43 protein-coding genes and 1 tRNA gene (1 of these 44 running past the window's edge) are annotated in these 57,671 nt (G+C 49.9%); 27 read left to right on the top strand and 17 right to left on the bottom strand.

The genetic code is table 11. The annotated features are described in order from the left end of the window. Positions 1–289: branched-chain amino acid aminotransferase (locus ACN0YN_RS00005; RefSeq protein WP_417382912.1), on the top strand; the 289-nt coding region annotated here is incomplete at its 5' end. A 102-nt stretch (positions 290–391) separates the two neighbouring features. On the opposite strand, the gene ACN0YN_RS00010 is transcribed toward ACN0YN_RS00005, so the two are convergent. Beyond that, positions 392–1,411 (bottom strand): Gfo/Idh/MocA family protein, encoded by a 1,020-nt coding sequence (locus ACN0YN_RS00010; protein WP_417382913.1) that lies wholly within the window; start codon positions 1,409–1,411, stop codon positions 392–394. A gap of 353 nt (positions 1,412–1,764) precedes the next feature. Here ACN0YN_RS00010 and ACN0YN_RS00015 point away from each other — a divergent pair, with 353 nt between their 5' ends. Further along, positions 1,765–2,619 carry a hypothetical protein gene (locus tag ACN0YN_RS00015; protein WP_417382914.1) on the top strand — a complete coding sequence of 285 codons (855 nt, stop codon included), beginning with the start codon at positions 1,765–1,767 and terminating at the stop codon, positions 2,617–2,619. Positions 2,620–2,677: 58 nt separating this feature from the next. On the opposite strand, the gene ettA is transcribed toward ACN0YN_RS00015, so the two are convergent. Together ettA and ACN0YN_RS00025 are read right to left on the bottom strand one after the other, a co-directional pair. Further along, a complete protein-coding gene (gene ettA, locus ACN0YN_RS00020) occupies positions 2,678–4,351 on the bottom strand; it encodes an energy-dependent translational throttle protein EttA (RefSeq protein WP_417382915.1) in 1,674 nt (557 codons plus the stop codon). Positions 4,352–4,537: 186 nt separating this feature from the next. After that, positions 4,538–6,664 (bottom strand): DUF2079 domain-containing protein, encoded by a 2,127-nt coding sequence (locus ACN0YN_RS00025; RefSeq protein WP_417382916.1) that lies wholly within the window; start codon positions 6,662–6,664, stop codon positions 4,538–4,540. A 202-nt stretch (positions 6,665–6,866) separates the two neighbouring features. Between ACN0YN_RS00025 and ACN0YN_RS00030 the strand changes: the two genes are divergently transcribed. The 7 genes from ACN0YN_RS00030 to ACN0YN_RS00060 all read left to right on the top strand — a co-directional run bounded on the left by ACN0YN_RS00030 (position 6,867) and on the right by ACN0YN_RS00060 (position 18,987). Continuing rightward, positions 6,867–7,529: a nucleoside 2-deoxyribosyltransferase gene (locus ACN0YN_RS00030; protein WP_417382917.1), complete on the top strand. Its 663-nt coding sequence runs from the start codon at positions 6,867–6,869 to the stop codon at positions 7,527–7,529. A 38-nt stretch (positions 7,530–7,567) separates the two neighbouring features. Continuing rightward, complete coding sequence (locus ACN0YN_RS00035) at positions 7,568–8,899, top strand: HD domain-containing protein (RefSeq protein WP_417382918.1); 1,332 nt, start codon at positions 7,568–7,570, stop codon at positions 8,897–8,899. 105 nt (positions 8,900–9,004) lie between these two features. Beyond that, entirely contained in the window at positions 9,005–10,237 is a 1,233-nt protein-coding gene (locus ACN0YN_RS00040) for a formylglycine-generating enzyme family protein (protein ID WP_417382919.1), read from the top strand. A 235-nt stretch (positions 10,238–10,472) separates the two neighbouring features. Continuing rightward, positions 10,473–10,928 carry a MarR family winged helix-turn-helix transcriptional regulator gene (locus ACN0YN_RS00045; protein WP_417382920.1) on the top strand — a complete coding sequence of 152 codons (456 nt, stop codon included), beginning with the start codon at positions 10,473–10,475 and terminating at the stop codon, positions 10,926–10,928. A 61-nt stretch (positions 10,929–10,989) separates the two neighbouring features. Then, the gene (locus ACN0YN_RS00050; protein WP_417382921.1) at positions 10,990–12,285 is read left to right on the top strand and encodes an efflux RND transporter periplasmic adaptor subunit; all 1,296 of its coding nucleotides are present in this window, start codon (positions 10,990–10,992) and stop codon (positions 12,283–12,285) included. Positions 12,286–12,297: 12 nt separating this feature from the next. Further along, a complete protein-coding gene (locus tag ACN0YN_RS00055; protein ID WP_417382922.1) occupies positions 12,298–15,885 on the top strand; it encodes an efflux RND transporter permease subunit in 3,588 nt (1,195 codons plus the stop codon). Between the two features lie 162 nt (positions 15,886–16,047). Further along, entirely contained in the window at positions 16,048–18,987 is a 2,940-nt protein-coding gene (locus ACN0YN_RS00060; protein ID WP_417382923.1) for an FG-GAP-like repeat-containing protein, read from the top strand. 40 nt (positions 18,988–19,027) lie between these two features. Here the strand turns inward: ACN0YN_RS00060 and ACN0YN_RS00065 are convergent, their stop codons facing one another. Beyond that, positions 19,028–19,714: a hypothetical protein gene (locus tag ACN0YN_RS00065; RefSeq protein ID WP_417382924.1), complete on the bottom strand. Its 687-nt coding sequence runs from the start codon at positions 19,712–19,714 to the stop codon at positions 19,028–19,030. A 675-nt stretch (positions 19,715–20,389) separates the two neighbouring features. On the opposite strand from ACN0YN_RS00065, the gene ACN0YN_RS00070 reads away from it, so the two are divergent. Then, a complete protein-coding gene (locus tag ACN0YN_RS00070; RefSeq protein WP_417382925.1) occupies positions 20,390–21,454 on the top strand; it encodes a DUF481 domain-containing protein in 1,065 nt (354 codons plus the stop codon). An 8-nt stretch (positions 21,455–21,462) separates the two neighbouring features. Here ACN0YN_RS00070 and ACN0YN_RS00075 read toward each other — a convergent pair whose 3' ends face one another. After that, the gene (locus tag ACN0YN_RS00075; protein ID WP_417382926.1) at positions 21,463–23,541 is read right to left on the bottom strand and encodes a M20/M25/M40 family metallo-hydrolase; all 2,079 of its coding nucleotides are present in this window, start codon (positions 23,539–23,541) and stop codon (positions 21,463–21,465) included. Between the two features lie 309 nt (positions 23,542–23,850). Between ACN0YN_RS00075 and ACN0YN_RS00080 the strand changes: the two genes are divergently transcribed. From ACN0YN_RS00080 to ACN0YN_RS00125, 10 genes are all read left to right on the top strand, one after another. After that, complete coding sequence (locus ACN0YN_RS00080; protein WP_417382927.1) at positions 23,851–25,875, top strand: AMP-binding protein; 2,025 nt, start codon at positions 23,851–23,853, stop codon at positions 25,873–25,875. A gap of 11 nt (positions 25,876–25,886) precedes the next feature. After that, positions 25,887–27,083, top strand: coding sequence for an acetyl-CoA C-acetyltransferase (locus tag ACN0YN_RS00085; protein WP_417382928.1), 1,197 nt, complete (start codon positions 25,887–25,889; stop codon positions 27,081–27,083). Positions 27,084–27,116: 33 nt separating this feature from the next. Beyond that, positions 27,117–28,052: a 3-hydroxyacyl-CoA dehydrogenase family protein gene (locus ACN0YN_RS00090; protein ID WP_417382929.1), complete on the top strand. Its 936-nt coding sequence runs from the start codon at positions 27,117–27,119 to the stop codon at positions 28,050–28,052. Further along, the gene (locus ACN0YN_RS00095; RefSeq protein ID WP_417382930.1) at positions 28,052–28,819 is read left to right on the top strand and encodes a 3-hydroxybutyrate dehydrogenase; all 768 of its coding nucleotides are present in this window, start codon (positions 28,052–28,054) and stop codon (positions 28,817–28,819) included. The genes ACN0YN_RS00090 and ACN0YN_RS00095 overlap by 1 nt, the downstream gene beginning before the upstream one ends. Before the next feature lie 157 nt (positions 28,820–28,976). After that, positions 28,977–32,216 (top strand): DUF1549 domain-containing protein, encoded by a 3,240-nt coding sequence (locus tag ACN0YN_RS00100; protein WP_417382931.1) that lies wholly within the window; start codon positions 28,977–28,979, stop codon positions 32,214–32,216. A gap of 44 nt (positions 32,217–32,260) precedes the next feature. Beyond that, positions 32,261–33,562 (top strand): DUF1501 domain-containing protein, encoded by a 1,302-nt coding sequence (locus ACN0YN_RS00105; protein WP_417382932.1) that lies wholly within the window; start codon positions 32,261–32,263, stop codon positions 33,560–33,562. Between the two features lie 186 nt (positions 33,563–33,748). After that, positions 33,749–35,074: a sulfatase-like hydrolase/transferase gene (locus tag ACN0YN_RS00110; RefSeq protein WP_417382933.1), complete on the top strand. Its 1,326-nt coding sequence runs from the start codon at positions 33,749–33,751 to the stop codon at positions 35,072–35,074. 26 nt (positions 35,075–35,100) lie between these two features. Next, positions 35,101–36,519, top strand: a complete 1,419-nt coding sequence (locus ACN0YN_RS00115) for a neutral/alkaline non-lysosomal ceramidase N-terminal domain-containing protein (protein ID WP_417382934.1) — start codon at positions 35,101–35,103, stop codon at positions 36,517–36,519. Positions 36,520–36,562: 43 nt separating this feature from the next. Continuing rightward, on the top strand, positions 36,563–37,348 hold the full coding sequence (locus ACN0YN_RS00120; RefSeq protein ID WP_417382935.1) for a 3-keto-disaccharide hydrolase: 786 nt from the start codon (positions 36,563–36,565) through the stop codon (positions 37,346–37,348). A 50-nt stretch (positions 37,349–37,398) separates the two neighbouring features. Beyond that, positions 37,399–38,430, top strand: coding sequence for a nucleoside hydrolase (locus ACN0YN_RS00125; RefSeq protein WP_417382936.1), 1,032 nt, complete (start codon positions 37,399–37,401; stop codon positions 38,428–38,430). Positions 38,431–38,449: 19 nt separating this feature from the next. Here ACN0YN_RS00125 and ACN0YN_RS00130 read toward each other — a convergent pair whose 3' ends face one another. Beyond that, complete coding sequence (locus ACN0YN_RS00130) at positions 38,450–39,064, bottom strand: response regulator (RefSeq protein ID WP_417382937.1); 615 nt, start codon at positions 39,062–39,064, stop codon at positions 38,450–38,452. A 740-nt stretch (positions 39,065–39,804) separates the two neighbouring features. Between ACN0YN_RS00130 and ACN0YN_RS00135 the strand changes: the two genes are divergently transcribed. Further along, positions 39,805–40,455, top strand: coding sequence for a response regulator transcription factor (locus ACN0YN_RS00135; RefSeq protein WP_417382938.1), 651 nt, complete (start codon positions 39,805–39,807; stop codon positions 40,453–40,455). A gap of 425 nt (positions 40,456–40,880) precedes the next feature. Then, the gene (locus ACN0YN_RS00140) at positions 40,881–42,569 is read left to right on the top strand and encodes a response regulator (protein WP_417382939.1); all 1,689 of its coding nucleotides are present in this window, start codon (positions 40,881–40,883) and stop codon (positions 42,567–42,569) included. 176 nt (positions 42,570–42,745) lie between these two features. On the opposite strand, the gene ACN0YN_RS00145 is transcribed toward ACN0YN_RS00140, so the two are convergent. Next, positions 42,746–42,829 (bottom strand) — tRNA-Leu (locus ACN0YN_RS00145). A gap of 269 nt (positions 42,830–43,098) precedes the next feature. Beyond that, entirely contained in the window at positions 43,099–43,482 is a 384-nt protein-coding gene (locus ACN0YN_RS00150; RefSeq protein ID WP_417382940.1) for a GlsB/YeaQ/YmgE family stress response membrane protein, read from the bottom strand. Positions 43,483–43,740: 258 nt separating this feature from the next. On the opposite strand from ACN0YN_RS00150, the gene ACN0YN_RS00155 reads away from it, so the two are divergent. Further along, complete coding sequence (locus ACN0YN_RS00155; protein ID WP_417382941.1) at positions 43,741–44,940, top strand: FG-GAP repeat domain-containing protein; 1,200 nt, start codon at positions 43,741–43,743, stop codon at positions 44,938–44,940. Here the strand turns inward: ACN0YN_RS00155 and ACN0YN_RS00160 are convergent, their stop codons facing one another. The 6 genes from ACN0YN_RS00160 to ACN0YN_RS00185 all read right to left on the bottom strand — a co-directional run bounded on the left by ACN0YN_RS00160 (position 44,941) and on the right by ACN0YN_RS00185 (position 50,541). After that, positions 44,941–46,002, bottom strand: a complete 1,062-nt coding sequence (locus tag ACN0YN_RS00160; protein ID WP_417382942.1) for a dihydrodipicolinate synthase family protein — start codon at positions 46,000–46,002, stop codon at positions 44,941–44,943. 48 nt (positions 46,003–46,050) lie between these two features. Continuing rightward, the gene (locus ACN0YN_RS00165; protein WP_417382943.1) at positions 46,051–47,091 is read right to left on the bottom strand and encodes an NAD-dependent epimerase/dehydratase family protein; all 1,041 of its coding nucleotides are present in this window, start codon (positions 47,089–47,091) and stop codon (positions 46,051–46,053) included. Between the two features lie 101 nt (positions 47,092–47,192). After that, positions 47,193–47,729: a SelL-related redox protein gene (locus ACN0YN_RS00170; protein ID WP_417382944.1), complete on the bottom strand. Its 537-nt coding sequence runs from the start codon at positions 47,727–47,729 to the stop codon at positions 47,193–47,195. Between the two features lie 82 nt (positions 47,730–47,811). Continuing rightward, complete coding sequence (locus ACN0YN_RS00175) at positions 47,812–48,099, bottom strand: hypothetical protein (RefSeq protein WP_417382945.1); 288 nt, start codon at positions 48,097–48,099, stop codon at positions 47,812–47,814. Positions 48,100–48,125: 26 nt separating this feature from the next. Continuing rightward, complete coding sequence (locus ACN0YN_RS00180) at positions 48,126–49,505, bottom strand: DUF1501 domain-containing protein (protein ID WP_417382946.1); 1,380 nt, start codon at positions 49,503–49,505, stop codon at positions 48,126–48,128. Positions 49,506–49,635: 130 nt separating this feature from the next. Continuing rightward, positions 49,636–50,541, bottom strand: a complete 906-nt coding sequence (locus tag ACN0YN_RS00185) for a YihY/virulence factor BrkB family protein (protein ID WP_417382947.1) — start codon at positions 50,539–50,541, stop codon at positions 49,636–49,638. 218 nt (positions 50,542–50,759) lie between these two features. Here ACN0YN_RS00185 and ACN0YN_RS00190 point away from each other — a divergent pair, with 218 nt between their 5' ends. Together ACN0YN_RS00190 and ACN0YN_RS00195 are read left to right on the top strand one after the other, a co-directional pair. Continuing rightward, positions 50,760–51,455, top strand: a complete 696-nt coding sequence (locus tag ACN0YN_RS00190) for a hypothetical protein (protein ID WP_417382948.1) — start codon at positions 50,760–50,762, stop codon at positions 51,453–51,455. 98 nt (positions 51,456–51,553) lie between these two features. Continuing rightward, positions 51,554–53,002 (top strand): right-handed parallel beta-helix repeat-containing protein, encoded by a 1,449-nt coding sequence (locus ACN0YN_RS00195; protein WP_417382949.1) that lies wholly within the window; start codon positions 51,554–51,556, stop codon positions 53,000–53,002. Between the two features lie 9 nt (positions 53,003–53,011). Here the strand turns inward: ACN0YN_RS00195 and ACN0YN_RS00200 are convergent, their stop codons facing one another. Then, positions 53,012–54,505: a leucyl aminopeptidase gene (locus ACN0YN_RS00200; protein ID WP_417382950.1), complete on the bottom strand. Its 1,494-nt coding sequence runs from the start codon at positions 54,503–54,505 to the stop codon at positions 53,012–53,014. 102 nt (positions 54,506–54,607) lie between these two features. On the opposite strand from ACN0YN_RS00200, the gene ACN0YN_RS00205 reads away from it, so the two are divergent. Next, a complete protein-coding gene (locus ACN0YN_RS00205; protein WP_417382951.1) occupies positions 54,608–55,564 on the top strand; it encodes a nitrilase family protein in 957 nt (318 codons plus the stop codon). Between the two features lie 5 nt (positions 55,565–55,569). Here ACN0YN_RS00205 and queC read toward each other — a convergent pair whose 3' ends face one another. Continuing rightward, complete coding sequence (gene queC, locus ACN0YN_RS00210) at positions 55,570–56,268, bottom strand: 7-cyano-7-deazaguanine synthase QueC (protein WP_417382952.1); 699 nt, start codon at positions 56,266–56,268, stop codon at positions 55,570–55,572. A gap of 138 nt (positions 56,269–56,406) precedes the next feature. Further along, positions 56,407–57,036 carry a hypothetical protein gene (locus ACN0YN_RS00215; protein WP_417382953.1) on the bottom strand — a complete coding sequence of 210 codons (630 nt, stop codon included), beginning with the start codon at positions 57,034–57,036 and terminating at the stop codon, positions 56,407–56,409. A 282-nt stretch (positions 57,037–57,318) separates the two neighbouring features. On the opposite strand from ACN0YN_RS00215, the gene argH reads away from it, so the two are divergent. Then, positions 57,319–57,671, top strand: the 5' end (the start) of a protein-coding gene (argH, locus tag ACN0YN_RS00220; RefSeq protein WP_417382954.1) for an argininosuccinate lyase. It continues 1,027 nt past the right edge of the window; only the first 353 of its 1,380 coding nucleotides appear in the window; its start codon is at positions 57,319–57,321; its stop codon lies beyond the right edge, outside the window.

A 57,671-nucleotide genomic window follows, 5' to 3' on the forward strand; every position in this document is an offset into this window, starting at 1 on the left:
CGAGGCTGGCTTTATTGTCTCGTCCGAGCTAGTCCTGATTTCCACCATCGCCGTGCTGGCCATGATTGTCGGGCTGAGTGAAGTCGCCCATGGCGTCAACCAGGAACTGGAAGACGTGGGCAGTGCCTTCGGACGGATTAACCAGAGCTTCTATGTTGCGGGAGCTCATGGCCATAAAGCCTGTGTGGACGGCAGCAGTTTCCATGACCAGGCGGACTTCTGCGATGGCGAGAACGATATCGTCTGCGACCGTTCTCCACGCAATGAAGGTAACGGCTACTACTATTAAGATGTAATAAGAGTTTCCGAGACGGAAGCAGGCTTGCATCGAGGCGGAGGTCTCCACCTCAGGCACTCTCATCGAACCGGTGAGAGTGCTTTTTTTATGCGCTTATTTGGGAAAGAAATCGGCCAGGTTTACAACGGTTTCCGTGCGTGCAGAATAGTCCAGGGCATTCAATACACGTTGTGTGTTGATTCCCAGATCAGGCCATTGCTGTTCCAGGTGGCCTGAGCGAATAATATTACAGAAATGATTGATCATGCAGGTTTCCTGCAATGGATTTTCTGTTTCATACTTCGTGGAATTCCCCAGAGAGTCAACGACTTGAAATTGTGGTTTGGTATTTTCCCAGGGACGCGTGAAATCGTTGCAGACCAGAGATGCTTTCGTTCCTGCCAGTTCGAACCATTTGCGCATACTGACATCAAATCCACAGTCAAAGGAAGCGATGCGATCTTTGCTGAACCACATGATTCCGGAAAAGTTGTAGTCCACATCGTTATAGGGGCGTGCTGTTCCAAAAACTTTTTGTGGAAGTTCATTGAAAGCCCACAGGCTGGCTCCGATGCAATACCAACCCAGGTCACCAAGAGAGCCACCCCCGAGGTTTCGCTGTAATCGAAGATCGTTTTCCGGGACAGTGTCCCAACAGAAAGTAAACGAGGAAGTCAGGCGACGATGTTCTCCGAGCGCATCACTGCGGATCAGTTCCAGCATTTTTTTCGCACGCGGATGGTGATACCACATGACCCCATCCATGAGTTGTACTTCATTCTCCAGACAAACACGTCGCATTTCACGTGCCTGGTTCACATTCAATGCCAGTGGTTTTTCACAGAGCACGTGTTTGCCGGCTTTTGCGGCACGGACTGTCCATTCGCCATGAAGTGAAGGGGGAAGTGGAATATAGACGGCGTCAATTTCGGGATCATGCAGCAGTACTTCATAACTGCCTACACTGCGTTTTACCTGATGTTTTTTGGCCCAGGCGGATGCTTTATCAGGATCGCGGCTTGCGACACAGGTTAATTCTGCATTTTCAGCTTGATGAATGGCAACGCTGATTTTCTCTGCAATACGAGCTGTACCCAGGATTCCCCAGCGTACAGTTCGGTTTGAGTCTCTCATGAGATGTGTTCCAAAGCGGTATGAAATAAGATTTATGAAAAAAAATTTGAAATCTTCAAACCAAATCGTTATTGTTGAGAGAGCGAGCAGCCTGTCTTTTGATTATTCAATTCTTATTTTCATCTAATATCTGCTCAATATCACAGACTTTTCAAGTTCTGTAAAGTGATCGTCGTTCAGTTCATCTGCCAGTTTTTAAGTCGCGCTCACATCACTATTCAAATTCATCGCGCTTGTCGAGGTAATCACTTTTCTTGTGTGCATGCCTTGAACATATGCGTTCTAAAAATGCGTTCGCATTGAACACTATTATCAGAACACCTGCTGTGTAATCTGGTAGACAGGAGTTGAAAATGGTCAAACGAATACAATTGCCAGTCGTTTTGGGAATCGTGTTGTTGCTGTGCAGCACATCCATCGCACCCGTCAATGGCACACCCCAAAAAGGGCCCATGACAACACTGAGTCTTCAGCCGGATGCACCTCAGGTGGAACTGTTTGAGGGAATCGAAAAACAGCAACTGGGGGCCCGCGTATATCCCATGAGTGCTTACAGTTCCTCCGTCTTTATTTCCAATCTGACGACGGAGCCTCTCACGGTGAAAGTTCCTGCTGCCGTTTCTTCGGTACACATTCTGGCACAGGCAGGACCCAATCCAGGTCTGTTGCAGCCGTTGCAGGGGGGGCAGACACAGGTGGGTGACAGCCAGGCTGTGGGAGGTAATCTGAATCCTGTCGGAAACAATCAGAACTTTGATTTCAATGGGTTGTTTACAATTCCACCCGAAAAAACGGTGAAATTAAAACTCAGCTCTGTTTGTCTCGAACATGGCAAACCCTGCCCCTCCAGTTTAAAAACTTACGAGCTGCGGCCCATTGAATCTCAGGTGAAGGATAAAGCACTCGTGATGGTACTGCAGAAGTACAATCCGAAACATGACGATCTCGAAATGGTACAGGCAATTGCCTGGCATCTGAGCAGTCATCTGAGCTGGCAGGAACTCGCCAGCAAAAAGAAACATCAGACTGTGGGTGGTGGTGTTTCCTACTTCACTCCCGCGCAGTTGATTGCAGCGAAAAAAGTAGTAGAGCTTGCCAGGATTGAATCCCATAAACTGGCAGCACAGGAAACGAATTCATTTTCGGATTCCAATGCGGATGCAGAAGCGCGTCCTGTATTGAGCCGGGTTCGTCAGGAAAGACGATAAAAAAACAGGGGACTTTAGAAAGTCCCCTGTCTGATTTCAATTCTGGTCAGTTTTAGATTCAGCGAGACAGTGGTTTGAACTGCAGTCGATGTGGAGAGTCTGCGTCTTTGCCCAGTTCTTCATGTCGCTTCGCTTCGTACATTTTGTAGTTACCTTCAAACCAGCGAACCTGGCTGTCTCCTTCGAAAGCGATGATGTGTGTCGCCAGTCGATCCAGGAACCAGCGGTCGTGGCTGACGACCAGGGCACAACCCGTATAATGTTCAAGGCCTTCTTCCAGTGACCGCAGTGTATCGACATCAAGATCGTTGGTCGGTTCGTCCAGTAACAGCAGGTTTCCGCCAGATCGCAGAAGTTTGGCCATGTGAACCCGGTTGCGTTCCCCGCCGGACAACTCACCTACCAGTTTCTGCTGGTCAGGACCTTTGAAGTTAAAACGACCTACATAGGTACGAGCATGAATGCTCGATTTTCCTACTACCAGATGTTCGTGTCCTTGGGAAATTTCTTCGTAGACGGTTTTCTTCGGATTCAATGCGTCGCGGCTTTGGTCGACATACGACAGCTCAACAGTTTCCCCCAACTCCAGTGTCCCGCTGTCAGGTTTTTCCAGACCCATGATCATTTTAAACAGTGTGGTTTTACCGGCTCCGTTCGGACCGATCACTCCAACGATTCCACCGCGGGGTAATTCAAAACTGAAGTTCTCAAACAGCAGTTTGTCGCCAAAACCTTTGGTCAGATTTTCAGCGACGAGTACCCGGCTGCCCAGTGGTCGGGAAATCGGGATTTGAATATCTGAAGCGTCGTCCCGTTTTTCATATTCTTCTGCGGCGAGTTCTTCATAACGCTGCACACGGGCTTTGTTCTTGGAGGCCTGGGCCTTGGGGGACATGCGGACCCATTCCAGTTCCCGTTTGAGGAATTTCTGTCGTTTGGATTCCTGCTTTTCTTCGACAGCCAGACGGGCCTGTTTCTGTTCGAGCCACGAAGAATAATTGCCTTCAAAGGGGATGCCTCGTCCGCGTTCGAGTTCCAGAATCCAGCCGGCAACGTTATCCAGGAAGTAGCGATCGTGGGTGATTGCGACGACGGTACCCTGGAATGTATGCAGGTAGCGTTCCAGCCAGGCGACTGATTCCGCGTCCAGATGGTTGGTCGGTTCGTCCAGCAGCAGCAGATCCGGGTTCTGCAGCAGGATTTTACACATGGCGACACGGCGTTGTTCGCCACCAGATAAAGTGCCAATCACAGCGTCGCCGGGGGGAACCCGCATCGCATCCATGGCGATTTCGAGAGTCCGGTCCAGTTCCCAGAGATTGGCGGCATCGATCTGGTCCTGCAGTTTGGCCTGTTCTTCGATCAGCTTTTCCATCTCTTCGGGAGTGGGGTCTTCGCCAAACTTCATGTTGACTTCATTGTAACGATCCAGAATGGCCTGTGACTCTGCGACCGCTTCAGCAATACATTCTTCTACCGTTTGTTCCGCGTTTAAATCGGGTTCCTGTTTAAAGTAACCGATTTTGATCCCTTTGGCAGGACGGGCATCCCCTGAGAAGTTGGTATCTTCACCGGCCATAATTTTCAGCAGCGTACTTTTACCCGCGCCGTTGGTACCCAGAACACCGATTTTTGCTCCCGGGAAAAAGGAGAGCCAAATGTCTTTCAGAACCTCTTTCTGTTCAAAGACTTTGGTAACACCTTCCAGTTGCATAATGTATTGTTGTGCCATGACTTATTCTCTTGTCCTGCGGGACGGATACTCTGGAGTGAAGAATTTGTTGGAAACGCTTGTGTTCCACTTGCCGCATACCATAGCTGTACGGTCACGACAAGTCACTCGAAACGGGGGACTACTCTGGGAAATACTCAAAAAACCCGGTAAACGGCGCTGATTTTAGTCATCCTGAAGAGGAATTCAAGGGCGAACGGGGGGCTGCTCTGGTGGGGGAGCCGATTCCGGTTTTCGCATCAGTATGATGAAATAACCATTGGTCTGATCAGGGAGCAGTTCCCAGTGTTCGGGGTGGTCATGATATTCCGGAATCTGGTCGGGGGTTTTAATCTCGCTATAAGGGTGTTGTGTATCGATCACAATATAATCGGTGTCAGCGGGGACACCTGCCTGGTATTCATTCACCTTTCGCAGGTAGTTACTGTAATCATAGGAACGGTCAAAATGCGTAAACCGGGGATGAACAAAATCCGTAGAAGCCACGCGACTGTCCGGTGGAATCTGTGCCAGTACTTTGGGAAATTGTGCTGCGCGCTCGCCGGGGACGTAGAGCCGCTTCCAGTACCAGGTGGAACCGGAATCCCAGAATACCAGTCCCAACGGGCTCAAGCTGAAGAACAAGGCGGTTGCCAGCGATGAACTCCAGAGAAAGTGTATGGCAAAATTCTGTCCCGAGGCAGGGGAGATTTTGAACCGTGACGCGCGTCGTTCCAGCAATTTTGGAATATTACCCGTTGCGCAGGCAGCCGCCCAGCAGAGAACCGGAACGATGGGGGCATGGAAGTGGTGACGCGGATCATGCGCAATTTCATTCAGGCAGAGCAGACTGAAAAGAGGCAACGCAACCAGGATTCGACTGGGTGAGAGTAATGGCAGTAATCCCAGGGGGACAACTAATGCCAGGAAATAAATTAACGTATCCGGTCGAAACAGTTCCCCCAGCAGCATTCCCGGATTGAACAGAATGTTATTAATGACTTCACCCAGCGTGCTGCCAAATTTGCTGAAATAGCCGACATAGTGGACCTGTTCACCACTGCGAAACCACGGGATTGCGTATTTAACAACGAACAGCAGATACAGGACCGCGAAGACAGACACGCCAATTCCCGATCCAACGGTACGTAGAAAGCTCTGTTTTGACTCTTCCGGAAGTTGTTTTCTCTCACACCACTGCTGCCAGGCAATCCAGAGTCCCAGTGGTCCCAGGATGATGGCGAAATCTTCTTTCGCCGTTAATGACAAAAGAAGGAGGATCGCTGCTGTCTTCCAGCGTTTTAACTCAAGGGCTTCCAGCGCAAACAGTAGCACGGGAACCCCGAAGGAAATCGGTCGGAATGTTTTCAGATCGATGGCGATATCCAGAAACTGCAGGGGGAAATAGCAGAGGTAGGCGGCAACCATGGCTTTCCCTGCCGTGGTGGAACCACTGTGTCTGACCGTCATGCGATACAGGGGGATCGCTCCAGCAGCCAGCGCTACGGTTTCACACAATTCCATCGTCAAATGGGAAGGCCAGATTAAATAGACTGGCAGCAGGAACAGATGGATGAACTGAATGTGTTCTCCCCAGAACAGTCCCTGATCCAGATAACTGCGAAATCCCTTTCCATGTGAAAGATTCCAGAGATGTTCTTCGTACATGGCCGAGTCGCCGTGTGGAATCAGCAGACCTTTGTATAATTGCCAGTTCATCCAGGTGAAGATTAATGTGAAGCATCCCATCATCAGCCATGCGGTGAGCGGTACTTGGGTTCTGGGAGTGGTAACCAGATCTGGTTTCGGTTCCATAGACTGAAGAGGAAAGAGCATTCCCGCGAACGTTGCCAGCCAGCCAGCAATGCTGATCGCAAACCAGAATTGGGATGTCGCCAGCATGAGTGCTTCGACGCTGTCCCAGTTCAGAATGAAAAATGTAATCCGCAATATTTCCCACACGGCAGGCAGCAGCCACCAGCGAAATCCACGGATGCCCCAGTCTGTTAAAACTGTTGTGAAGGATTGACCATGGATTTTAGAGATCAGGAATGTACCTGCGATCCACAAACCACAGGCAGCGATCAATAGATAGAGCAGCAAAGGAAAAAAAGGGATGATGGCAGTCTGACTGACGGGGTCGATTATACCGGACCAGGCCTGAATCATCGACTGCCAGAGTGGAGCACTCACATACAGAGTTGCAATGTCCTGAGTTCCCAAAATCGTCTGTAATGCCAGAGTGATAGATCCACTGCCCAGGAGAATGCAGAGCAGCGCAAACGTAAGCTGTCGGCTGTCGATCGATGACTTGGGGGCAGGGGGCTGGTTCATTAATTTCGATCTGGATTCAGGTATGTATCAGGAAGTTTTGACAGGACAGGCAATTCCAATACCAGTTTTTTGGAGAAGCAGGCTGAAAAAAAACTGATTCAGGTGAAAAAAAACGGACTCTTGCTACAATACTTTGCACGACCCCTCATAATCAACATTCTAAATGGTTTTCATTCAGCAGGGAAGCATTACAGGTTAGACCATGAAACATTCTGATGAGCCGATTCGCGTTTACTGTGCAGGTCCGTTATTCAATCGCAGCGAACGTGAAGAAATGACGGCAATTGCCAACCAGTTAATGGAGTCTGGTTACACTGTTTATCTGCCTCACCGTGATGGCATGGAATTTCGCCTGATTCTGGATGTGCTGGTGGAACGCAACTGGGATGCACCGACGGCTGCCCAGTTTCTGCATGAAGCGATTTTTGCTCTCGATGTTTACCAGCTGGTCATTGAATGTGAAGCGATGGTCTGGAATCTGAATGGCCGCACGCCGGATGAAGGAGCTGTCTCCGAAGCAGCGATGGCCTGGGTACTGGGCAAGCCGTTGATCGCGTATCAGGATGACGTACGTTCGCTGATTCAAGGTCGAGTCAACCCTCTGCTGGTGGGTATGGTGGATTTTGAATCTGTCGACGAAATTGAACTCATTCCAGATACACTTTCTGCAGCAATCAAATCTCAGGGGGTTCCCTCATCGGTCTCGCTAGATCAGTTACCGCCTAAAGTTCAACGGGCTGTGAAAGCAGGTCAGGTTTTGTGGGAGGCACTCTGTTCTGAAGGTGCTCAGGAGAATAATGAGCTGATTGCCTCCGTTGTCGAAGAACTCTTTGCTCCCAATGATCCTTCTACAATTCTTGCCTGATCTGTAAATTCAAACGAGCGGAAAACTGTCAAAGCCTTATGAACCATCCTTATGTAGAGATCCCGGAGTTATCGAGTCTACAGTCAGGTAGTGGCCTGGTGCGAATTCCCTACCAGCAGGATGTGCCCTTTACAAAACGTGTGCGGGCGCTGGTCGATACGGCTGAATTTCGCAGACTGTCGCATATCACACAGTTGGGCTTTACTTCACTTGTCTATCCGGGAGCCACTCATACGCGATTCGAACACGCGTTGGGCGTGTATCAGAATGCGTTGCAGTATCTCTGGCAGTTAGGGAAAGATCCGCGTTTCACTGCTACCATTGACGTGCATACTGCAGAGGTCCTGATTGCGTCGGCTCTGCTGCATGATCTGGGGCACTGGCCTTTCTGTCATTTGATTGAGGATATGTCGCTGGAAGGGATTCCCCGGCATGAGGCATTCGCCAGAGAGTTTCTTGCAGACGGTCGAGAACTGGCAGAGATTCTCCGATCAGAGTGGGGTATAGAGCCAGTCGAAGTACTGGATATTCTGGTTCCCAGTTCTGACACTCCGGAAATGCGACTGGTCCGCTCGATTCTGTCCGGACCCATTGATATCGACAAGATGGATTACCTCGATCGGGACAGCCTGCATGCCGGTGTTCCCTATGGTCGTAATTTTGATAAAAACCGATTGATTCAGTCGTTAATGGTCAATGAAGCCGGCGATGGTCTGGCGATTGGCTCTAAAGGAAAGACGGCCGCAGAACTGATGGTGTTTGCGCGTTATGTCATGTTCAGCGAAGTCTACTGGCATCATGCCGTTCGTTCCGCCAGTACCATGTTTGCGCGGGCCTTCTATCATTTGTATCCGCATCTGGATCTTTCTACTTACTTTCAGCTGACGGAAGCTGACTCGGTTTCCGTGTTACGTACTCAGGCACGCGGTACGGAATGCGAGCGTCTGGTGGAAGGAATCTTCAGTACGAAGCGACTGTTGTATAAGCGAGTCGCGGAATTCAGTTTTTATGAATCATCCGAAGTTTACGAACTGATCGCGCATCGGCCTGTTTCATCACTGGTGCGCTGGAGTGAGAGTCTGGCAAAACGACTTTCTCAGAAATTTCAGCAACCGGTTGCCTCCACGGATATTCTGATTGATGCGCCACCCACGCATCGTGAAGTCGAGTTTAATGTGGAAATTTATTCCTCACGGGAGGCAAAATATCGACCGCTGCATGTGGTGTCTCCGGTTGTAGATACTCTGGCCCGAAAACAGTTTGATGATTTTGTGAAACGGGTTCGGGTTTTTGCCCATCCTGACATTGCCCGTCTTTGTATCGAGATGGATGATTTTCAAAGCATGTTAATTGAGTCAGTCACGGAATGATTCGATTGCGAAGAAAAAACGCTGTTTTTCGTAAACTTGCTGTGATAGACTTAGGGGTGTCAAAAGTATCGTCAGGCACTTTATTCGAAATGGCTGGTTTCCAACATGGTTCGAATTGATCAATGCAATAAAAAAGTCTGTGCTGGTGCTGTGGGATTATTCCTGTTGTTTCTCACAGGATGCGGGGGAGGCAGTGAACCGGTCAGGCAGCAGTCGCAACCGCTGCGCCAGGCTACCAAATCTTCTTCGAACATGCAGGCGCCAACTTTGAAGCCAGCCAGTGTGAAACCGACGCCGAAAAAAAATATCGGCAAAACTCAAACGGCACCGGTGGGAAATCCGGATGATCAGTTTGAAGTCGTGGATTACGTGCATAACTTTGAGATTCAGAAACCGGAACCAGCAGCTCACTCTAAAGATGAATTTGTCGCGATGTTACCAACGTCGCCTGGAGTGAATTCTTCCAGCTTTTCCATTGTCAAAGCAGCTACCCAGGCCGAGCCTAATCAACCAGACCCTTCGTTCAAACTGCCGGATGGTTTTACTGCAATGAAAGAGGCAGGCTATTCACAACAGGGGCTACCCAATCGAATCCGTTGTGATGGTGATTACAGTGAAATGGTGCTCGTTCCTGCGGGAGTGTCTTTACAGGGAGTTGCTGCCGGGGACGCGAATGCGAAGCCTCAGTTTTCTATTTACCAGGATGCCTTCTACATTGATGTGCATGAAGTGACGCTGGAGCAGTACCGTCGCTGGCGTTCTGAAATGATCGCCAAAAAAGGAAAAGTACCCGAACCTGCAGGTAATGATTCTCAGTCAGCAAATTTGCCGGCGATGGGAGTTTCCTACACGGATGCACTCAATTATTCAAGGGCGATGGGTAAACAGCTCCCACGAGAGACACAGTGGGAAAAAGCAGCCCGGGGAGAGTCAGGCTTTTCGTATCCGTGGGGGAGTGGCAGACCTCTCTGGCAGGTAAACCGTAAACCCGGTCAAATTGATCCGGTAGAAACGTTTCCCGGCGACAAGAGCCCCTATGGAGTTTATGACATGGCGGGTAATGCCCGTGAATGGTGTGATGACTGGTATTCAAAAAATGCATATCAGGCAGCTTTGGCTCTGTCTGACGCCGGCGTCGTGCGAGATTGGATGGGCCCGCGACGAGCCGTCGAACCCAGTCTGCGTGTCGTACGCGGAAATCAGAAATCCTGGGAAGTCTGGAAACGGACTGGTGAGAATATGAGAACGCCCCCAGCAGATGTCGGTTTCCGCTGCGTACTCAATCTCAAATCCGAGTCTGCAGATCCGGAAAAAGCAAAACCAGAGGGTGCTTTTTGAACCCTGGTCCCTGTTGCTTTTTTGCATCATTTTTGATTCAGGGCTGCCAGTACCGGCAAGAATCCGGAAAACGCCTTCGAAAATGGCTGGATCTCCCCAAACTGCTTAAATAAAAGCATCAAAGCGGGATGGATCGCGAAATCAGGTCTTGTCACAGGGGGGGCCTGATTAGTATAACAGGGCTAATGATTAGCCAGGCTAATGATCCCGGATTCTCAAATCAAAGGAGAAGCTGATGCTGCAATATGACTTCGAAGAAAGTATAGGTTACTGGATCACCATGACCTCTCACTTCTATCATGATGCGCTGAATCAGGAATTAATCCCATACGGGATTACCTTTCGTCAGTTTCAAGTCATTGGCTGGCTGGTTTATGAAGGCCCTCTCTCCCAGGTCGAACTGGCAGAACGGATGATGATCGAGCCTCCTACACTGGTTCGCATACTGGATCGAATGGAACGAGATGAATGGATCAAACGTGAGAATGATCCCGTTGATCGTCGTCGCAAGGTCGTCAATGTATTACCGGAAGCAAAGCCGGTCTGGTCAAAGATGGTGGCCTGTCTAAAACGCCTCAGGAAAAAAGCAACCGAAGGTATGACTCCCGAACAGGTACAGAATCTGAAGTCTCTACTGGCACAAGTACAGGAAAACCTGGGAGTCAATGTACCGGAACTTGAAAGTTCCTGAACCCCAAAACATTCTTGCTTCAGGCAGATTCAATAAACTTGATAAGACGTTGAGGAATCAAATGAGAATAGCAACCAGTCTTGCTGTAGTGATATGTGCAATGATCATGGCGGCCCAGCCACTTCCGGCACAACGGGGGCCTGCTCCTGTCGCTGTGGCAGAGATTGTTCAGAAGGATGTCGCTGCAGGACAGACCTTTGTTGGCACGGTCCATCCGATCAAACGGAGTGTGATCGGCAGTGCGGTCGGCGGACGTGTAGCGGAGTTTCCTGTCAATGAAGGAGATTACGTCAAAGCAAAACAGCCGCTGGCTCAACTGTTGACGAATACAATCAATCTGGAGGTGGAAGCAGAAAAAGCAGAGCTGAAACTGCGCCAACATGAGTTGGAAGAGATGGAGAACGGGTCGCGTCCAGATGAAATTAAACGTGCCAAAGCGCTGATGATGGCGGCCCGAGCGGAAAGTGAGTACCAGACCAAACGCCGCAAGCGACTGGAATCTCTCTACGCCCGCAAAGCAGTCAACGACGATGACATTCAGTCTGTCGTCTCTGAATCCATTCGTGCTGATGAATTGTATGAAGAAGCGCAGGCCGCTTATCAACTGGCCGTCGAAGGACCCCGAAAAGAGAAAATTGACCAGGCACGTGCCCGTGTTGCAATCCAGCAGGCACTCGTAGACGAACTCGAAAGTAAGGTGGTCAAACATACGATCATCTCGCCCTTCAATGGTTATGTCGTTGCCGAACACACTGAAGTCGGTCAGTGGGTCAATTCCGGAGAGCTGGTTGCTGAAGTTATCGCTTTGGATCAGGTGGATATCAGCGTGCAGGTACTCGAAAACCATATCCCTCACGTCCGCCTGGGGAGGGAAGTCAGAGTGGAAGTTCCTGCGATTCCTGATCAGGTCTTTACGGGCGAAGTAGTAATGATTGTTCCGCAGGCAGATGTCCGCGCCCGGACGTTTCCTGTGAAAGTTCGCGTCAAAAATACGATTACAAAGGATGGTCCCCTGTTGAAATCAGGAATGCTGGCCCGGGCAGTCCTGCCTACAGGATCGCCTCAGACTGCCTTGCTGGTTTCCAAGGATGCACTGGTGCTGGGAGGACCTTCTCCCATGATTTATGTGGTGGATCATGACAAAGGAGAACAGAAGCAGGGTAAAGCCCGTGCTGTACCGGTTCAGGTGGGGGTTGCCGAAGGGCGTTTGATCCAGGTGAAAGGAGATCTCAAGCCGGGACAACAGGTTGTTATCCGCGGGAATGAGCGTCTGCGCCCCGGACAGGATGTTGTTGTTTCGGAAGTTCTTTCTCCCGATGCGGAACCTAAGTCCAAAGCCGTTAACACCAAGGGTTAATGAGGAACCATCATGAATTTGATTACTGCCATTATTCATAATCCGGTCAAGGTGACTGTTGGGGTGTTGTTAACAGTACTGTTCGGTCTGGTTGCATTGATGCGGATGCCGATGCAGTTGACTCCTGAGGTTCAGCGACCCACTATTACCGTAGAAACGCGCTGGCCTGGTGCAAGTCCCCAGGAAGTGGAACGTGAAATCGTTCTGGAGCAGGAAGAGCAGCTGAAGAGCGTGGAAGGGATCACCAAGCTGAGTTCCGAAAGTGCGGATTCCAAAGGGACGATCACACTGGAGTTTCTGGTTGGTACCAACATGGATGAGGCGCTGCTGAAGGTGAATTCGCGACTGCAGCAGGTTCCTGAGTACCCCGAAGATGCTGATCAGCCGATTATCAGTACTGCCAATGCTGCCGACCGACCGATTGCCTGGTTTATTCTCAGCAGTCGTCTCCCCCCTGAAGATAAGATTATCGCGTTTGCAGAAAAACATCCTGAACTCAAAGAGCGTCTGGAGATCATCCGCAAAACTCCTAATCCCGGACTGGCAATGTTGCGGCTGCGGCTGCTCTCGGATGAGTATCCCGATGTCCGGGGTGAGATTCTGCCTAAAGAAGATATTGAAGTCACCAAGCTACGGCGTTTTGCTGAAGATGAAATCGAAGCCCGGTTTGAACGTGTCGCCGGGGTTTCCCAGTCAAACGTACTGGGGGGGCTGGAAGATGAGCTGCAGGTCGTAGTCGATTCCGAAAAGCTGGCAGCGCGTCAGTTGACCATTGCCGATGTGCGTCGCATTCTCCGTGGACAGAATGAAGACACTTCCGCCGGCGATTTCTGGGAAGGGAAACGTCGCTGGGTCGTGCGAACGCTGGGACAATTTCGAAATATTGAAGAAGTTGAAAATCAGCTGCTGGCAGTTCGCGATGGTGCACCGGTTTACGTCAGAGATGTGGCGGAAGTCAAACTGGGATACAAAAAGCCGGATGGTCTGGTGCGACGTTTCGGGGAATCCAGTATCGCCGTCAACTGCATTCGCGAAACAGGCGCCAACGTTCTGGAGATTATGGACGGATTACGGGAAGCCGCGAAGGATATTGATGAAAACATTCTCAAACCGCGGGGCTTACAGCTGGTACAGGTCTATGATGAAACCGATTACATCTATTCCTCAGTTGATCTGGTAAAGAACAATATCTTTATCGGCGGCGCCTTGACGATGATCGTTTTGATGTCATTTCTGCATTTGGGAATTCGTACCCTGATCGTTGTGCCGTTCATTATCCTCTCTGCGGTTGCGGCTGCGTACATTTCCCCCTGGTTTTTCGTTGTCTGTCTGGCGTTGATTATCGGAGCCGGTTTCTGGTTTGCCCGCGGGGCACTGGTGGTGGGACTGGCTATTCCCACCAGTATCATCGGGACTTTCCTGATTCTGGGTTTTCTGGGGCGTTCGTTGAACGTGATCAGTCTGGCAGGTCTGGCATTCGCTGTCGGGATGCTGGTGGACAACGCGGTGGTCGTTCTGGAAAACATTTTCCGCAGGTATTCCCTGGGAGAATCTCCTTACCGGGCCGCTATTAAAGGGACCCAGGAGGTCTGGGGGGCGGTTCTGGCTTCCACACTGACGACGATCGCTGTCTTCTTGCCGGTGGTCTTCATCCAGGAAGAAGCAGGTCAACTGTTCCAGGATATCGCGCTGGCGATCAGTGCTGCTGTGGGGCTGTCTTTGCTGGTTTCCATGACTTTGATCTCGACTGCTTCTGCCCGACTGTTACACAAACGGGATGGTCAGGATATCGAGGATATGACGGTAGTCCATCATCCGGAACAGGAAGAGAACCAGAAGAAAGGGGCGCTGCATCGAATGATCATCGGCCCGATCGAATCGACTGGTGCTTTGTTTGTGAAATCGGTAGTTGGGATGAATCACTGGATCCAGCAGGGACTGCTGCGACGACTGGTGGTGACCGGGATCCTGGTTGGGGCTGCTGTTGGAATCAGCTGGCAACTCTGGCCGAAAGTGGAATATCTTCCCACCGGTAACCGAAACCTGATTTTCTGCATTCTGCTGCCTCCCCCGGGATACAACATGAACCAGTTGATGGAACTTGGGGAAGAAGTCGAAGCCGATCTGCGCCCTTACTGGGACATTGTCGACCCGGAAAGTGAAGAAGCGAAAAAACTGAATTATCCGGTAATTGGTGACTTCTTCTTCGTGGCGCGGGGGCGAATGGTCTTCATGGGGATTCGCGCATATGATTCACAGCGCGTGGGTGAACTGATTCCGCTGGTTCAACAGGCGGGAGCGAAGCTTGAGGGAACCTTTGCCGTTGCGAAACAGTCGAGTCTGTTCGAACAGGGACTGACGGGCGGACGCACCGTGGAAGTGGAAATCATTGGTCCCGACCTGGAAAAACTGGTCAAGATGGGAGGGGAAGTTCTGGTCAAAGTCAAAGGGATTCGGGATGGCGAGAAAGTAATCCTTGAAGGAATCATCCCTGATGCTCAGGTACGCCCTGTTCCCAGTCTGGACCTTTCCAGCCCGGAAGTGCATATTCAACCCAAACTGGTGCAGGCAGCGGAAATGGGAGTCAGCAGTGCCGACCTGGGTTATATGGCAAATGCTCTGGTCGATGGTGCCTTTGCCGGTGATTATTATCTGGGGGGCGATAAAATCGATTTGTCAATCGTCGGAGAATCGCGGCATATTCAGAATACCCAGGACGTAAAAGCCATTTCCGTGGCAACACCCATTGGTCAACTCGTGCCTCTGGAAGCTCTGGCAAATGTTGAGATCACCAGTGGACCGGAACAGGTAAATCACCGGGAACGACAGCGGGCGATTACGATTGAAGTATCACCTCCCGAAGCGATGGCACTCGAAGATGCAATGCAACAGATCCAGGACAAGATCGTGCAGCCCATGCGCGAAAGTGGTAAACTGGATGGTGGTTACCGGATTATGCTGTCGGGTACCGCAGACAAATTGCGCGATACCTGGGCGGCATTACAGTTTAATGTGCTGCTGGCGTTGATGATCACTTACCTGTTGATGGCGGCCTTGTTTGAATCCTGGCTCTATCCTCTGGTTATTATTTTCAGTGTCCCTCTGGGCGCGGTCGGTGGAATTCTGGGGCTCAGTATTCTGAATCTGTTTATGCTGCAGACCCTGGATGTGCTCACCATGCTGGGCTTCGTGATCCTGATCGGGACTGTGGTGAATAACCCGATTCTGATCATTCACCAGTCTTTGAACCACATCAATGAGGATGGCATGACCCCTCGCGAAGCAATCCTGGAAAGTATCCGAACGCGTATTCGTCCCATTTTCATGACCACTACGACTACTGTACTTGGATTATTACCTCTGGTTCTGTTCCCCGGTGCAGGTAGTGAACTCTATCGTGGACTGGGAAGTGTGGTACTGGGAGGTTTGATCGTTTCTACTCTGTTTACTTTGATTCTGGTTCCCACCCTGTTCAGTCTGACGATGGACGCAAAAGAGTGGAGTCTGAATCTGTTACGTCCCGGCACATTTAAACGGACTCAAGAAACTGCTGCGCCACATGAGGTTGAAGTGGAATCGAAAGAAAATGTAACGGTGTGAAGCACGCTTGCCCAGTAGTGTCGGGCAAGCGGTCCGTTTACAATCCATGGTGTGGCAGACGCTCATTAGAGTGATCTCTGTGCTCAGGTTCCCTCCAGCAGGAAGTCATACATTTTCTGTTAAGTCGTTCCGTTTCGTCCTGCTCAGACTAAAATTCTTCTTTTGTCGAGTGAAAGTATCAATACTGTGGTGCGTGCGATCTGGATCAGTGTGATACTGCTGACTGTGGGATTGGGGGTTTATTTTTCTGGAGTGCTGGAGACGGATCCCGACGTGGTTTTGCAACGGGCCTCTCATGCATTTCGCATGGAGAAAAACGAAGAAGCGAAACAGTATCTGAATCAACTGCTCGATTCTCCTTCTCATCAAGTTCCGGCAGCCATGCTGGGGGCTGAGATTGCGATTAAAGAACGTGATCCAGTAGAAGCCATTCACTATTATGAACATGTGCCCGATAATGGCAGCCGGGAGGCATTAAAAGCCAGAATCCGTTCGGGAGAACTCTACCTGTTTCAATTGAAACAGCTGTCAAAAGCACAAGATGAATTCTTACGGGCACAGCAGTCGTTTCCCGATGATCCAGACGTTCTTGAAAGATTGTCTTATCTTTACGGGCTGACCGCGCGTTCCTGGGAGGCGGTTCCAGTCAGGCTCAAACTGCTGAAGCAGGGACGCATTGATCCCCTGATTCTGTATCTGCTGGCAATGAGTGATCGATCTCTGGAGAACCCACAACTGATTACAGAGTATTCAGCTGTGGCACCGGAAGATCCGCTGGTCCAACTTGTTGAAGCGCGGCTGGAAATGGACCGCCAGGAATATGCAGCCGCGGAAAAACGATTATCGAATCTGGTTTCGACACAACCAGAACTGAGTCAGGCACAGGTATTACTGGGGCAGATTCTGTTACAGAATGACGACGAACCCCGTTTCAAAGAATGGCAGGAGTCGTTGTCAGATCATGTTCGAGAACATCCCGATATCTGGAGTCTCGAGGGGCAATGGTATCAGAAACGGGGGGAGGGAGACCGCGCCATTCATTGTTTTGCAGAAGCGCTCAAACGGAATGCGACGAATTCGACAGCCAGTTATCAACTGGGACAGTTATTGAAACAGTCCGGCAACCAGAACGCTGAGAAACTGTTGGATTACACACAGAAGTTGCAGAGCTATGAAGGGCTCGTCAAAGTGCTGTATAGCGATAAAGATCTTCAGGTTGCGCCGCAGTTAGTCGCGCTGGCAAAAGAACTGGGTTTACTCTGGGAAGCCTATGGCTGGAGCCGGGCTTCACTGCTGCTTGATCCTCAACTGGAGTGGGCACAGGTGATGGCGCGTGAGTTTAAACCCGAACTGTCCGAATTGGAACTGACCAGAATGCTTGCCGACAGGAATCCTGTCGCGCAATTAGAACTCACGGTACCGAATCCGGTTTCAGAGGGGAAAATGACAGGACCGGTAAGTCAGCGCGATGAAGAGGCTGCAGTCACTTCCATCTCGTTTGAGGAAGTTGCAGCAGCCGCGGGAATTTCCTTTCAATATTTTAACGGTCATGACTGGCCGGCTTCCGCTCATAAAATGTATGAATTCACTGGAGGGGGAGTGGGTATTCTGGATTTTAACGCGGATGGCTGGCCTGATATCTATCTGACACAGGGAGCACCCTGGCCTGTAAATGATCGGCAGAAGCAATTTTTTGATCGGCTGTTTGAAAATCAGGGAGATGGAACATTTCGTGACGTAACCGGTTCAACGGGAATCCTTGAAAACCGATTCAGTCAGGGAGTCACGATTGGAGATCTGAATAATGACGGTTTCGATGATATCTATGTGGGAAACATCGGTTTCAATCGACTGTATCTGAATAATGGAGATGGAACTTATACGGAATCAGATCAGGCAAAAGGTTCAGAGAAAGACTGGACTACCAGTTGTCTGATGGCTGATTTAAACAGCGATGGCGCACCGGAGATCTACGCCGTCAACTATCTCACAGGAGAGGATGTTTTTGATCGCGTCTGTCGAACGGCCGATGGTTCAGAGCGGTCCTGTATGCCATTAAACTTTCCCGCGGCACAGGATCAGTTATTCGAAAATATGAATGACAGCCGGTTCGAAAATATTACTTCGTCTTCCGGGATCCAGGTTGCAGAAGGAAAGGGGCTGGGGATCATTGCAGCAGATCTGAAGGGGAAGGGCTTTCCCGATCTGTTTATCGCCAATGATGCAGTGGCCAATTTTTTTATGGTCAATCAGGGGATGCGAAAGCCAACGTTTCAGGAAGAGGCTCTGTTGTCAGGACTGGCTTTCAATGCACAGGGGCGAACCGAAGCCTGTATGGGAGTTGCAGCGGGTGACGCTGATGCAGATGGCCTGCTCGATATTTATGTCACCAACTATTATCGGGAAACGAATACTCTGTATCGTCAGGTCTCGCCGGACTCATTCATCGATAATACGCAGGCTGCGAATCTGTCCGATTCGACGCTCTATCAACTCGGATTTGGAACCCAGTTTCTGGATGCTGACCTGGATAGCCTGCTGGATCTGCTGATCGTCAACGGGCATGTCGAAGATCTGTCAGCCGACGAGATACCCTGGCAGATGCAGCCTCAGTTGATGTGGAATCGGGGAAAAGGTGTATTTCAGGAACTACAGACACCCGGGATAGGTGCATTTTTTCAGAAGAAGAGGCTGGGAAGGGGACTGGCTCGTGTTGACTGGAATCGAGATGGCCGGGAAGAAGCAGTCCTGACCAGTCTGGATCAACCACTGGCTCTGCTGAAAAATACAACCGAACCACACGGTCATCGGCTCGTTGTTATACTGACGGGGACCAGATCCAGCCGCGATGCTATTGGTACGACAGTGCGTCTGAAGATCAAAGGGGAGACGCTCGTACGCCAACTGACAGCCGGTGATGGTTATCAGGCTCGGAATCAACGGGTTCTGACTTTTGGAACCGGGGAGAGTAAAGCTGATGTGCAGCTCGAAGTCAACTGGCCATCAGGTCTGAAGCAGGTATTTGAAGGGGTTGCCATTGATCAGGAGGTTCAACTGATCGAAGGGCAGGCGACACCGGTTATCAAACGGATCTATAAATGATGAGATCTTAGAAGTGAGCAGGGATCCAGATCGAATCAGCTTATTCGAAATCGATTCCCAGACGATACTTCAACTGTTCCAGCTCTTCAATGGATTCATCGCTGGATGAGTGCACATGTTCTGCTTCCGTGATGAATTTCAGGTCATTGATATGCGGAATACCATATTCGTCCAGAGTCTGTTCGAACTGTTCGATTCCCTGACCGTACATGATGAGCAGTTTATGTTCGTCGAATTGAACTTCCAGAGGAATCTGGGGGTTCAGAACAGCGATTCCGGCACAGCCATCGTTCAGAAGCAGATCTTCATAATCGTAGAGTGTACTTTTCAGAACGGGCAGATCCATGTGTTCGCGATACAGGTCCTGGTGCTGATTGTTAGAACCATCGTGGCTGGTTTCCAGAACGACATCGACTTCGTGTCCCAGTGGATCGAGCAGATCAATAAAGAGGTCAAACAGAATTTCCCGGGAAGCGGATGCCATCAGGACAGGGATTTTAATTCCGGTTTCTTTGTCAGTATAGACATCGTGACGATATCCGGCCTGTGGTACGACTTCCAGATCGTATGAAGGGCGGATTGCATCTGTCAGAGTGAAGTTGCCATATTTGGCAATTCTCAAATGTGTTTCCAACTGGTCTTCTGAGAGACTTTCGAAACTGCTGCGCGCTTTGCCAGCGGCATTATCACGATAAGTCGTCTTCAAAAATCGTTTCAAGAATCCCATAATTCAATCTTTCCCCCTCACGACAGGCAACAATCATGTCACCAACCGGGCTGGAACAGCCCATGTATTGCTAAATGTTTTGATTTGCTGTGTTGACTGGTCAGTAAGTCCGCTGCTGCTGGCCCGGAACAAACTGCAATCAAAAAAACTTTAGCACGCAAAATCAGGCGCGGTCTGAAGTACTCAGGATGTTGCCTGCTTTTTTGCTGAGTTTGAGACAGCGAAGCCGGAGAGATGAGATACAGAAGGAGTTCCAGACAGTGAAAAGATCCGGTTATACCGATCAGGGAAGTTACCAGTTCTGATTCAGGCGACCAAAACAGTCAGAATTGCTGTATTCCCTCTGATCGTTACGATGGTTCGGGATCAGAAAAAAATACAAAGCTGATTTCAATCGAAAGTTATATAAGTGTCTGCTTAATAGTGGGTTAAGAGGATTTGACTGTCTGGTTTCGGGTGAAGAAAACTACACCCATTCATGCACGGGATTGTCATAAAAACGCATTGCAGTGAATCCAGAACCTTACTAGAATCCGGTCCCCCTCTCCCCGTTCTATCTCAATACGCTCCACATCATATCCTGAATCCCACAACTCAGTTGTACAGCCACGGATGGTTAGGTTAATGGGTTGTTCTACCCGCTTTATTCAATCTGAAAAACTCTTAAGGTTCCTTTTGATACCTCTTGTGTGTCTGTGGGGGCTTACGGGCGTTGTGTATTCAGCTGATGCCAGTGAGGTGGAAACACTTTATCTGAAGAGCGGCGAGTTTTTCTCTGGTGAAAGCATTGGCTTTGAGAATGGAAACATTTTGTTTCGACAGTCGGATGGACAGGTGCAGTCCATTTTACTGGAGAACGTAGATCGTCTGGAGTATCAAGGGGCCGATACCTCTACTGGTGAGGGAGATCAACTCCTGGTCAGTAATGATAACGCAGAGTTGCCCCCATTACCTTCAATGATCAATCAGGTTCCTGTACCACAACCACTGGGAGTGGCACCTGATTTGAATGATGAGTTTGATGACGAATCGCCGTTCGGACAAATCACAGAGTATTCGGAACAATGTTGGGAATATGTCGAAATCTGGACGAAACAGTTCGAACTGGGGGGGACGTATCTGGCGGGAAATACTGATCGCAGTTATGTCACAACCGGTTTGAATCTCGAAAAATCTGATAATGATAACCTGTTCGAGTTTGAAATCGGTGGTCGCTGGGGGCAAGCGAATGGAGTGCGTGATGCCAATCGCTGGTATGGAAATGCCACTTTAGATATTGCACGTACCTCTAACTGGATCATCTTCTTCACGAATAAAAATACGTATGATGAATTTGAAAATCTGGACTGGCGTGGAACCATTTCCTCTGGTTTGGGATATCGGTTCATCAATGAAGATGATAAACGACTGATAATTCGTATTGGTCCTGGTGGAACGCGCGAAATTTATAACAGCCCCACATTAAAACGAACCACGTTCGATATGTTTGCGGAGCTTGAATTCAAGTGGCCGCTTTCCGATCATGTCAAACTGGAACACAAGCAGACCTGGACTCCCAGTCTGGATGTCGCACAAATTCTGCGTGTGACTACCGAAACCGGACTGTTATTCAAACTTGATAATAAAGACCGCTGGAATCTGCGCATGGGACTGCTGCAGGTTTATAACTCGTTCCCCAACGCCGGTCGTAAGAAGAGCGACTATACAGGCAGCGTTTCACTGGTTTATACACGCAAATAGTTGCTGATTTATTTGGGTTTGCCCAGCTTGACGGTCAGTTTAACCCGCTTTCCTTCACGCATGACGGTCACTTCAACCTCTTCACCGGGGGAGAACATGCGGAGTGCCAGATCAAAGTCATCGAGTCCGTCAATTTTAGTTTTCCCCATTTTGATGATGGAGTCGCCAGCTTTCAGTCCCGCTTTATCGGCAGGGCTGCCGGGAGAGGCACCGGAAATATGATAGCCGGGGCCCTCGCCACCAAAATCAGGGATACTGCCGAAGTAAGGCCGATTTCGGGAACGCATGGTTGTAGCCGGGCGTTCGATTTTCACGTACTCAGGCCGTTTCGGGTTCTCAGCAGTCGCAACCGCAATTTCTTCGAGAAAGCCGACCACGCGCTGCATGCCGGGAATATTGATTTTGTCCCAGTCATCGGAAGGACGATGATAGTCGCTGTGTGTTCCGGTAAATAAATGGAGCACGGGAATCTGTTTCCCATAAAAGGAACTGTGATCACTGGGGCCAAAACCCTCTGGTTTGAGTGACAGTTTCAAATCGTATGCTTTCGCAGTTTCTTCGACCAGTTTTTCCCAGCGCGGCGCCGTTCCCGTCCCAAATACGGTAAGCTTATCATCGGTAAGTCGGCCTACCATATCCATATTCAGCATGGCAACCGTATTCTTGATATCGAAAACCGGGTTCTTCACATAATGCGCGGAACCGATCAAACCACGTTCTTCACCTGTGAAGGCGATAAAGACAATTCGACGCGGCAACGGTGTTTTACGGGCTGCCAGTTTGCGTGCCAGTTCAATGAGGGCGACGGTTCCCGATGCATTATCATCGGCTCCGTTATGGACATCGGTCGAACCGGGAGCCAGCGAACCTTCACCGCCATAACCCACATGATCGTAGTGGGCACCAATCACAATAGTTTCGTCAGCGTGGGGGCCTTTCCCCTCCAGGACGCCAATCACATTTTTGATTTCTGTACGAATCTGTTCGACAGAGATCTCACCCTTTGCTTTCCACTCTGTCAGGGCGAAACTTTCCGGCTTCAGGTCTTTGTCAATATTCTGCTCCAGTTCCTGCAGTGTGGGCTTTCCAGCTGCTTTAAACAACTGGTTACAGGCATCAATTGAAATATGCGCAATTGGTATGGAGCGACCGTCTCCACTGCCGGCGTAACCAAACTCCATCAGTTTGTCGAATTTCGCATCTTTCAGAACCTGTCGTGCCTGTTGGATATAATGTAACGCTTTTTTGAGTTCGCGTTCTGCTTCTTCCTGTTTCTGATCCTTCGCTTTCGACCATGTATCTGTCGCAGTGATCAATTCTTCTATGGCATCCTGTTCGAGTTCTTTCGCTTCCTTTTTATTTTCTTCAATCGAATTGGGGTCATTCACGAACAGAATCGCTTTGGCCCCTTTGCCAAAAGCCGTGCTGACCTTATAACGCAAAGCAGCATAGCGGGAAATTCCATGCGCGCCGGCGAACGGACTTTTTTTATCTCCCTGTTGAGGAGTCCGTCGCATGATGATTACAACTTTATCTTTGACGTCCAGATCAGCGTAATCATTGTATTTCAGATCGGCGGCATCAATGCCGTAACCGCAGAATACCAGTTCTGCATCGAATTTTCCGGAGCCTCCGAAAGAGCAAGCCCGAAACTCCTGATCGTATTTCAGGGGAATGGTATTTCCGTCAGGCCCTGTCAGTTCCAGTTGGTTGACCGGTCCCAGTTTACTGCCGGTATTGATTGTGAATTTCTGGAAAGCACCCTCTTCGATGACCTTGACGTTCAAACCTGCCTGCTGAAACTCTTTGGCGATATAATCGGCTGCCAGATTGATACCCTGAGTGTCGACACCGCGCCCTTCCAGTTCATCAGATGCGAGATATTTGATCGCCTCCAGCATGCGTTTTCCGCTGGCAGAATCGGGTTCTGATTTTGTTTTGACTGCTGCTGTCTCGGGTTTGGCAGGAGTTTCCCCATATACGGATGAGAGATCTGACGATGTAAGCAGACTCAAACTGAACAGGCTGAAGATGCAGGACTTGAAACAAACGGTGACAACAGCGGATTTAATATTCCAGACAGACATAAAACCTCTTTCTCTTTCGATTTGTCTGTAAAACAGGTCATTACGTAATACGTCAACCGTGGGGCGCATGTTGGAACGACAAGCCAGTTTCACCTGTCATTCAATTACGGTGTCTATTGTATTTTCGCATTTGCCAGACGGAATGGAAGTCATTACACGAGGTTAAATGGAAATTCGTAGATGGCGACCAACTCATTTTGGCTGTTGGGTTTACGCAGGGCAAGCCTGAACTGGCGATTTGAATCAGGAACGGTTAGAGTTTAAATCTTCATGCAGACCTGAGACCCCCGATTGATAATGGAACGATCCATGGAGATTCCCACAGCAGCGCTCATCGACTGTGGTCTACCAGCCGAGGCAGCAAACCAGCTGGTTGATTTACTGAGACAGACCCCCATCCGGTCGGATGAGGAACTCTGGCGTTTTCTGATCGCTGAAGTTTTAACTCCGGAGATTCCGTTCAGCGTTCATCAGTTATTGTACCAGCGGGTACTTCAGGAACGACTTGCCAACGGAAAACCAGCTCCGGCCTGGTTTCCTGGGGAGCGGGAGCTGAAGGATTCTCACCTCGCGACATGGGCGTCCGATTTGAATCTGGACGATTTTGATTCGCTCTATCACTGGTCGATTACGAACCGGGACTCATTTACAACAAAGTTAATTGACTCTCTGAAAATTCAATTTAGAGAACCACCGCAACAAATCATGGATTTGAATGCTGGAGTCGAGCAGGTTGAATGGCTCAGGGGCGCGACATTGAATATCGTCGAGTCCTGTCTGCGGGAGAAGTCCGAAGAAACGGCGATCCTGTTTCAGCGTGGTACTGATGAAGTACAGCGAATCAGCTATCGGGAGCTGCGAGTATTAACGGCCCGGGTTGCGAACGGTTTAACAGAAGCAGGTATCAAACCAGGGGAACGGGTCGCCGTGATGATGCCGATGACGCCGGAATCGGTGGCGATTTTTCTGGGAATCATTGCCGCCGGCTGTGTGGTTGTGACGATTGCAGACAGTTTTTCTGCAGAAGAAATGCAGGTCCGTCTGAAAATAACAGCACCCCGGCTGATCTTCATTCAGGATGTGATCACGCGGAATGGTCGTCATCTTCCTCTATTTGAAAAACTGGCATCGCTGGATGATTTACCGGCTGTTGTGATTCCGGAATCAGAATCGCTGGCAATATCGCTCCGCAAAGATGACCAGCGGTGGTCGGAATTTCTGTCTGATAATTCAGAACTGAGCTGTGTGCCTCGTTTGCCTCATGATGAGTCGACGATTCTCTTTTCTTCGGGAACAACAGGCAGTCCCAAAGGGATTTCCTGGGACCAGACAACGCCGATCAAATCTGCAGGGGATGGATATCTGCATCATGATATTCACGTGGGGGATATCGTCTGCTGGCCGACTAATCTGGGCTGGATGATGGGACCCTGGCTGGTGTATGCCTCGTTGATCAATGATGCCACGATTGCTCTGTCGGATGCCGTACCCACCAGTCGCCGGTTTTGTGAGTTCGTCCAGAATGCAGGCGTCACCATGCTGGGACTGGTACCGAGTATCGTTTCCGCCTGGCGAAGTCAGGATGCAACTGCTGGGCTGGACTGGTCACACATCAAGGTCTTCAGCTCCACCGGTGAGTGTTCCAATCCTGAAGACATGTTGTGGCTGATGTCACGCGCCGGCTACCGCCCAGTGATTGAATATTGTGGCGGAACGGAAACCGGAGGCGGCTATATCACCGGGACTGTTCTGAAGCCAGGCGTGCCCGGTCTGTTTTCCTGTCCGGCACTCGGTTTTGAATGGCTGTTATTGAGTGAATCGGGAGAAGATACGACAAACGGCGAAGTGTTCTTTGTCCCTCCCGTAATTGGACTCTCGACGCGATTGATCAACCGGGATCATCATGCGGTTTATTTTGCGGATATCACTCCTGGGCCAGACGGACAGGTTCTCCGCCGGCATGGTGATCAGATTGAAGCGTTGTCGGGGGGATATTTTCGCGCCCATGGTCGAGTCGATGATGCGATGAATCTGGGGGGGATCAAAGTCAGTTCCGTACAGATTGAAGAGCTGTTGACGCAGGCTGGAGGAGTCAGGGAAGTCGCTGCAATTGCGGTCGCCCCTCCTGGAGGAGGTCCTAGCCAGTTAGTTATCTTTGTGGTGATGCAAAAGGGAGTTCCATTTGTGGCAACAGAGCTGCAACAGCAGATGCAACAGATTATTCGCAGTCAGCTTAATCCACTTTTCAAAATCCATGCCGTTCGGGAAATTGAACAACTGCCGCGTACTGCGTCCAACAAAGTGATGCGGCGAACATTACGTGATCTCTATTAGAGTGAGAAAATATGAGTCAGCAGAAACAGACAAGAGTTGCCGTGCTTAGTGCCACCCGCACTCCCATCGGTTCGTTTAATGGCGTGTTTAAAGATCTCTCCGCAGTCAAACTGGGTACGATTGCGGCCAAAGAAACATTAAAACGAGGGCAGCTCAGTGCCTCTCAGGTCGATGAGGTATTTCTGGGGCAGGTCTTTACTGCAGGCTGTGGTATGAACCCGGCCCGGCAGGTGGCCCTCAACTCGGGGATGCCGTTTAGTGTGCCTGCTACCACCGTGAATATGGTGTGTGGTTCGGGATTGAAGTCAGTCGCATTGGGAGTCCAGTCGATTCTGTGTGGCAATGCGCGTGTGGTGCTCGCAGGGGGTATGGAAAGTATGAGCAATGCACCCTACCTGCTGCAGGGAGCACGCAGTGGTTTCAAGATGGGAAACCAGCAACTGGTGGATTCCATGATTCATGATGCGTTGTGGGATGCCTTTTACGACTGTCACATGGGGATCACTGCTGAAAATCTTTCCGAGAAGTATGACATTTCCCGTGAAGCCCAGGATCGTTACGCAGTACAGAGCCAGGAACGATGTCAGACAGCGATTGAAGCCGGAAAATTTGAGAAGGAGATCGTGAGTGTTTCTGTGACCAACAGGAAAAAAGAAACAATGGTGATTTCCCAGGATGAATATCCGCGAAAAGAGACCAGTTATGAAACGATCTCCTGCCTGCGACCTGCTTTTAAACCGGAAGGTACAGTCACTGCTGCAAATTCCTCTGGAATCAATGATGGCGCCGCAACACTGCTGATTGCTGACGAGAGTTTTGTCACAGAAAATAAGCTGAAACCGTTGGCGTGGATTCGTGCATTTTCCAATGTGGGGCTGGATCCACAGTATATGGGCATGGGACCTGCTCACGCAGTGGAGGCTTTGTTGAAGGCAGAAAAAATGAAACTGAATGATATTGGGTTGCTGGAAGTAAACGAAGCATTTGCGGCACAAACACTGGCCGTTGGTAAAACCTTGAGTTGGGATCAAGAGCGAGTGAATGTGAATGGAGGAGCCATTGCCCTGGGGCATCCCCTGGGAGCCAGTGGGGCACGCATCGCTGTGAGCTTATTGCACGAAATGCAAAAACGGGAAACACAACAGGGGATTGCTTCACTGTGTATCGGAGGCGGTATGGGGATTGCCATGCTGTTCGAAGCGGCGTGAGTCATTCAGGCATTGAAAGAAAGTAATCGACAGATGCAGGAAATCGGAATTCTGGGAGCGGGGCTGATCGGAGCCAGCTGGGCGACTTTTTTTGCAGCGCAGGGTTTGAACGTCCGCATTTATGATGTGAATGAATCGGTCAAAGAACAGGCGCGGGAACAGTCGATCCAAAATCTGAAACGTCTGGCAGATCTGGAACTGCTTTCGCGTGAAGAGGCCACAACGGCAGAGGAGAGACTGAACGTCGTCGATTCGCTGGCGGACCTGCTGACTGATGTGGAATATGTGCAGGAATCAGTCATCGAAGATTATGATATCAAAGCAGACGTTTACCGTCAGTTTGAACAGTATGCCCCGAAAACAGCAATTCTGGGGAGCAGCTCTTCGGGGCTGCTGATGACGCGAATGCAGGCCGTTATGCAACATCCCGGTCGGGCTTTGATCGCGCATCCCTTCAATCCGCCGCATCTGATTCCGCTGGTGGAACTGGTTCCCGGCGATCAGACTGCAGCTGAAACGATGGAAACTGTCAAAGCATTTTTTCTGGGACTGGGAAAACATCCCGTCGTGTTAAACAGGGAAGTACCCGGGCACATTGCCAATCGACTGGCGGCGGCGGTCTGGAGGGAATCTCTGGCGTTGCTGGATGCAGGAGTCGCCAGTGTGGAAGACATCGATGCGGCACTCTGCCAGGGGCCGGGGCTGCGCTGGGCATTGATGGGTCAGCATATGATCTATGAACTAGGCGGCGGTGCAGGCGGCTATCAGAAATTCATCGATACCATCGGAGCTTCTTTTGAAGCATACTGGCAAGATATGGAACACTGGACGAGCATTCCAGAATCGGCGAAAGAGAAGGCCGTCTCGGGAACTCAAGTGTATCTGAAACAGAAAAGTCCCAGTGAATGGGCTGCCTGGAGAGATGAGAAACTGGCTCGTATACAACAGATCTTACGTGAGGAACACTGATGGCGACATCTCGAACCGCCTTGATTACTGGAGCCGCGAGTGGTATCGGAGCTGAAATTGCGCAGACCCTGTTCCGCGAGGGGTGTCATGTGGTGATAGCCGACCGGAAGGAACCGGAATACCTCAAGCGTCTGAGTGCCGCCGATCAGCAGACACGATACATTCCCACAGACCTCTCGCAACAGGCTGAGTGTCAATTACTGGTTGAACAGACACTGAAGGAATTCGGTGTGATTGACATCCTGGTCAATAATGCGGGGTTCCAGCATGTATCACCGTTGGAAGACTTTCCAGAAACCGTATGGGATAACATGCTCAAGGTCATGCTGACTGCGCCATTTCTGTTAACAAAATATGTCCTTCCGAAGATGAAGCAGCAGGGATGGGGACGCATCATTAATCTGGGGTCGATACATTCTCAGGTGGCGTCGCTCAACAAAGCCGGTTATATCGCAGCGAAACACGGTCTGGTCGGGCTGACAAAATCGACGGCTCTGGAAGGGGGGCCGTTTCAGATCACAGCGAATGTGATCTGTCCTGCTTATGTGAGGACGCCGCTGGTCGAACAGCAGATCGCTGCCCAGTCGGAGACGCTCGGGATCAGCATTGAACAGGTCGAAAGTGAAGTATTTCTGAAAGCGTCTGCCACCGGAAAGATGATTGAGCCTGCAGAAGTCGCTGCGATGGTCTCTTATCTCTGCTCTGACCAGGCGAAGTCCATTACGGGGGCCTGCTGGACCATAGACGGGGGTTGGACAGCACAATAAACAGTTCCGCATCCCCTCATAGACTTGCCAAAATCTCTGAAATCAGCCAACAAGTCATTTAATTAACATTGCTTAGTCAGTCTTGACGTATTAAGGTGTGTTTATGTGATTGGCTCGATCATTTACCTGTTGGAATTGATTTTCGAAGAGGTGAGAGATGCAGGTCCGACGGTGGTTCATCCTGGCCTGGCTGTTGTTGTTTTTCACGCAGCAGGTAGATGCAGCGGAGAGAGATGCGCCCATTGCAGCTAAAACTCCCGAGCAGCTGGCTGTGGAAGGATTGCGGCGGTACTGGACCAACCTGCAGACGAATAAAGATGGCAGCGTTCGTCTCGTTCGATTAAGCAAGCCACATGTGACTCTCGAAGCGCTGGTCCATCTGGAACAGTTCCCGCAACTCGACTATCTGGCGCTGGTCTGTCCTCAGATTGGCGATGAAGCACTCCAGCATATTCGCGAACTGACCAATCTCGATACCCTGATGCTCTCCGAGTCAGCGGTCGGTGATGCAGGAATGAGTTGTCTGCAGAAGCTCAACAAACTGGAGCGACTCTATCTGGACGATACAAAAGTCACTGATGCTGGCTTGCAGCAGCTGTCTTCCCTGAAGCAACTCAAAGTGCTTTCCTTACGGAATCTGAATATTACCGACCAGGGACTACAGGCGCTGGCTGATCTGGAAAATCTGGAAGTTCTGTTTCTGTCCGGAACAGATGTCAGCGATGCCGGATTGAATACGCTGGCGTCACTCAAAAATCTGAAAGTGCTCTATCTGACGCGGACGAAAATTACCGGATCTCAGCTGTCATCACTCAACTCTTTAGAGAGCCTTGAGTACCTGTCATTAAATCGGACGAAATTAGAACCCGCTGCGGTGGAAGCATTAATAGGGCTGACTCAACTGAAAGGGCTGGAGTTAAACTTTACGAACCTGTCTGTGTCCGCGCTTCAACAGGTAAAGAGCAAACTGGAAAAAACGAACGTCTTTTCAGAGGCGAAGTCTGATGCATTGACGACTCCTGCATTATTTACTGAGTCAGATTCCATTCAATTAAAACCAGTTCTACCACCGATTCAGGAGCGAATTGCAGCTGGTGAAAAGATTACACCTGATTTCCAGCAGCATGTCATCCCGTTGCTGGGCCGCCTGGGGTGTAACAGCCGAAACTGTCACGGTTCGTTTCAGGGGCGAGGTGGTTTTCAGCTGTCGATGTTTGGTTACGATTTCAAACTCGATCACGATAACCTGTTGAAGCGGATTGATAAAGCGCATCCGGAACAGAGTCTAATCTTAAATAAGCCGACGTCGGAGGACGAGCACGAAGGGGGATTGCGGCTGCCGCCCGGTGGCTGGGAGCAGAGTCTGTTACGGGAATGGATCAAAGCCGGCGCGCAGACAGTTGGCAAAACTTCGCCTCGATTTGTTTGTCTGGAAGTGACGCCGCAGCAGGTGGTGTTTTCTGAGAAGGGGGAATCCGTCCCGCTGAAAGCCATCGCTGTCTGGTCGGATGGAACCCGTGAGGATGTCACCTGTCTGACGCGTTTTGAATCCAAAGATGACAGTGTGGCGGAAGTCACGCCGGAGGGGACGATCAGTTCCAAAGGAGCGGGAGATACGTATGTCATCTCTTATTATGACAATGGTATTTTTTCAACTCAGGTGATTCTGCCGGTTAAAAAGTATGAGAACAGTCAGTATCCCGATGTTCCGACGCCAACGGAAATCGATGAGCATGTTGTCAACAAGTTGCGCAAACTGGGAATTCAACCCTCAGCGTTGTGCACGGACGAAGAATTTCTAAGACGCGTCAGCCTGGATATGACGGGGACGCTGCCTGCGCCTGATGAAATTCGTGAGTTTCTCAAAGATTCATCTACGGAAAAACGGGCGCAAAAAATCGAGGAACTGCTTACTCGCCCCGCTTATGTGGCCTGGTGGAGTATGAAGCTTTCCGACTTGACAGGAAGCAATGCGGGCTACCTCGGCGCGACCGAGATGGCACAACCTGTTGCCGGTCAGTGGAATGCCTGGATTCAGAGGCGCGTGGAAGAAAATGTCGGCTGGGATAAAATCGTCTCGGGGATCATCCTGGGAACCAGCCGACTGCCGGGGCAGACCTTTGAAGAATTCATGGCGCAGCAGAGTGAATTTACCAGTATCAAAGATCGGGCTGATTTCACTGCCCTCAATAATACCATGCCTCACTACTGGGCACGGGATAACATGTCGGTCCCTTCAGATAAAGCGCTGGCTTTCGGTTATACTTTCCTGGGAATGCGACTGGATTGTGCGCAATGCCATAAGCATCCCTTCGATGAATGGTCCAAACAGGATTTCGAACTCTTTACGGAATTCTTTACCCGAGTCAAATTTGGGGTGCCTCCAGATGCCGCCATCCTGCATGAGCAGACGCGGAATATGCTGGGAGTTCCCGTAAAGTTGAATACGGCCGCGTTGCGCAGACAGAGTTATTTACGGATCGCCGCGGAAGGACGCTCGATCCCCTGGCGTGAAGTCTATATAGAGCCTGCTAAAACAGAAAAACAGGTCGCCAAACTGCTGGGGGGAGAGGAAATTGATATCAGTGAGAGCAGCGATCCTCGAGAGCTCCTGATGCAGTGGATGTTGAACGAACCGAATCATTATTTTGCCAAAGCGTTTGTGAACCGGATCTGGGCTCATTATTTCAATGTGGGCATCATCAATCCGCCTGACGATCTGAACCAGGCGAATCCCCCGAGTAATAAGGCTCTGCTGGATTACCTCGTGAAAGGGTTCATAGAGAGTGGCTATGATATGAAGTGGCTGCATCGGACCATTACCAGCAGTCGCACGTATCAACTCAGCTGGCGACCGCATCCGACGAATCGCAAGGATACACGTAATTTCAGTCACGCGATTCTCAGACGTTTGCCTGCGGAAGTTGCCATTGATGCGATTCTACAGGCGACTGCCAGCGAGAAACAGCTTGTAAAACTGTCGACACAAACAGACCGTCGTAAAATTACTCAGCATCCGCTTTCCTATCAGGCGCGTGCGATTGATTTTTCGCTGCTCGTTTTTGGAAAGCCGTTACGAACTACGAACTGTGATTGTGAACGCCAGGATGAACCGACGTTGCTGCAATCCCTTTATGTGCGAAATGATGCAGAAATGCTGGGCCATCTTACTCGCGCAGACAGTTGGCTGACCGAATTGAAAAATAAATCTGTCCCACAGTCAGAACAGGAAAAGCTGGTGACCGAAGCGTACCTGCGCACGCTTTCCCGCTATCCGGAAAAACAGGAACTGAACGAGAGCCTGCAGCATTTGCAGAAAACGAAAGATATTCAGGAAGGTCTGCATGATCTGATGTGGGTCTTACTGAATACTCAGGAATTTATTACCAACCATTGAGCCATTCAATCAATGACGGGAATGGACCGTTCCCGGAAAGAGCAATGATGATGAATCAATACGAAATCAGCAGACGCAGTGCATTACAAATTGGCTTTCTGAGCGGTCTCGGATTATCGTTACCCGGGTTCCTGAAATTAGCTGCAGCCAATGCTGAGTCGGCGGCTCCGAAGAAATCAAAAGCAGATGCCGTTCTGTTTCTGAATCTGGCGGGAGGGGTTTCGCATCTGGATACGCTGGATATGAAACCGGAGGCACCGACCGAGACACAGGGAGAGTTCAAGTCGATCCAGACGTGTCTTTCCGGCTTCAATGTCTGCGAACATCTGCCTAAGTATGCTGCAACAGCAGATCAATTTACTCTGATTCGCGGCATCTCGCATTCAGCGGGCGCCCATCCCCAGGGACAGTCCTGGATCTCGACAGGGAATCGACCTGTACCCGCATTGATTTATCCCTCACTGGGATCAGTGGTCAGTAAAGAAGTTGCGAGCAAACCAGATCTGCCGGGGTATGTGGCGATTCCTAAAACCGAATGGAATGCCGGCTATATGGGGGATGCTTATGCACCTTTCAAAACCAATACTGTGCCTCGACCGGGACAGCCGTTTCAGGTACGCGGGATATCCCTGCCTGAAGGTCTCACGCTGGAAAAAGTCAACCAGCGACAGCAGCTGCTCGATAAACTGAACCGGCGTTTCAAAGGAGAAGCGACCGAAAGCCAGTTACTGGAAGCTTTGGATCAGTTTGGTTCACAGGCTTATAACATGATCACTTCCAAGCGGGCACGGGCCGCCTTCGATGTCGAACAGGAAAGCAAACCGATACGCGATCTGTTTACCCCCGATGAATTCAATCAGTCAGTCTTTCTGGGATGTCGCCTGATCGAATATGGCGTGCCCTTCGTGACAGTGACCTATGATGGCTGGGATACGCATACGGAAAACTTTGCCGGTCATCGGCGTCTGCTGCCGGCACTGGATGGTGGGATGACAGCGGGCCTGGAAATGCTGAAACAGAAAGGACTGCTGGATCGTACCCTGGTAGTGATTATGGGCGAGTTCGGACGCACGCCAAAAATCAATGTCAACGCGGGTCGCGATCATTATCCGCGCGTCAATTGGTGCCTGATGACGGGAGCCGGGATCAAACCGGGGCAGTTTATCGGGGGGACAACCAGGGCAGGAGATGCGCCGGATGAGAATACCGAGATCAAACCCGACGATATCGCCGCGACCATTTATCACAGCCTGGGAATTGATCCGTTTATGGAATACTTTACCAATACCGGACGCCCGACCATGCTGGTCCCCCATGGACGGATTATGCATGAACTGTTCGCGTGAAAGTACGCGGAATCAGGATCTTCAATTTGAGCACACTGCGTGGTTATGATTGATTTGTATCACCGCCTGCGGTCTAATTGAGTGATGGTGAAGTGATACGATTTCTTTAATCGAACTGATGTGGAACTATTACAGCATCGCATCGATTTCTTCTGCGTACGAGGCCGCTCCGTGATAAGAACTCTGATGATTGCTCTCTCGGTGTATTTATTCCTGCCTGCATTTTTATCAGCAGCAGACACGATTTCAAAACCGAACATTGTGTTGATTATGGCTGATGATTTAGGTTATGGAGATCTGAGCTGTTACGGGAGTGAGAATTGCAAAACTCCCCATCTGGATCGCCTGGCTGCCAATGGGATGAAGTTTACCGATTTTCATTCCAGTGGGGCCGTCTGCAGTCCTACCCGGGCTGGCTTGCTGACTGGTCGCTATCAGCAGCGAGCGGGCATCGATGGAGTGGTCTATGCCGATCCGAAGAAGAACCGCCATCACGGTCTCCAGAAAAATGAAATCACGCTGGCGCAATGTCTGCAGGATGCGGGCTATCAGACAGGTATGTTTGGTAAATGGCATCTGGGGTATCAAAGACAATACAACCCGACCTTTCGCGGGTTTCAGCAGTTTGTGGGCTATGTGAGTGGGAATGTGGACTACTTTGCTCACCTGGATGGTACGGGGGTATTCGACTGGTGGCACAATGCGGAGCTGAACCGTGAAGAACAGGGGTACGTAACGCATTTGATCAACGACTATGCTGTGGAATATATTCGTCAGCAGCGAGAGAAACCGTTTTTTGTCTACATCGCGCATGAGGCAGTACATTATCCCTACCAGGGGCCTGAGGATCAGCCAATACGGAAAGAAGGGGTGGGGGATATCAAATCCGCCAAACGAAAAGATATCGCGAACGCCTACCGCGAGATGAATACGGAAATGGATAAAGGTATTGGTAAGCTGGTCACAGTTTTAAAAGAACTGAACCTGACGGATCAGACATTCATTTTCTTTCTGTCCGATAATGGTGCCAATCAGAATGGATCGAACGGTGAATTGCGTGGTTTCAAAGGGAGTCTCTGGGAAGGGGGACATCGTGTACCGGCGATTGCCTGCTGGCCTGGTCAGATTGTACCTGGAACCGTTTGTGAGGAAACTGTCATCAGTATCGATCTGATGCCGACCATCCTGGAACTGGCAAATGCAAAAGTCCCTGAGGGGCACAAACTGGATGGAGTCAGTCTGGTTTCTCTATTAAACAAACAGATGCCTTTACCGACTCGCCAGATCTTCTGGGAATACAATGGTAAATCTGCAGTGAGACAGGGGCCCTGGAAACTGATCATGAATCAGACACGTAAGGAACCGATCGAATTATACGATCTCAGTCAGGATTTATCAGAAACAAAAAATCTGGCGGACGCTCAGCCACAACGCGTTCAGAGAATGCAGTCTGCGCTGACTGCCTGGAGGACTGATGTAAAGCAGTCTGCAACGCCTCAACCTGAAAAATAAACCGTGAACTGCTTACTGGAGAAAGAATGATGCTTCGTTTTTCGATCTGGTTAATACTATTTATTTTCGTTTCTCCACTGACATCAAATGCTGCTCCGGATTCTTTACAGGCGGGAGCGGCAAAATTTAATATCACACCGCGCAGTTTTCCCGTTTCGATGACGGGCAGCTTTCAGGATCGTCAGGCACAGTCTGCACATGATCCACTCCATGCCCGGGCTCTGGTGTTGAATAGTGGAGATACCACTGTGGCCTTTGTTGTTTGTGACATCTGCCTGATTTCACGTGAGATCTTTGATGCCGCCAAGCAGCAGGCCTCTCTCAAGACCGGTATCCCTGTGAGTCACATGCTGACATCAGCCACCCATACGCATACAGCGCCTACCTCTGTTCCCCTGGCACAATGTCGCCCCAGTCCGGAATATGTTCAGTTCCTGACCGAAGGAATCGCTCAGTCGATTATCAATGCCCATGCCTGCCTGCAACCGGCACAAATCGCCTGGGGAGTGACCCAGGAGCCTGCTGAAGTGAATAATCGGAGGTGGTATGTGAAAGAGGGGAACATCCCGCTAAACCCGTTCGGGAAGATGACGGACAAAGTTAGGATGAATCCACCGCGCGGTAGCGAAATACTCATCAAGCCTGCCGGTCCCATTGATCCCGCGATCTCTTTTCTCTCGGTGCAGACGACTGCAGGAAAACCATTAGCCTTGCTGGCAAATTATTCGCTGCACTATGTGGGAGGAATTCCAGCGAACCAGCTGTCCGCCGATTATTTTGGGGAATTTGCCAGGCAGATCAAAAAACGGCTGGGGGGAGATGATACCTTTGTGGGCATCATGTCGAATGGCACGAGCGGAGACATCAATAACTATAATTTCAAAGAGCCGCGTCCGCGGGCGGCGGCTTTTGAGCGTGTGATTGCAGTGGCTTCCGTGATCGCGGACAAAACTTACAAAGCAGTGAAAGATCTGAAGTATCGCCGTACTGCAGAAATTGTGATTCAGGAACGGACTCTGGATCTGGGGATTCGAAAACCTGATCGGGAAGAACTGGTATATGCGAAAAAACTGCTGGCCGCCGCCAAAGATCCCGACCGTTTAAACACCAATGAAGTGTATGCCAGGGAAACAGTCAATATCGAACAGGGACCCGATACCGTTAATATCAAGCTGCAGGCACTGCGGATCGATGAATTGGGAATCGTAGCAATACCCTGTGAAGTCTTTGCGGAAATCGGGCTGGAGATCAAGCAGAAAAGTCCGCTTAAACCGACCTTTGTTATTGCATTGGCAAATGGCTATAACGGTTATCTACCTACTCCTGAGCAGCATATTTTGCAGGGGTACGAGACCTGGAGATCGAGTTGGAGCTATCTGGAAGTTGATGCTTCCAGCAAAATCAATCAGCAGATCTTTGAGATGCTGAATCAGATTGCAGACTGAAACGAGTTTTAAATCTTCGAATAAGAAAAATTGAGGTCTAATTATGAAAAAGCAGATTGGGATCATCTGCCTCGGATGTCTGGTACTACTGCAGTTCAATCAGACCGGCTGCACTTCTGAGCCAAATCAATTAACTGAACAGGAAAAGCAGCAGGGATTCAAGCTTCTGTTTAATGGCAAGGATCTGACAGGCTGGCAGCATAGTGGTAATTGGAAAGTTGAGGATGATGTAGTGACCCGTTCGGGAAAAGGGGGGAGTCTGGTTTATGAAGCAGAGCCTGTCCCCGATGATTTTGAATTGAAGTTTGAATGGAAAGTCGCTGAGGGAAGTAACAGCGGCGTGTATTATCGTCCCGGTCAGTATGAATATCAGATATTGGATAACAGTAAACATGTGGATGGCCAGAATCCCCGTACCAGCGCGGCTTCGATCTATTTTTGCCTGCCTCCATCACACGACGCAACACGACCAGTAGGAGAATGGAATACGGGACGCATTGTCTGCCAGGGAACGGTCATTCAACACTGGTTAAACGGTGAGAAAGTGATTGATCTGGATTATACCGATCCGCGCTATGCCTGGCACGTTGAACTGCTGGCGAACCGGGGAGGGAATCTGTCTGATCGAGGCGCGAATCTGTATTTACAGGATCATGGTGATCCTGTCTGGTACCGCGGTTTAAAAATGCGGCGTATTCCGGGTTCTGAAAAACTGAAACGCAGTGAAGTGAAACCGGCAGATGTGTCTGATACAGCAATGGCTGCTGAACAACGGAAATTACAGAAGATCATGGAAAATCGGACACGACAACAACTGAAAAAGAAATGATGGATCACAGAATCTCAAAATCAGTAAAATTTTAAAGGATGATGAATTTCATGTTCAGGAAGCGCTTGGCTGGAATCTGTTTTCTTCTGTTAATGACATCCCGGTTGCTGTCTGCAGCAGAGCCGGTGCAGGTGATCTTTGATACGGATATCTCTGGAGATGTTGATGATGTACTGGCGCTGGCAATGTTACACACGCTGGCAGATCGGGGAGAATGCGATTTACTGGCGGTGACGATTTCCAAGATTAATCCACTGACGGGGCGTTTCACCGATGCCACGAATACCTTTTACGGACGGGGAGATATACCCATCGGAGTGACTCGTGATGCGCAGAAGCGAGAGAGCCGCTATCTGAAACTCATTAATGAAATGCAGGGGGATCAGAGCCGTTATCCACACGATGTTCGTTCGAATGATCAACTGCCGGATGCGGTAAAACTGCTGCGGAAAACGCTGGCGGCATCAGCCGATCGATCGATTGTGATTATACAGGTCGGCTTAGCTGCAAACCTGGCGGATCTGGTGGAATCTAAAGCGGATGAGTTCAGTCCGCTGTCGGGGCATGAATTGATCAGAAAAAAAGTCAAACTGGTTTCGGTGATGGCTGGTGCATTTGAACCCATTGATGGAAATGCTCATTTCCTGGAAGCTAATGTGCGGAATGGCATTCAGTCCATGCAGCGATTTGTTCGCCAGTGGCCTCAGAATACGCCTGTTGTCTGGAGCGGTTTTGAAATCGGCATTGCCGTGAGATATCCGCGCGAGAGTATTGCCCGGGATTTTAATTATGTGGAACATCACATCGTGCGGGAAGCGTATCTGCTGCATAGTGGACCGGAACACGATCGACCCAGTTGGGATTTAACGAGTGTATTGTATGCCGTTCGTCCGGATGACGGTTATTTTGATCTGTCTGAGCCGGGAAAAGTAACCGTTGATGATGACGGTTTTCTGAGTTTTCATCCAACGAAGCAGGGGCGTGATCGCTATCTGAAAATGAACCCTCTGCAGGCAGTGCAGGTCAAAGAAGTGTTACGTAGTCTTGTCAGTCAACCACCGGTAATCCGGCGAAATCAGTAACCAGGTGAACGCGTAGTCATTATTGATTTGAGTTTCGACTGACTTCATTCAGCAGAGAATCAATTGATTCACACATTTCTTTTTTGAGCGCATGTAGGCTGTTCTGCATTTCTTTGAGCTGATCGATTCGATTTTTTGTTTTAAGGGGCCCAGAACCATGCTCAATTTCAGTGTTGTCATTGGCCTGGTAAGGTGTTTCTATTGACTGGTCAGGACTAACCTGTTCGCTTTCCACAACAACGGAACTTCTTAATTTCGTCACAAGTAAGTCGGTGTCGATGGGTTTGACCAGGAGATCTTTAAATCCCAGTGCTAAAGCCTCACGTGTTAATTGCTTCATTTTAGGTGACGATGTGCCATGTTCTTTGGTCACCATCAGATAAAAATTCAGTGGTGGAATCACTCCTTCGTCATTAAAACGTTCGATCTTGGCTGCTGCTTTGTATAAATCCAGCGCATTCATAGTCGGTAGAAACAGGCTTGTCAGGACTGCATCAATTGAGAAATCTGCCTTTAAAATCATGAGTGCTTCTTCACCGCTTTCAGCTGAGACGGTCTCGAACTGATGACGCCCCAGCTTCTGGTTCAGACTCTGACGAATGAATCCGATTTCGTCGACAATCAATATTTTCATGGTTTTGTCCTGATGTGAATTTGAGAATCAATTGCGATAGCGATCTGATTTGAAAGAAGTTCACATAATCTTGTATCGCCTTCTCGAAAAAAAATAAAAATGGGGGATATTACCCAATTTTATGTACTGCTTTCACCTCAATATTGAATGATGCGTTAAGTTTGGGTAGAAAGGGGTGAATAGGTGTGCTTAAACTACTGTTGATATCTTGTGCCGAGTTTAAAATAGGTAGGCAGAGGTGACCTTGTCGAGTTCAAGAAATGACTCGATCAATATCGACGAAAAACTCAGGTGTTATTTTGAATGGATGTTCTATGACAGAGAGCCTGAGAATATAAAGAACCAACCAAATCAGTCAATTGGGACAGATTTTACAGTTAATTCCCCATTTATGAACTGAGCTTACATTACCGTTCCACTGAATCCCCTCTTAGTGGATACAACCTGTTTTCACTACTGGTATGTGTCCATCATTTCATACAAATGATCGCCTACTGACAATTAGTACTTCTTGATCTAAAAAAATGGTTGAGTGATTATCTGCCTTTCGTAGAAGTAGTTAGCGTTGTTGTGTTTGTTGATAATAAATATTGAATCAATAAAAGATATTAAGATACGAATGTGCGGAAACGCTTCCTCAACTAATATTATTTGCTTTAAATCGTATCAATGATTTCTGGCTATCGTTGAAAGTGGAGCAAAATCATTAAGTATAAGATTGCAGTACATTTGAGGGCCAAATGACCGAATTTATTGTTTACATCATAGACGATGATCCTGATGTTTTAGATTCAATTGCCTATCTGTTGCAGACTTCCGGCTACACCGTCAAACCGTTCAACAGTGTTTTTGCTTTTCTGGAATCAAACGATCTTGAAACGCCGGGTTGTGTGCTTATTGATTTGATCATGCCGGAAATATCTGGTATCGAAGCAATGCAGTTACTGGACAAGAGGCAGATTCATTTTCCTGTGATCATGATGAGCGCGTATGGAGATATTGAAAAAGCTGTCTCAGCTGTAAAGCAGGGGGCATGTGAATATCTGGAAAAGCCATTTGCTAAAGATAAGTGTGTTCAAGCAGTAGAAACAGCGCGTGAAATCTGGAATCAGCGTACACAGCAGACGGCCGATAACGGCATGCAATATCTGGAACTGTATAATGGTCTCACCCGTCGGGAAAAACAGGTCTTTCATCTGATCGCAGAAGGTCATTCAGGCAAGCAGATTGCGAACTCCATGTCGATTAGCTATCGAACTATGGAAAAGCATAAAGCAAATGTACTCAATAAATTAGGTGTTTCCAGCACCACTGATATCGTACACATTCTTTATAAGATTAAAGACATTCCAGGGTATCGAAAAAATGGTACACCAGATTCTACTCAATAGGTGCTGATTTTCAGACTTTACTCTCCCTTCACAGTGCACCGTAAAACTAATAAGTTTTCTGCTTGACCATACGTTGAAAGTACGAGCGTTGAATCGGTCGCAGACTGTTGGACAGTGCCCTGACTACCTGAGTGTAGGGAATTGTGACTGAAGTGGCGGTACTGAGAATCTACAAGTCAGAGTTTCAGTGCCTGCACTTTGCCTGTTTCTCCTCAGAGTCTTGATCCCGAATGATTGAAGCATGAATGGGGGGATTCCCCCATCAATTGAGGAGGTCTTTCCAGTCGATAAAAAATCTACTGGTAATTGGAGCATCGAGTGATCTCTTCGGTGCGTATACAGAAAGATTCAGCAACATCGTTTTGAACAAAGGGGTAAATCCAAAAGTAGAGAGCTGTAGTTTTATCGAAAAATAAGGGCCAGATATGCGTTCCAGACAAACAGAATATTGTAGAAATCATTTCTCTGAGCAGATTCTGAAATTCTGTATTGATATTGTTGTGGCAATCGCTGAAGACGGAATGATTCTGATGGCGAGCCCTTCTATTGAATCAGCCTGGGGATGGAACGCAGAGGAGAGTTCTGGAAAGAATATAAGTGATCTGCTGACTGAAGCATCCCGAGAATCATTTCTGCATTGCATTTCAGAGTGTGTGGTCTCTGGAAAATCTGCTACCTGCGAGCTTGTGGTCAAACGCAAAGACCATTCCAGTAATCTTTATGAGCTGACACTCCACCAACTTGATGAGCCAAACGAAGATGCTCAGTTCATTGGTGTTTTCCGCGATATTTCTGAGCGATTTCGGTATCAGAACCAGCAGGCCGAATATCTGGAACGACTGAAGCAGACCCGACGGGAACTGAAGCGAAAAGAATTTGAAGTCAAGTCAGCGCTCAACCTGGCGGAACAGACCAACCAGGCAAAGAGTGAGTTTCTGTCGAATATGAGTCATGAGATTCGTACCCCGATGACAGCGATTATTGGATATTCAGAAGTCTTAAAAGAATCAATCACTCAACCAGAGCAGCATGAACTGATTGATATCATTCAGAGAAATGGTGACCATCTTCTGCAGGTAATAAACGATATTCTGGATATCTCAAAAATCGAATTAGGACAGTACGAACTCCGAACAGTAGAATGCTTTCATCTCAAAATACTGCAGGAATTAATCGCCTCTTATCAACCGAAGGCAGCTCAGAAGGGGCTGCGACTGCTTACCAGGATTCATGAGACAATTCCTGCCTCAATTCAGTCTGATCCAGCAAGACTGAAACAGGTCCTGGAGAATCTGATGAGCAATGCAGTCAAGTTTACAGACCACGGCAGCATTAGTATTGAAGTAAGAGTCATTGCACGGTCGAATTTCGAGCGGTTGTTGCAGTTCAATATTGCAGATACCGGAATTGGTATTTCACAGGAAAAGTTGAGGCATATATTTGATCCTTTCACTCAGGCTGACAGTTCTTTATCGCGACCTTATAGTGGCACGGGGCTGGGGTTGACGTTGAGCCAAAAACTGATCCAGTTGCTGGGGGGAAAGTTGTCTGTGCAGTCAATGCTAAATCAGGGAAGTGTATTTTCGGTTACATTGAATATAGGAAATCAGAACTCCGAGTTTCAGCAGACAGGTATCAGGACGGAATCTGATGAAACAAAATCTCTTTCTCAAAATAGTTCTGGGATCAATGAGGGAAATTATTCAGCAGATATAAAGGGCCGGGTATTACTGGTTGACGATACACAGGAGATTCTAAGACTCTTCAGTTATATGCTGACCAAGATGAAGTTGGATGTGGTGACTGCTTCAAATGGTAGAGAGGCGATTGAGAAATTTCAGCAGGCAGAGCGACAGAGGAAGCCGTATGATCTCATTCTGATGGACATGCAGATGCCAGTCATGGATGGTTACGAAGCGACTCGGTTTCTCAGGAGTCAGAATCATCAGGTCCCCGTGATTGCGATTACCGCGCATACTCTGATTACGGATCGAGAAAAATGTATTGCCGCAGGTTGCAGTGACTATCTGGGAAAACCGGTCAAATTTGATGTCCTGTCTGAAATCGTCTCACGCCATCTGTCTACTATCCCGGAATATGCATCAGGATGTTGAGTTAGTGTGGATCTGATGTGATTAGAGTGCCTGCAGTGCCAGGTGGGAAATCGCGTCTACTGCAGGATGGGGGATCCCCAAATTGACTTCCAGATGCACCGAGGTCGAGCGGCTTAGTAGGGAGCCGATACCACTCTCTTTTGGGGGAAAACACTTTGAGAGAAATCTGAAAAAGATAGCCGAGGCGGGACTCGAACCCGCACGCCCTTTACGGACCCGGGATTTTAAGTCCCGTGCGTCTGCCATTCCGCCACTCGGCCATGTGCTTTAAGAGTATATAGAATATTAGGTTATGTATTGCAAGCCAGAACGCAAAAAACAGGGGCTCTGATACCCCACCAAATCCCCACCAGATCGCATTTTTTATTCGTTTGTTTGCACTTATTACTTAGATAGCGAATTAAGTGAGTAGATTTCTACTGAATGGCAATAAATCGCTGCGCAGCAAGTTTTGAATAACCTCTCAACTCATCATGCAGGTTGAGATGACTGATCTAATCGGGAATCAGAGGTTCACAACTGAGACTGCTTAGTAGGTTTCATCAGCCAGGCCGCGGGCACGGCGACGTCGTCGACGTCGGTGCAGCCAGCGTTCGCCATCTTCGGCTTCCGCAAAGAAAGAACCAGAGAGCAGACGATAGAAAAACAGGAGGACAAATGCGCCGCCTGTCGCTGCAATAAAGCCAAAGGTGCTGATCGGCGTCACCCGGGCACCATCCCAGAAAAACATCAGTGTCCCACAGCCGACAACGCTGCCGCCAATACCCATTAACAGGGTACTTACAGCACCACCGGGATCTTTACCGGGCATGATGGCTTTGGCAGCCAGACCGACCAGGGTCCCAAAACCTACCCAGACTAACATTTCGTTTACAGCTTCCTGGAGGATTCGGCTGGTATTGTCATCAAACATTATGACGGTCCTTCGTCGATAAATGCTTATCGAGATATGATTTACGGTGAAGTGATGAGCTTGGCTTCTATTCAGGGGAAGGAGCCTTTTATTACTTCCTTTTCTCATTATCGTCAACCCCGGCTTCAAACTTGGGTTATGTCGTGACGAATTGATTTTTGATTAAAGTTTTGTAGAGTTGAAGAACCGTTTTTGGCTTATCTGATCAATCTGGAAGTCACAGAGACACAAACATCCTCACGCCCGGAAATTGAGAATATGAAACGAGTTGTTCTGTACCCTGTGCTGAGTGCTCTTACTGCGCTGAGCTTCTTCACATCCGTAATGCAAGGCGCGGAGTTTCACAAAAAAATACTGACTGAAAAATATTTCGCAGATGGAGTCGCCAGTGGCGATTTCAATCATGACGGACAACGTGATATCGTCGCTGGGCCTTACTGGTATGCGGGACCAGAGTTTGCCAAAAAACAGAGCTATTACGAACCTGTAGCTCTGCCTCCGGAAGTCAGTCCCAGTAACTGTATGCTGGTGTTCGCGTACGATTTCAATTCTGATGGCTGGGATGACATTCTAGTGCTGGGGCGCGTGCATCTACACAAAGCTTTCTGGTATGAAAACCCACGCACAGAAAACGGGGAATGGAAAAAACATTTTGTATTCGAACGTGTGCAGGGGGAGTCACCGCCGCTGGTCGATGTGACCGGCGATGGAAAGCCGGAACTGATCTGTCACTGGGAGAATCATTGGGGCTGGCTGGAACCAGACTGGAATGCACCCGAGAAGCCCTGGCGTTTTCATGCTGTGGGACCCGGAGGGGAATGGGATCGTTTTTACCATGGAACGGGTGTCGGCGATCTGAATGGAGACGGTGCGAGAGACATTGTGATCAATGATGGCTGGTTTGAAAATCCAGCGCAGCGAAAGACAGACTGGGTGTTTCATCCCTTTGTGTTCTCCAAAGATAAAGGGGGCGCACAAATGCTGGTTTACGACGTGGATGGAGATGGTGACAATGACGTGATTTCCAGTCTCAACGCCCATGGCTGGGGACTTGCCTGGTTTGAACAGCAGCAGGTGGAAGACGGAATCACTTTCACTCAGCATAAAATGATGGGCGATCGCAGTGAACTGAAAGAGTATGGTGTCGCATTCACTCAGCCACATGCACTCGCTCTGGCTGACATTGACGGCGATGGTCTGCAGGATGTGGTGACTGGTAAACGACGCTGGGCTCATGGTCCCAAACGAGATATCGAACCCGGGGAAACGCCGGTGGTTTACTGGTTTCAACTGCAGCGCAGCGGGCAAGGTCAAGTCAGCTATCAACCTCACCTCGTCGATGACTGGTCAGGCATTGGTGTGCAGATCGAAGCGTCTGATGTCAACCAGGATGGGAAAACAGATATCCTGACTGCCTCCAAACTGGGGACGTTTCTGTTTCTGAATACTGGAAAATAATCAGCCGTTGAGCCAGTCGTCTCGGTGTTCAGCAACAAACTCATCATCGTTAAGATGAGGATAGGCGGCATAAATGCGGTCGATTTCTTCCAACTGACCGGGGCCCATCACTTCATCGGGATTCAGGCACCAGGTTCCTTCCAGCAGGCCCTGACGGCGTAAGACTTCATGGATGCCGGGAATACAGCCCTGGAATCGATTGGCGACATCAAACAGTACCGCGTTACAATCAGTGACTTCCGTATTGCGATGTAAGGTGGCGAGGGGGATCGCTGAATTCGTTTCAGCGACCTGTTGACACTCTTTGAGTATTTCGACCGCTTTACTGGTCCAGACAGCCCAGTGACCCAGCAGACCGCCGACAATCCGCCGTTCGAGTTGTTTACCGTTCGAGTTGAAACGAAAAGGAGTGACCAGATCGAGAACGATGTTGTCATCATTGCCAGTATATAAGGCGATATCTTCACGGCTCGATTCCGCGACCGCGCGAATGACGTCCAGGGTATGATAGCGATTGAACGGGGCCATCTTGATGGCTGCGACATTTTCGATTTCACAGAATCGTCGCCAGAAGGAATACGGTAACAGTCGTCCTCCGACATCGGGTTGCAGGTAGAAACCAAATACGGGGATCACTTCAGAGACGGCCCGACAGTGTTGAATCAAAGTCTCTTCATCGGCGTTTTTCAGAGCGGACAGGCTGAGCAGACCGAAGTGATAGCCGGCTTCATGTGCGATGGCCGCTTCGCTGGTGGCCTGTTTCGTCTCACCACAAATCCCGGCAACACGCAGGAGAGGTTTCTCTCGTTCCTCATCAGCGCGGTTCATTTCTTCAGCCGCCAGTTGCAGGACAGGCTGATACAGGTCAATGCCGGGATTGCGAATTTCAAACTGTGTCGTATGTACGCCCACTGCCAGGCCGCCGACACCGCTGGCAATATAGTACCGCGAGAGTGCTCTTTGTCGTCGTTCGTCCAGCTTCCGCGAAGCGGTCAACGCCAGGGGATGAGCGGGAATGGCGGTTCCCTGTTGCAGGATTTCTGTGATCAGAGGAGGGTTCACGATAAAAGATTCCTGTAAAGTCGAGCGTTGATGCCTGACAGGCTGTGATTAGAATTTGCCGCTGCGTGATTCAAAGTGGGTCGGCTTACCGAGCAGGGGGCGTTCATGCTGGATCCAGTCAGCTGTCCAGTCAATAATCTGTTCAATGTTGACCTGAGGTGCCCCATAACGGGTATGTCCGGATTGACCGTTGTTGAGCAAGGCATCTTCGGCTGCGGTTCCCGTGAATTTTGGCAGTTTGTTGAATCGTTTCCCAAACTGTTCGCAGATGTTACGTACTTCAAGTATTTGAGGTCCGGAGACATTTAAGTACGCCGGTGGGGAAGCCCCTTCGGGCAGTGAGCAGAGTGCCATCGCATTCGCATCCCCCTGCCAGATGACGTTCACATAGCCCATCGAGAGATCAATCGTCTGTTCATGGTAGACCTGCAATGCCAGGTCGACGAGTACACCATAACGGCATTCGGTTGCGTAGTTCAGACGGATGATGGTCATCGGGATCTTCAGAGTGCGGCTGAAGTGTTCGAACATTCTTTCACGTCCCAGGCAACTCATCGCGTACTCGCCTACGGGATTGGGTTTGTCCGTTTCTACCGAACCCTGACTGGTTGCGGGAACAAGGCCATAAATATTGCCAGTTGAGAATGCGGTAATTCGGCTGTTTCGATATTTGTTACAGACCAGCGCGGGCAGATAAGTATTCATTGCCCAGGTGAGCGACTCGTTTCCTGTTGCGCCGAATTTCATGCCTGCCATGTAAATGACATTAGGGACGTCGGGAAGTCTGCTGATGAAATCGGAATCGAGCAGATCACCTTTGATGGTCTCAATTCCCAGGTCTTCAAGAGGTTGCCTGCTGGCTTCATCGGAAAAGCGACTGACTCCAATCACTCGTCTCTTAATTCCCGCGGCTTCATCGCCACGCAGAATCATGCGGGCTAACGTCGGTCCCATTTTACCGGCAATGCCGAGAAGAATGATGTCGCCGGGAGTATTTTGCAACGCCTCGACCACCTGGGGAGTGGGGCGGCTTAACAGTTCGTCGAGTTGTTCGAGTTCGTTAATGGTCTCTGGATAAGCGGAAGTCATGATGAGGTTGAAACTGTCAATTTTGAGATTAAAAATGCGAGGATCGTTACTTGCATTCGCATTATGACAGGTTCGTGGTTGAATTGGAAATCAAAGTTAAGTTATTCCCGGGGAAGCTCACAGGCCAGAAGTTGATCCCAGTCGGGCAGGTCGGCAGAGTTTTGCGAGAAGTAACTGGCAACGACTTTGCCTCGGTCAAGAATCAGTGCCGCCCCCAGTTGTTGTACGTCTTTACCAGGAATGCCAGGGAGATAGCCTGAAAGGACTGTGGTTTTGAATCCAGACCACCAGACAGCGGGCCCCACCGTTTCAGCCAGGCTGCCTCGTTTGACCTGAAAGAGTTCATAGAGCTTGCGATCCGGGTCGCTGAAACTGTGTACGTTTTGTAACTGATAGCGGGCCAGTAATCGGGCTGCCTCCGTTTCGTCCATCATATGCACGATAGCCAGTTGCAGATTACGTTCTTCCAGTTGAGCAGAGAGCGACTTCAGTTGATCGAGTACCTGCCGACAGAAAGGACAGCCACCATGTCTGAGAAAAACGATCAGGACCGGCGCTGTATCTGACAGCTCTGTCAGTGTTTTTCCCTGACTGGAAGGAAATCGGGAAAGAGCCTCCCGGAAGGGATCGGAGTTCATGGGAAACTTTCCGTTCGAGAGTGATGATTCTGATCAGACTGCTGTGGGAGATTCGTTCAAAAGAAAACGGTTTCACATAAGTTTACCACAATGCGTTCGGGTGTTCTTTGTGGAAATCCGTCACTTCCTGAACGGTATCCTCAATCGTTTCCAGATCCGAATAAAACATGGCGGTAGGATCAATCTGTTTTTCTTCCAGAAAATCGATGTCCGCTTTCACTTGTGGAATGGTAGCGATCTGTGGGAAGACGACCAGCCAGAGCAGACACACCCCCGTTACCAGTAACAGAAATGGAACCCATCGCTGTCGGGAATGCGTTTTTTCTTTTGATGGATCTTCAGAACTTAAGTCAGGAGTCGTGGAAGGCACTTGAATTTACAGACTGTTGAGTAGTTTTAAAATAGTTCGTGTATGACTTCACCATGATCGATGGCGACAATCGGTCTGCCGGAATGATCGGGGAAATAGGTTTCGGGATCCATGCCCAGCACACGATAAATGGTGTGATGAATATGTCCGGGGCGTACAGGACGGTCGGCAGGTGCATCTCCCAGTCGGTTGGTCGCACCGACGATGCGTCCCCCTTTGACGCCACCCCCTCCCATCAGGCAGAACATCGAGTTTCCCCAGTGGTCGCGGCCCGGCGTTCCCATACTGAGGGGAGGCCCACCGTTGCCGCCATTATTCATGCGCGGCGTCCGACTGAACTCACCACAGAGTACGACGAGTACTTTCTCACTCAAACCACGCTGTGCCAGATCTTCAAACAGGGCACTGACTGCCTGATCGACTCGTGGCAGATAACTGTCCATGCCGCTTTGCAGATTCCAGTGGTGATCCCAGCCACCAAAGTGGACGGTGACAAAAGTCGTTCCCGCTTCAACCAGGCGACGTGCCAGGAGGACGCTCTGTCCCCAGGTATGACGGCCGTATTTGTCACGTAACTCATTATTTTCTGAGTTCAGATCGAATGCCTGCCGGGCTTTTTCACCGGTCACCATTTCGTAGGCTTTCTGGTCCAGGCGATCCATGGAATTAAGCATGCCTGACTGATCTACATCGCGACGCAACTGGTCGAAACTTTTCAGAAGTGTCTTGCGGTCTTTGAGACGATCAATCGACAGCCCCGTTGTGGGATTGAGGTTCTTAACCTGAAAACCAGAGCTGTTCGGATCGGATTCGGTTTCGAACGGATCGTGCTGCACGCCCAGGAAGTTTCCCCCGAAATAGCCAGGACGTAAACCAATGCTGGAAGCATAGGGAACGGAAACATAAGCAGGCATGCTGGGATCACGCGGCCCCAGGACTTTCGTCGCCATAGCAGAGATGGAAGGATTGCGTCCGGGAGTGCTGCCACCACTGACTCCACCCCGACCGGTGAGCATCCAGTGACCGCCGGTAAAGTGATCGCCGGTATTGTGATGCAGTGAACGGACCAGAGAAAATTTATCCGCACATTGTGCCTGCAGGGGGAACATTTCCGTAATGTCCATGCCAGGCACGTTGGTGTGGATGGGATTCCAGATCCCCTTGTATTCACTGGGGGCTTCGGGTTTCAGGTCATACAGGTCCATGTGGCTGGGACCGCCGTCTAGCCAGAGTAGAATGACTGAGGTGTCTTTCTTTTCCACGCCAGCCTGTTCAGACAGCGATTTTGCGTGCAGAATTTGGGAGAGGCTGGCCGACCCCATCCCGGCAATCCCTGCCTGTAGAAAATGGCGTCTGCTGATGCCATCACAGTACTTCCCTGATTTACCAAATTCAACGCGGAACATATTGGCGATCCTTGGCGCGAAATAAAAATAAGAGTTCACTTATGCGTCTATTTTATTGAGCGCTATCTGGTTTCGTCAATAAGGAACCGCATCGATTTTACGTTGATTGGCTGACCCGCAAGTTGACGACTTAAGCCGTCCCTTCCGCTTTGAGCTTGGCGGCCCGGTAAATGACACCGTTTATTTCGCCACCAATCATCAGAATTGCCCCGGTCAGATACAGCCATGCCAGCAGCACAATGAATCCCCCAATTGTGCCATAGGTTTCGTTGTAGTGAGCAAAATTTTCGACATAAAGCCGGAAACCCTGCAGCATCAGTACCCAACTGATGACGACGAACATGCTGCCGGGGGTAAATATTTTCCAAGGTAATTTGATACTGGGGACGGCCCAGTAAATAACGGAGGTGGAGATCAACATGAAACCACAAGCCACCGACCAGCGGACACCCGCTGAAAAAAAGAGATGAACCCAGGTGGCATGAATATTGGCGACGAGCAGACTGGCGATTTCCGGTCCGACAACCAGGAGTATGGATGCTGTGAGCAGCAGGATCAGGACACCAAAGGTCAGGAGCAGCGCCAGCCCGCCTGATCTCAGGAAAGATCGACGATGTTCGACTTCAAAAACGGAGTCCAGTCCCACTTCCATGGTGATAAACAGTCGCGCTCCCCCCCAGGCAAGCAACAGCAGACCACCGCCAATCAGACTGACTGTGGTTTTCTGCTGAATGTCTTCAATCTGGGCAAACAGCATGCTCGAGACATTACTGGGTAAACCCTGATTGATAGCATTTTCCACGCTGAGGATGACGCCTTTGATCGGCAGTTGGGCCAGGCAACCAATGATGACAATCAGCAGGGGGAAAAAGGTGAAGATGGAGTAATAGGCGAATTGCGCGCTGTGGGCGCTGAGGTGGTGTTTTTCGTATCCTTTCAGTGTGCGCACGATGAGGTCCCAAAGTGTCAGGCCACCAAATTTCCACATGGCGCGGAACCCGATTTTTCCCAGTTGTATCTGTTCCCGTTCTGTCATGTCAGACCACTCTTATCTCTTATTATTAAATGCTTTACAGCGTTAATTGTGTTCCAGAAGCAGAGAAATAAAAATCCCTCATAATTGATATAATCATTAAAGGTTAACATTTTGAAATGCCGATGACATCGATAAGGGGAACTTACATCAAAAGTTTACTCTCATCGAAATGCTATACACCTCTTATCTGAAGAACAGAGATTAATCGGATTTTCAAAATGAATTCGTTGCTCAAACTGATTGCGGGAATTGTCCTTTGTCTGCCTCTGACTGGCTGTGCCAGCCCGGGATATTACGACCCAGCCACTGGAATGATCTGCAGCGGCCCCATGTATGGTCCCACTGATTTCATGGATGATATCAAATGCAAGCTTTCAAAGCACCGCGCACAACGGATGATGAAGCATTGCTGTAATCCCTGTTCGAGCTGCGATCCCTGCAACACCTGTAATACGTGTGATCCCTGTGGTGGCGGCGGTTTTGGCAGCACGCTGCCCGGCATGATTACATCGGGTACATTCAGCTACGGGAATGACGATGGTTCTATGGAATCATACCCTACGCCGACTTATGCACCGCAGTCCAGTTGTCCAACCTGTGGTCCTCAGGGTTATCAGGGACCACAATCATATGAAACTCCGCATACTTATGAAGGAGAATATCTGCAGGAGTCTGCTCTACCAGAAGTAGCTCCGCATGCGGGACCTGCTACAGTGGTTCCCCAGAAAATTTCACCAGTTCCCGACCATGGACCCAAAGGAGTCATGGGCAAACCAGCGCCGGCTCCGGCGGCAGAAGAGCCAATGTCCTCGGTTCCTCCCGCATTGCTTCACGCTCCCACCGTGATTCCCAGTTCCGCTCAACCACGACCGGGAGCACGACCCGTGCAGTGGGTTCCCGCTCAGGTTCATTAGTCTGCAGTGAATTCAATATTCAGGTCAGCGGGTCGTGAGAGCTGAGCTTCTTCAGACCGGGAAGACGAAGAGGGCTTGTTCAGAAAGGACCAGGCGGAGTGATTCAACCTGATCGTGTCAATTTACGGTATCTCAGGTTGCATAACCTGCATTCCAGCCGAATGCTGATCTGTCTGATCTGCGGCCTGTTTTGTCTGTTTACGGCAGAAGTCGAAGCGACTGTTTACGAAGTCGGTCCCGAGAAGAAATATCCCCTGGTTGAAAAGGTTCCCTGGGAAAGTCTGGTTGCCGGGGATGAAGTCCAGATTCACTGGCGGCCTCAGCCTTACCATACGAAATGGGTTCTCTGTCGACGCGGGACGAAAGACAAGCCAATTGTCATTAAAGGCATTCCTTCCGAAAAAGGGGAACTGCCTGTGATTGACGGGCGTCGGGCGATGACACGTCCTCAACTGCGCTTCTGGGGCGAACAACGGGGCATCATCAAGATTGGCGGCGCCCGCGATCCGGAAGACACGATGCCTGCTCACATCGTGATTGAGAATCTCGATATTCGCAGTGCGCGACCTTCTTTTTTCTATTTCAGCGCGGACGGTCTGCAGAAATACTTTCAGAACGCAGCGGCGATTTTTATCGAAAAAGGGGAACACATTACCATACGTAACTGCTATCTGCATGATTGCGGTAACGGCCTGTTCGTGGCGTATGATACGAAAGATCTGCTGGTTGAAAACTGTTCGATCTACCATAACGGGATTGCCGACAGTTACTACGAGCACAATGTTTATACTGAAGCAGCAGGAATCACATTCCAGGGAAATTACCTCGGACCCTTAAGAAAAAACTGTCTGGGGAATAACCTGAAGGACCGTTCTGCGGGGCTGGTGGTCAGATACAACTGGATTGAAAGCGGAAACCGCCAACTGGATCTGGTTGATTCTGAAGGTGGCGATACGATTCGCTTTGATCCCCGCTATCGCAGTGCCTACGTGTATGGAAATGTGCTGGTGAAGCTGGAAGAAGATTCCAGCACTCAGATGATTCATTACGGCGGTGACAGTGGTGATGAAAGCGCTTACCGTAAGGGAACCTTGTTTCTTTACAACAATACAATGGTCTCACGGCGCGCATCAACCACACTGGTCAGATTGTCTACCGACAGCGAGCATCTGGAATGTCGCAATAACATTCTGTTTACCTCACATGCGGGCAACAGCCTGTCAATTCTGGATGAGAAAGGTTCGGCAAATCTCAGCTATAACTGGATCAAACCAGGCTGGAAAGCTGCCCACTCGAGCAGCTATGGAAACGTGAAGTCGGAAGCAGAGATCCATTCCGGCGATGATCCCGGTTTTCAGGATGAATCGAAAAACCTGTTCTTTCTGACTGCAAAATCAGCGTGCCTCAACAAAGCCGGACTGCTGCCGGTCGCGATTCAGAATAACTTTCCCGTACTCCAGCAGTTCAAAGGTCCGCGTGGAATTGAAAAACGCCCTGCAGCATCTTTGAAAGACCTGGGGGCGCTGGAAAGAGAATCAGAGGAATAATCGTTTTTTCTATTTAGCTGAACCGTACTGAGCTGCTACTTCCACCAGCGTTTTGACCATACAGCCAGTCCCGCCCCCTTCACGATGAGGGGCGTTCGCTGCGGCAAACGCCGGACCGGCGATATCCAGATGCACCCACGGTGTTTCACTGACAAAGTTCTCCAGGAACTTGGCAGCCGTGATCGCACCGCCCCAGCGGGTTCCCACATTCTTCAGGTCGGCGACATCACTTTTCAACTGGTCGGCAAATTGAGGAAACATGGGCATTTCCCAGACGTCTTCTCCGCTGGCCTTCGCTGCATCCTGAACCGCCTGAGACCAGTCGGCGTTATTTGCGAAGACCCCCGTCACCTCTTCACCCAGAGCGACGACGCAGGCGCCCGTTAATGTTGCCAGGTCAATGATGTTGGATGCACCGCGATCGACGGCAAGACTCAGAACATCTGCCAGAACCAGGCGGCCTTCCGCGTCCGTGTTGAGAACTTCAATTGTCTTGCCGTTACGTGCCGTCAGAACATCGCCCAGTTTGTAGGACGAACCATTTACCATGTTTTCTACCAGACCCATGTAGCCAATGACATTCACAGGCAGCTTGAGCTGGGCGATGGCATTCATGGCACCGAGTACCGCAGCAGCGCCCCCCATATCGCATTTCATGGTTTTCATGCCGTCACTCGGTTTCAGGGAAAGACCGCCACTGTCGAAGGTGACCCCTTTGCCCACCAGGGCCAGTGTAGGAGCAGATGCATCTGCTCCCTGGTGTTTCAGAATGGCCAGACGTGCCGGCTGATCGCTGCCTTGCGCGACTCCCAGCATGGAACCCATCTTTTCCTGTTTGAGCTGGTTTTCATCCAGGATTTCGGCTTCCAGTCCCGTTGCCTTTGCGACTTCCACCACACGATCAGCAAAGCTGATGGGGAAAATGTCTCCCGCGTGGCGATTGACCATTTCGCGTGCGAGGTTGATCGATTCTCCCAGAATGGTGCCTCGATCCACTGCCTGTTGACAGGTGGTTGCATCTCCGCTGCCTGCGATAGTGACTTCTCGAAAAGGAAATCTGGCAGCCTCTTTCCGGTACAGATCCTGTCCGACACCCCCGACAATCATGGAAGCACTGGTCACCATTGCGAACTGTTCTGTCGAAAGAGCACTCTTATCCACATCGGGCAGAGCAACGACGATACTGGTATCCGGTTTTGTGGATATCGCACGGGCGGCGGTCGTCATCGCTTTTTCCAGTGAAGCGAGGCTGATACTCTCTGCCGTTCCCAGCCCTGCCAGCAGAATACGTGGCGTTTTGATTTCGGTAATACCCAGCAGTGTGGTGGTCGTGCCGGCTTTGCCTGTGAAGTCTTCACTTTCAATCAAGCGGGAAATCAGACCACCTAAAGTCTGGTCCAGTTCCGCAACGGAATCGCTCAGAGGAGCCGATTCGACCAGCGCCAGAACCAGCCAGTCAGCAGTGAGAGAGGAGGGGGAATCATTCGTAAATTGCGTTGCCATCGGTTCGATCAGTCCCTTTATTGTTGAAAATCATCAGATTAAGATAGGTTTGTGCTACAGATTGGTTGTTCCACAGTTTAGCAGATCAGGAGTAAAAACCAAATGAGAGATATCAGGATCGCTGCCGTTCAGTTTGAACACCGCAATGGTGACAAAGCATATAATCTGCAGCGGATTCGCGAACTCTCTCAACAGGCGGTTGATCAGGGAGCGGAAATTGTCAGCTTCCATGAATGTTGTATCCCCGCTTACACGTTTGTGCAATCATTTTCGAAACAGGAACTGCTGGATCTGGCAGAAGAGGTGCCCGCTGGTCCGAGCACCCGGGAACTGATGCAGATCTCTCAGGATGTGGGTGTACCGATTCTGGCGGGACTGTTCGAAGTCGATCAGGGGGAAGTCTATAACACGTACCTCTGTGTTGATGGCAGCCAGCTGGTGGCTAAATTCCGCAAGCTGCATGCGTTTGTGAATTCCCATTTATCGTCGGGCAGTGAATATGTGGTCTTCGATCTGCGAGGCTGCCGCTGTGGTATCCTGATCTGTTACGATAACAACCTGATTGAGAACGTGCGGATGACGACCATGCTGGGAGCCGAGGTGATTTTCATGCCTCACGTGACCTGCTGTTTACCTTCCGTGATGCCCGGGCGGGGTTTGGTCGATCCTGCACTGTGGCACAATCGCGATCGCGATCCGGTCCGGCTGCGTCAGGAGTTCCAGGGTCCGAAAGGCAAAGGCTGGCTGATGAAGTGGCTGCCTGCGCGGGCGTATGACAATGGCGTGTACGCGATCTTCACAAATCCGGTTGGAATGGACGATCAGGAAGTGAAACCGGGCCTCTCGATGATTCTGGATCCGTTCGGTGAAATCATCGCTGAATGTACCAATCTGGGTGATGACATTGCGATGGCGTTGTGCACCGAGGAAAAATTGCATCAGGCCGGCGGACGCCGCTACATTCGTGCCCGACGACCTGATCTGTATGGAAAACTGGTTGAACCATCTGCAGAGCCGCCCGTGACTGAACCTGGTTGGGAATTGAAACCCTCCAGTTGAGTCTGTCAGTATGTTTTCAACGCGGGATCGGCGAAACCGGCTTCCTTAAATCCTTTGGCACGCAGCTGGCAGGAGTCACAATGGCCGCAGGGAGTGCCGTCTGGCAGTGGATCATAGCAGCTGTGTGTCAGGCCGTAGTCAACCCCCAGTTCCATCCCCGTTTTAATGATGTCTGCTTTCGTCAGCGAGATGAGGGGGGTATGGATTTTCCAGTGCCCGGAATGCTCGACACCGGTTTTGGTCGCCAGTGAAGCGACGGTCTGGAACGCACTGATGAACTCGGGGCGGCAGTCCGGGTAGCCACTGTAATCGACGGCGTTGACACCGATAAACAGGTCAAAGGCGTTCAACGTTTCTGCCCAGGCTAAAGCGATGGAAAGGAAGACGGTATTGCGTGCGGGAACATAGGTGATGGGGATGCCGGTTTCCAGATCGTGTTCGGAGCGATCTTTCGGAACATCGATATCCGCCGTCAATGCAGAACCACCAAAGACACGCAGGTCCAGGGGGAAGGTGACGAACTTTTTGACATCGAATGCCTGGCAGACCTTTTTTGCTGCCTCCAGTTCATGACGATGCCGCTGACCGTAATCGAATGACAGCGCATACAGTTCAAACCCGGCATCAGCGGCGATGGCTAATGTTGTCGCCGAGTCGAGGCCTCCACTGACAAGAACGACGGCTTTGGGGGCATCAGTCGTCATTGATATCTTTACTCCTAAAAGATCAGTCACATTTAAAAACCTGTTTGCAGGTTAAAAACTGAAAATTAACAGGAGCGATCTGCGGATGCAATCCCCTCACAACAGAGAGGCATTTTTTAGCTGGCTTTCCGGGTCTGATTATAAGCCCAGTTGCGAGGCAATCGCCAGGGCCACATAGTAGTCGCGTAAGCCGGCGAACTGGTATCCGAATGGAATAATTCGCGGATTATACATGCGATCATAATTACCAAACCCGCGGAACTGCAGTGAACCGAAACGGAAAGAAGGTCGGTAACCATTGTAGTAGAACGTATTCCCCTGATAAGGCGAACCAAACCAGTTGGAACGAATGAAGTCACCATACATGTAACTGGCCGGGTAGCTCTGCAGGCGTGCGAATGCCGATCCCTGATACCAGGGCATTGATTGCACATAGTAGCTGCGCTGGATGGGAGTCGGGCGTGTGGCACAGTTTTCACAGACTGCGGTTGCTTTGATTTCCGGGATCACACGCGGTGCAATGACGATCAGATCTCTGGAATCTGATTCACTTTCAGCAGGCTGCGGGCTTTGATCCAATGGGAATCGGATTTCCCGAGTCGCGTACGAATTCACACCCGGAGCCGGTGAAATCTGAACAATCCAGGCAGGAGCTGTGTCCGTTGTTTCGGCACTGGTTTCCGGTTTCTGGGCTTCAATGGCGGCCTGAGATCGGGAACATGCAAACAGGCAGATGACAACAGTCAGGAGTGGCGGCAGGTTTTTCATTGCAGTGACTTCAACAATTAAATCAGGGTCTATTATTGTTTTGATAGATGGCAGAGTAGCGACGTTCTGAATTCCATCGTAGAGGGGGAAAGAGACCATTTACCAACAAAAACCCCGATTACCGGTCGAAAAAGCATAAATTATCGCAGCATTTCGACTCCGGGCTGGCAGGCGGCTTGATGGATGGCGGTCTGCTGATTAATCTCCTGTTCAGGACCTGTTGACTTCTGCTTCAGGATTCCGGTTTCAACTTTCAAATTCAATATGCAGTGGAGAAACACCGTGGCCGCAAAAGCCTGGGGAGGACGATTTCAACAGCAGACCGATGCCCGCGTGGAAGCGTTTACGGAATCGATCAGTTTTGACAGCCGGTTGGCAGCAGTGGACATTCAGGGATCACAGGCGCATGCCCGGATGCTGGCTAAGGTCGGCCTGATCAGCGATGATGAATGCACGCAGATTGTCGAGACACTGACCCAGATCGGTCAGGAAATCGCAGCAGGCAACTTCGAGTTTCGTTTCGAACTCGAGGATATCCACATGCATATTGAAAGCGCGCTGACTGAGCGGGTCGGCGATGTAGGCCGCAAACTGCATACGGCACGGAGCCGAAATGACCAGGTTTCGACTGACTT

The sequence above is a fragment of the Gimesia sp. genome, from assembly GCF_048260065.1.
Taxonomy (GTDB): domain Bacteria; phylum Planctomycetota; class Planctomycetia; order Planctomycetales; family Planctomycetaceae; genus Gimesia.

Coding starts and splice junctions, on each gene's coding strand:
- ACN0YN_RS00075 (WP_417382926.1), bottom strand. CDS start 23,541: ATGTCTGTCTGGAATATTAAATCCGCTGTTGTCACCGTTTGTTTCAAG.
- ACN0YN_RS00040 (WP_417382919.1), top strand. CDS start 9,005: ATGGTTCGAATTGATCAATGCAATAAAAAAGTCTGTGCTGGTGCTGTG.
- ACN0YN_RS00165 (WP_417382943.1), bottom strand. CDS start 47,091: ATGACTTCCGCTTATCCAGAGACCATTAACGAACTCGAACAACTCGAC.
- ACN0YN_RS00115 (WP_417382934.1), top strand. CDS start 35,101: ATGATGCTTCGTTTTTCGATCTGGTTAATACTATTTATTTTCGTTTCT.
- ACN0YN_RS00035 (WP_417382918.1), top strand. CDS start 7,568: ATGAACCATCCTTATGTAGAGATCCCGGAGTTATCGAGTCTACAGTCA.
- ACN0YN_RS00205 (WP_417382951.1), top strand. CDS start 54,608: ATGAGAGATATCAGGATCGCTGCCGTTCAGTTTGAACACCGCAATGGT.
- ACN0YN_RS00170 (WP_417382944.1), bottom strand. CDS start 47,729: ATGAACTCCGATCCCTTCCGGGAGGCTCTTTCCCGATTTCCTTCCAGT.
- ACN0YN_RS00185 (WP_417382947.1), bottom strand. CDS start 50,541: ATGACAGAACGGGAACAGATACAACTGGGAAAAATCGGGTTCCGCGCC.
- ACN0YN_RS00010 (WP_417382913.1), bottom strand. CDS start 1,411: ATGAGAGACTCAAACCGAACTGTACGCTGGGGAATCCTGGGTACAGCT.
- ACN0YN_RS00140 (WP_417382939.1), top strand. CDS start 40,881: ATGCGTTCCAGACAAACAGAATATTGTAGAAATCATTTCTCTGAGCAG.
- ACN0YN_RS00110 (WP_417382933.1), top strand. CDS start 33,749: ATGATTGCTCTCTCGGTGTATTTATTCCTGCCTGCATTTTTATCAGCA.
- ACN0YN_RS00200 (WP_417382950.1), bottom strand. CDS start 54,505: ATGGCAACGCAATTTACGAATGATTCCCCCTCCTCTCTCACTGCTGAC.
- ACN0YN_RS00025 (WP_417382916.1), bottom strand. CDS start 6,664: ATGAACCAGCCCCCTGCCCCCAAGTCATCGATCGACAGCCGACAGCTT.
- ACN0YN_RS00190 (WP_417382948.1), top strand. CDS start 50,760: ATGAATTCGTTGCTCAAACTGATTGCGGGAATTGTCCTTTGTCTGCCT.
- ACN0YN_RS00150 (WP_417382940.1), bottom strand. CDS start 43,482: ATGTTTGATGACAATACCAGCCGAATCCTCCAGGAAGCTGTAAACGAA.
- ACN0YN_RS00080 (WP_417382927.1), top strand. CDS start 23,851: ATGGAGATTCCCACAGCAGCGCTCATCGACTGTGGTCTACCAGCCGAG.
- ACN0YN_RS00055 (WP_417382922.1), top strand. CDS start 12,298: ATGAATTTGATTACTGCCATTATTCATAATCCGGTCAAGGTGACTGTT.
- ACN0YN_RS00120 (WP_417382935.1), top strand. CDS start 36,563: ATGAAAAAGCAGATTGGGATCATCTGCCTCGGATGTCTGGTACTACTG.
- ACN0YN_RS00125 (WP_417382936.1), top strand. CDS start 37,399: ATGTTCAGGAAGCGCTTGGCTGGAATCTGTTTTCTTCTGTTAATGACA.
- ettA (WP_417382915.1), bottom strand. CDS start 4,351: ATGGCACAACAATACATTATGCAACTGGAAGGTGTTACCAAAGTCTTT.
- ACN0YN_RS00215 (WP_417382953.1), bottom strand. CDS start 57,036: ATGAAAAACCTGCCGCCACTCCTGACTGTTGTCATCTGCCTGTTTGCA.
- ACN0YN_RS00105 (WP_417382932.1), top strand. CDS start 32,261: ATGATGATGAATCAATACGAAATCAGCAGACGCAGTGCATTACAAATT.
- ACN0YN_RS00030 (WP_417382917.1), top strand. CDS start 6,867: ATGAAACATTCTGATGAGCCGATTCGCGTTTACTGTGCAGGTCCGTTA.
- ACN0YN_RS00100 (WP_417382931.1), top strand. CDS start 28,977: ATGCAGGTCCGACGGTGGTTCATCCTGGCCTGGCTGTTGTTGTTTTTC.
- ACN0YN_RS00065 (WP_417382924.1), bottom strand. CDS start 19,714: ATGGGATTCTTGAAACGATTTTTGAAGACGACTTATCGTGATAATGCC.
- ACN0YN_RS00155 (WP_417382941.1), top strand. CDS start 43,741: ATGAAACGAGTTGTTCTGTACCCTGTGCTGAGTGCTCTTACTGCGCTG.
- ACN0YN_RS00085 (WP_417382928.1), top strand. CDS start 25,887: ATGAGTCAGCAGAAACAGACAAGAGTTGCCGTGCTTAGTGCCACCCGC.
- ACN0YN_RS00090 (WP_417382929.1), top strand. CDS start 27,117: ATGCAGGAAATCGGAATTCTGGGAGCGGGGCTGATCGGAGCCAGCTGG.
- ACN0YN_RS00050 (WP_417382921.1), top strand. CDS start 10,990: ATGAGAATAGCAACCAGTCTTGCTGTAGTGATATGTGCAATGATCATG.
- ACN0YN_RS00095 (WP_417382930.1), top strand. CDS start 28,052: ATGGCGACATCTCGAACCGCCTTGATTACTGGAGCCGCGAGTGGTATC.
- ACN0YN_RS00180 (WP_417382946.1), bottom strand. CDS start 49,505: ATGTTCCGCGTTGAATTTGGTAAATCAGGGAAGTACTGTGATGGCATC.
- ACN0YN_RS00045 (WP_417382920.1), top strand. CDS start 10,473: ATGCTGCAATATGACTTCGAAGAAAGTATAGGTTACTGGATCACCATG.
- ACN0YN_RS00130 (WP_417382937.1), bottom strand. CDS start 39,064: ATGAAAATATTGATTGTCGACGAAATCGGATTCATTCGTCAGAGTCTG.
- ACN0YN_RS00015 (WP_417382914.1), top strand. CDS start 1,765: ATGGTCAAACGAATACAATTGCCAGTCGTTTTGGGAATCGTGTTGTTG.
- ACN0YN_RS00135 (WP_417382938.1), top strand. CDS start 39,805: ATGACCGAATTTATTGTTTACATCATAGACGATGATCCTGATGTTTTA.
- queC (WP_417382952.1), bottom strand. CDS start 56,268: ATGACGACTGATGCCCCCAAAGCCGTCGTTCTTGTCAGTGGAGGCCTC.